The organism is Pseudoalteromonas sp. H105 (assembly GCF_001469215.1).
In the GTDB taxonomy this organism is placed as follows: Bacteria; Pseudomonadota; Gammaproteobacteria; order Enterobacterales; family Alteromonadaceae; genus Pseudoalteromonas.
This window is the reverse complement of the sequence record NZ_LOFH01000002.1, coordinates 403,700-461,370: the sequence shown is the minus strand read 5'-3', so window position 1 is coordinate 461,370 and position 57,671 is coordinate 403,700. Positions and strand designations below refer to the sequence as shown.

Below are 57,671 nucleotides of genomic sequence, written 5' to 3'. Positions count from 1 at the left end.
AAATGGATCATTTTCTCTTCAAGCACATCCGTAATTGATTGATACATGACTTTTTGTTGTTCTTCAAATTCAAATTCTTTGATAAGTTCAGTTTTAAGTGGCAACTCTTGCGCAACCTCCGCTTTAGTCCGGCGGAGAATAAATGGCATTATCAATGCTTTTAATTCACTGGCTCTTTGGGGATCTGAATCACGCTCTATGGGAATTTGAAAGTGGCTCTTAAAGTGCGATTGTGATCCAAGCAAAGAGTCCATTGCAAAATCAAGTAACGATTTAAGTTCAAATAAGTTATTTTCAATTGGAGTGCCGCTTAAGCACAATTTGAATGAGGCGTTTAAACGCTTAACTAACCGCGAAATCTGGGCACTGTCATTTTTTATATATTGGGCTTCATCAAGTACAATGTTTTCAAAGTGCAGGGGCGAATAATAAGCAATATCCCTTTTTAATAAAGGGTAGGTTGTGAGGATACAGTCAGCCTGACCCAAGTGTTGCAACTGCTCGACACGGGCTGACCCGAAAACAGTGGTCACTTTTAAATTGCTGGCAAATTTAAACATTTCATTTTGCCAGTTACTAACAAGACTGGTTGGGCATACTATTAATGTTGGGCCTGATTGAACAGTCTGCTTAGCGCTTGCTAAAAACGCAATGACTTGAAGTGTCTTACCCAATCCCATATCATCAGCTAAGATTCCACCTAACTGATGTCGCTTTAAAAAGTGCAGCCAGTTGACACCTTGCTGCTGATATTCGCGAAGTTTTACACCCTTATTTAAACCAGAATGTGCCACCACGGAAGTAGGGGATTCTGCATTTAACTCGTTAAGATAAGTCTCTAAGTTGTTATCACTAATGTTTACATTGATACCATTCAGCGCTACGAGTTCAGGCAAGTAAGAAAGCGGGATAAGTAATTCATCACGTGTTTTTATAAATTCAAAGCGCTCAAGGAACCCGCAAAGTAGTTTGAAAATCTGCTTGTCAATTACAGCAAATGTTTTACCTTGTTTAAAATAAAAATACGATTCACTTTGGCGATTTAATGATTGGTACTCAGGGCTATCATTAGCAAGTAAATGCGCGACTTTGTATTTTGAGATCATTATTTTACCAACAACTTGATGCCCTTTACCACGTGTGACGTCTACGCTGACGGGAAGCAATGATTTTTTAATACGCAAATTTTTATCTTCAACCTGCCAGCCGCGTTTACGTAAGTTAGGTACCACTTCGTATTTAAACCAATGTTGAAATGCATCTATTTGTTTATTATATACAAATTGGTTATGTAAAGCCCCTTTACATATAGTAAATCCGAGGTTAGTTAACTCAGTCATAACCGTATTTTCAAGCGCTAAGTTGAGCAATTCTTTAGGAGCTGTATTCGGCGGAAAAGTTGCACCTTGGTAGTTAAAGACAAGTATTAATGTAAGTTGATTATTCTCATTGTTTACTTCAATTTCGGCAAAAGTATCAGCATGACGGTTAACCTTTTTCCCTTGCTTTTGTTGGTAATGAGGAATAACACCATCGCCAAAGTTTGAGCTAATTTGCTTAAAGACTCGTTCGAAGTTTTCAGTATGCACGGCTGGCATCGATTGAATATGGGCAACCTCTTCACCACTCAACGGGGTGCGTATTCGGCCAATTTGTAGTGTGTCAGTATCTAAGTATGTTGGTGGTGACGTTTTTAATAATAACCAAGAAGGTTTCTCGTTAATCGTTATATTCAGTTGCATTAAGTCGTTTGATTTATTCCAATTAAAATTAAGGTCAACAGCACTATCAGGAGTAACAGCATGCCTTGAACGGCCATAAAACAAACGCCCCGTGGCAATCAGCTGTTGAAGTGCTGCAAAGCCCCATTGTCCCTTTAACTCTAAATTCCCTAATGCGTTTTGAGAGCGGATCCAGCTAAAAAGCCTAAAGTCAGTTTCAAGTAGATCAACAGGAGTAACAAAACTATTTAGTTGTTGGTCAGTAAGGTTTCGACCTAAAGTGTACTGATCTTTATTTGAATAAGAGGCTATTTTTGGCGTTAAAATTAATTTACTTTCTTCAAGATCAAGCACAAACAATAATACATTCTTAGTACTTAATTTATGGGTGTGTTTGATTGTTTTAAGCTCATCAAACCAGTCATTTATTATGTAGTCTTGACCATATTCACCAGAGTGATCTATTTTAAGTTTGAGTAAAACGGCGGCTAAATGACGACAGCTCGTTTTTGCCTTACATGAACAAAGCCTTTCGACAGAGTATCCATTATCTAATTTTTTTATTTCAATGTGTTGGGTAAATGTGCTGCCTTCATTACCAAACATAGACGCGTCAATAATGGAAAAATCTTTGTTATGCTCTAAGAAGTTGATCTGGCCATTGGCAAGGTACTCTTTGGCTTGCTTGAGAACATGAGGCTTAAATAATTGTTTAATAAACCTTTCAGAAAGTGGGAATAAGGTTTCTTGTTCTTGTTTTATTTCTTCAAAAATAGCAAGAAGATCAGACTTTGATAAGTTAGCAGACATAACGGCCAAAGCAGTATAAATAAAAATTAATTCTACCAGTATATGATTTATCACCTTCCAGCTAAAGCTTTAATAAAATAAAACACACTGGTTGGAGTAGCTTAGTTGGTAAAAAATCGGTTTATCAACAAGAATTGGGTATACAAAACAAAAGACACACAACTAAGCCACAAGATATATACAACTTAATAACAAGTAGGGGGGCTTACAGATCAGTTTTTTACTAAGGAGATAGGATTTTAAGATCAAATCGAATTTAAACAGGTATGTGTGGGTAAAAATCTGATCCAAACAAGGTAAATTGGAGGAAAAGAGGGTTTTTAGATCAAATTTTTACTAACATTGAAAGCTCTGAGATCATACTTTTACTAACTTAAGACAGACCTCAGATCAATATTATACTAACTAATTGAACGCTTTTAGCAGTTTGGTGAGCTGTTCTAAACGTTTGTCAGTCATCACTTTATTATCAATTTTTATAGATAAATCGCCGCTTTTTAAATTTCGCTGAACACTTACAAAATCGTTTTCTAAAACAGCTTCTTTACGACCAACAGTTTGTTCTTGGGCTGTTAATGCCTTGGTAATAGCCATCGCATGTTTATCATCTCCTTCAATTAGCAATAATTGAGGATCGTTAGCTACTTCTTGAACAAGTGCATCAAACGTTTCTGAATCTCTTTCTTTGGCTGCAATAAGCTTTTTAGCAACTTCACGACCTACATGATTAGCTGTAGGATAAAGTGCTAACACCGCTGCAGGCAGGTTCTCATAGGCTTTGATTGCATCAGCAACTGCAGTATGTGAAACCCCTTCGATTGCAGATATTTCCCTATAAGAACCCTTTTTCCCCTGGCTGATCAACTCATCTCTGGTTTGTTGATAGGCTTGGCCTAACTCCCATAGACTAGGTGCAATATATTGATCAGACGAAACAGCCAGTATTTTTGCATCTGAATCAGTAAAATCAGTAGAGCTAAGGACAAGATAATCTGCATTACTTAAAATACATGCCATTCTACGCCGAGAGCCTGCTAGTACAAGCATTTCATCGCCTTTATCCCAACACAATGCAGGATGCTGATTACGGCCGTCATGTGCAATTGCGGGTAATATGTCAGCGACTGACTTTTCATTAAGTAGCGCCTGCACTCGACGGTTTTTACCATACACTTTTGTATCGGGTTCAATCTGCGAGTGAGGGATAACTTTACAAGTTAATGTGATTGAACGAGAAGGATCGCTTGGGGCAGGCATTTTTATTACATCGCCAGCAGAAGCTTGTTCTAACAGCTCATCCAAATTACTGTTACCAATTGTTGTTGCAAATGGGTCTAAGCGGGTGTCGTTTTTGCGTTTTTTTGCCATTTTTATTAACTACCTTACTTAGGGTTTTTAAGTTGAGATTGGGTAGACTGCCAATTCGAGCGAATTAACATCTCAAGTTCATCAACAACATCTTTAATGTTTTCTTGTGCGCGAATCAATGATTCTCGACTTGCTAAACTATCAGACGTTTTTTGATCAAAAATAGTATTAAATGAGGATGAACTCGCCGTTATAGCTGAACTGTGATTAATAGGGTAGCTCATAACTTGTCGACCAAACGCACTGCGAACATCTTTTACAATATCACGCTGAGAGTGATTACCTTTTACATAATTGGTCACTAAGAACTGCATAAAATCCCAGCCTTCATGGCCTAAGGATGCAACAGTATGATAAATCTCACCTAAACGTTTGAGGTATTTATTATTTGCATCAAAATCAACGGCCTCAGGGTGAACCGGAATTAACATGGCTGTAGATGACATTAATGCATTATAAAACATAAAGTTAAGAGATGGTGCGGTGTCAATTAGAATGATATCAAATTGGTCTTTTACTGGGTCAATAACCTTTTCTAATAACTTATGGTAATGGCGTGTTTTATCATAACTCGAACTATCTTTAAGCAAGGTTGCCGTTTCATGTTCAAAGTAAAAATCATCCATACCTGATGGCAACATTCTAATATTAGGAATGTGAGTTGGTAAAAAAGAGTTTGATACTAAATCTTCCCATGTCTCGCCTTTATCAAGCTCAATACAATCACGCATTAAATCACCCACAGTAATTGGATCTGGCTCGCTGGGTGGAAAAAAGCTTGAAGAAGAACCTTGAGGGTCTAAATCGATGATACCGATTCTATAACGTTTAATATTTGTTGTAGCTAGTGCAGCAGCTATATTAACCATACTTGTAGTTTTACCACAGCCACCTTTTAAAGAGTTGATAACAATAACTTGTAGTTTATCTGACTCAGAGCGATGATCAGGCTTAATATCCATGATATCAGCCATAGCAAAAATATTAACTAACGTGTAAGCATAATGACCGTTCGCACCCCGCTTAATATTAAGTTCATCAAAATCACCGTTATCATGACGGCGTTTTAAAGTGCGATTATTACAACCTAAAAGATCAGCTGCTGCTTTTTGAGTATAGGTTCTTAACTCTTTCTCTTCAGATTTCAAGTGGGCACGATAATGCTGGATACGTCCTTCTAAAGATTTTTCAGCAACTTCTGCGGTTGCTTTTAAAAGCCGGTAAGTGGCTAATGCATTATTATGAATTGACATGCTTTATTCCTCAAAGTTAGGCTATAAGTATAATGTCCATTCAATTGACTGTAAACAACTATTTAAGACGACATCACTTTTAATAAGCAGACATAAAAAAATTAATTTATAGATATAAAGTTGCTTAGTATAAATAAAGAAGTTTAAATATGGTTAGAGTATAAGGTAATAAAGGTTAAGAGTTAGAAAAGGTGGTATAAATATATGATATTAATCAATAAAAGGTAAAAAGTTGGATCATGTTTATACTACGTTAAGATCAGATCTCTCATAACTGCCAGATCATGATAATACTAAGCTACTTTTTAACTTTGAAGTTATGCACATATTAAACACAATATTATGCACATTTTTAATGCCTAAGATCCGATTTTTACTAAGTAAAATAGAAAGTTATACACTTCTAGCTATGTAAATGTAGTGAGTAAATTAGTATAGATCTGATCTGTAGTAAGTACAGATCAGATCTATGCTAACTCAGAACATGTTTATACACAGGGCTATTTAAATTATCTCTATTTTGTCGTGTAATTTTAACTGAAATAAAGTTTTTAAGTGACATAGATACGCTTGGAGTTAGTAAAAATTCGGTTTATAAGTGGTCGCTTAGTAAAAATATGATCTCAAACCAGTAAAATAAAACTAGCTTAGTAAAATAGTGATCTGAAAATTTATTTTAAACTCAGATCAAGTTTATACTAACTTAAACATTTAACTTTTAGCTTTATATGTGTTGTTATTAGCTGTCGCAATAAAATTTGGAAATAAGAACAATGAGCCGAAAGGTCAACATCTCGGTAGATAACTTACCCGATACATTACGGGGACAAATCCACGGGGTGGAAAGTGCAATCGATAATGAAAGTTTAGCTTTATTTACAGATAATAAAGATGTTCGTATTTCAATTGAAAATGCGGCCCACGGATTACGTGCTTATTCTAATACTTTTAATCATTATGATTTATGGGGACGATTTGTTCGTTCTGGCCATAAAAAATTGCCATTAGAAGAAGCACCGAAAAAAACCATTATTACTCGTAAGATATCTGAAAAAGTAGATGGCATTTTGTATGACGGTGAGATTAAAATAACTCCGGCAGTGGTAAGTTCTCGAAAAGATGGTGAAGATGTTGAGTATTTAGTTTGGCCATCTGATCGTGAAGAAAAAGTTGAACGTGCACTTATTCGTTTAGCCTCTAAAGGGAAGATAGTAAAAATCAATTTTAAGTCCGGTATTCAATACGCCGTCGTTTTTTCGATGAATGAATTGGCGCAAGAACTTAAAGCTGTTGGCCAGTCAATGCCATATCCACAAATCAAAGAAGCATTAGAAGCATTACAAGGTTCTAAACTATCATTTAAATATTCTGCAACAGATACAAAAAATACAGATATCGATGATTCATTTTACGAATCTAATATGAACTTTTTATCATCATTACATTTCAGTGGTAAAAAAGGGCAGGGCGGTAATGTTAAATGCGTGGCATGTTTAAACGCGTTTGTTCACAATATGATTGATAACCTTGAATATAAGGGATATTACTTTAATAGTGCGCAAGAGTTAAAACGCGGTTTGTCACGTTGGATGATGTTGCGTCTATATCATCTTTGGCGTTATGCAGCGCCAGGAAAAACTTACCATTTCAGATTGCTATCTATCATGGAAAAATATGGTTCTATCTACTCAACAGATGATATTACTGAAAATAAATTAAAAGCGTTGCGTCGCGATATGACGACTACGATGAAAGATTTAATCGAAAAAGGCGCAATTTCAGAATACAGTATTACTAATGTTAAAGGTGATAAAACTGGTAATATTATTGATTACACCTATGAGATGCATCCTTCTGATCAATTCTGCGATGAGATTCTTACGCTTAATAAACAAAATAAACGTATTGAGATTCAAGGCGGTAAGCGAATTGTTGAAAATGCAGTGTTGATAGATGAAGATAAAATAGAAGAAATAGTCGAAGATAATTAATTATAAAAGCCTTTAGTAAAACTAAAGGCTTTTTTGTATTAGCAAAGGGAATCACTTTTTTCAGTAAATACACTAGTTATATAAAATTAAAATAAAGCGCTATTTAACATAATGCAAAATGTGAAATAGCTATTGATCAATCCGTTACTTGCTCTAAATACAGCCTATCCACTAAAAAATCATACTCTTTTTTTCTTGGGTGACTTTGAGGTTTTATATAATTTGGCAAAGTGCCGAGTTTAACATCTGGTTCTGGGTTTATCAGAATAAAAGGCAACGCTGCACTAACATGATATCTATTTTGCGCAGTGTATCTTACATTTACCTGCGGACTTACTCTAGTTGGTCTGCGAATTCTCAGTTTTTCTTTATCCCCCAAACTTGCAACGCGAACTTGCTCTTGGGCAACAAGCGCTTGCCAACTATGTTGATCGATCATCCTTGGGTTAGAATAGCCAGCGGATTTTTCAAGCATTGCTAATGCCATTTTCTTTGTTAATGTTTTAGTTGCATGCTTGTGCATCCAAGTAAAGCGAACTGAGAAAGGGGACTGATGTTCAAAATGAACCTTTCTGTATGCCGCAAGTGTAATTAAGTTTGGAACTGCATTATGAACTGCTTCAAAACGAGCATTATTATTATCAATCGACAATATACACTCTTTAAAAGCCGCTTTTGCTTTATTTAGCTGTTGTATACGTGCAATAAGATTTTCTTTATTTGTATTTTTCAGTACTAACAATCCAGGATGACGTTTAAGTACACGAGAACTAAAGCCTGATTTTTTATATATATCAGTAAAAGAATTTAAAATTGACCTATGCGCAATTTCACCTGTTTGTTTGGTCACTTCAATAGTGTGTGGAACTATCTTTTCATCATTACTTTCCGTTTCGGGCAGCTGATAAAATTCAGCTTTTGAATATTCACATTCTTTCAAATCTTCTATAAATAAATCAGTTAGATCATTTAGCAAATCAAATTGACTGCGTATTTGTACTTTAGAGGCCATAAGAACACATCATACTAAATCGTTGCCTGTAGCATATCATTTTACAGAAATTTTACTATTCCCTGATTACTTTTTTTCCAATTGACTCCCGTGTTGAGATAATACTTGATTAAATTAAGTATGATGTGTTCTTTGTGTTTTATCTTTATTGTTTAGAAATTTTTAATATTAAATCACTAGCTGTAAAACTCAGTTACTATATGAAGTTTGAAAGGTGATTTTATTACTCTAAGCTTAGTAATGGTGCATGCTTGTAAAACCTTCATAAGATGCCGTTAAAGTCTTTTTCTAACCAAAAGAAGTGGATGCATATAGTAAGCCTTTAATGCACAAAAAACTTTCGTAAATCTTGTTGCTAAGGTTAATATATGTGGTAACAGTTAAGGGTATATTTTAAAGGCGTATATTGATAAAACGTACTTTTGATGCCGGTATTTCAATATCTTCCGAAGACTGAGGTAATGCAATTGTTCAACGCGGTAGCGCTATGTAATTTGTACGTAGGTAAAGAGTATAATCCGTACATACGATGAGCCGTGTCTGAAGCGCATTAATAACAGTTACAAAGTGAATGATTAAGTGTTAAATAAAATCGACAAACTAACACTGCGATATTCAATTTTATAGGGATATTCACAATCTAAAAATTCCAATTGAACTTAGGCAGTGCTTCGCCTGCTAACTCATAATAATATGCTTAATATGAGTTAGCTACTTATTAATGATGTAATTTTGGAAACACCTTTAAAAGAAAATCTTAACAAAACTCTAAAACATTGCCTTTGTGCATTCGTAAGTTTTATCACTGAACATTAGTTATTCATAGTAAATTACAATCTTAGATTACAGGAATGCAATGTATGTAAATTGATGTAATCCTAGGATGTTTTACTCATCACGTGATGGTTTAATAATTAATTCCCTTTTTCATTGTATAACCCTAATCAACTCCCTTAGCACAAGAATTAACACCTTTCCATTTTTTACTTAACTTGGTTAATATACACTGTAAAGTTGAGGTTACACTTACAGCGCTTAATGGTATGATGTGTTCTTTACTAGTAGTCTATACAGTCATCTTTATAACGAGAGTTGTAAATGGCCTATATTTATTCCTTAATACTTTTATATCAATAACTTAATAGTTTTGTTTTTGCTTTAAAATCGCAATACACATTTAAATTGGTGTACAAAACAGACTTTTAATTTATGTCATAACTAAATAATTGATAATACGCGAATATAGTCCTTGAACAGGGGGGCTGCATACGTTAATTTCTTTGTATCAGGTAATAGTAGGAATGAGGAAATATTATGCAGTCGTGGAATCCAAATAGCTGGAGGGAACACCCTATCGTCCAGCAACCACAGTACCCAAACCAAGATGCGCTTAAAACTGTAGAAAGTCAGTTAAAGAGTGCGCCACCATTAGTCTTTGCAGAAGAAACGCGTAGTTTATTTAAGCAACTTGAAGATGTGTGCGAAGGAAAGGCGTTTTTACTTCAAGGCGGTGATTGTGCAGAATCGTTTAGTGACTTTAATGCTGCTAATATTCGCGATACGTTTAAAACACTACTTCAAATGGCCGTTGTGCTTACCTATGGCGGAAAATGCCCTGTAGTTAAAATAGCAAGGATGGCAGGTCAATATGCAAAACCTCGCTCTGCAGACTTAGAGACAATCGATGGTGTCTCTCTTCCTTCATATCGTGGCGACATAATAAATAACTTTGAATTTACAGAAGAAGCTCGTATTCCCGATCCTCAACGTTTAATGACTGCTTACCACCATAGTGCAGCAACATTAAATTTATTAAGAGCATTCGCGCAAGGTGGACTAGCAGATTTACATCAGGTCAATCGCTGGAACATGGGCTTTGTCGCTGCGAACCCACTTAGAGAAAAATACCAGCAATTAGCAGACCGAATTCAAGATGCACTTGAGTTTATGGAAGTATGTGGAATCAACTCTTCTATTGCGCCTAGTTTAAAAGAAACGTCTTTGTATACTTCACATGAAGCATTACTTCTTGGTTACGAAGAGGCATTAACACGTCGAGACCATTTGTCAGGTGATTGGTATGACTGCTCAGCTCATTTTGTATGGATTGGTGAACGCACACGCCAGTTAGATCATGCCCATATTGAATTCTTTAAAGGAATTAAAAACCCAATAGGTGTAAAAGTTGGTCCTGGAATGGAACCTGATGACCTTATACGTTTGATCGATGCGTTAAACCCGGACAACATACCAGGGCGTTTAACATTAATTACACGCATGGGCGCAGATATATTACCCGAAAAACTCCCTGCACTTGTTCGTAGAGTTCAACAAGAAGGCCGTAAGGTTATTTGGAGCTCAGACCCAATGCACGGTAATACCGAGAAGGCAACTTCAGGGTATAAAACCAGAAGCTTTGATAATATTTTACGTGAAATCAGCCAGTTTTTTGCGGTTCATAAATCAGAGGGTTCTTACGCTGGCGGTGTACACCTTGAAATGACGGGGCAACATGTGACTGAATGTACTGGCGGTGCTTATGGTTTATCTGATGATGACTTAGCGCAACGTTACCGTACACAATGCGACCCTCGTTTAAATGCTGACCAAGTATTAGAACTCGGATTTTTAGTCGCTGATTTGTTAAAAGATGCTCGAAAATAAAATGAGTTTGTATTAAAAAAAGCCACTATAGAGTGGCTTTTTTTATATTATTTTTTCTAAAGTTAGTACTTACGTCTCTCAAGATTAGTATCTGAAATGATTTTTGCAGATATTTCTTCAACAGAATGATTTGTAGAATTCAAATAAGATAGTTTGAATTTTTTATACAACATTTCAACTTCGCAAACTTCGATACGACATTGTTTTAGTGACGCATATTTTGAGTTAGCCATTCGTCTTTGCCTAATGTCAGCAAGCCTTACGGGGTCAATTGTTAAGCCAAAAAGTTTATGTTTGTAAGGCAATAAACACTCAGGCAGTTTACCGCTTTCTAAATCGTCCTCGGTAAGTGGGTAGTTCGCTGCTTTTATCCCGTATTGTAAAGCGAGATATAAACTAGTCGGTGTTTTACCACTTCGGCTAACGCCAACCAATATGATATCAGCCTCAGCGTAGTTTTTAATATTAGCACCATCATCATTAGTTAATGAGTAATTAACAGCATCGATTCGAAAATCGTAACTTTTTTCATGCATTGAGTGCGTTCTATGGATTTTTGGCACTGGTGCAACTTCCAATTCTTCTTGTATTTTTTCGCTATAGGTAGATAGGAAATCGTAACACACAGCGCAAGATGAGCTAATAATTCCACTTAGTTCATGATTAACAAAGGTATAAAAAACAAAAGGCTGTTCACCATCACGCTGCGCCGTCCTGTTTATGAGTTCTTTTACTTCACGGGCTTTAGCCTCTGTTTCAACAAATGGAATAGTTTTGTGATTAAATTCGACCGGGAATAGCGACAATGTCGCATGGCCAAATACCTCAGATGTGATGGCAGTGCCATCAGAAATATAAAATGCAGTTCTCATATTAACCTTTTTATTACCTATTCACGTAAATTGGGGCTCCATACGGTTTACGTATGGACTGTTGCCAGTGTAGAATGAAGGTGACCTTTTTAGAAGGTTTTCTTTCTTAACTCTCACAGTTAATACTACAATTTGTTTTTTGGAGAAAGATCCCGTGCAAGAATACGTTCTCTGGTATCAAGAGCTTGGTATGCAAGATGTTCCACGTGTTGGTGGTAAAAATGCCTCACTTGGTGAAATGATTTCAAACCTAGCAAACGCTGGTGTTCAAGTCCCAGGTGGCTTCGCAACAACTGCCGATGCATTTAATGAGTTTTTAGAGCAATCAGGACTCAATGCAAAAATTCATGACATCCTAGACACACTCGATGTAGATGATGTAAATACACTCGCAAAAGTTGGTGCTGATATCCGTCAATGGATAATCGACACACCATTCCAGCCTAATTTAGACCAAGCAATCCGCGAAGCATACAGCCAATTACATGGTGATGCAGCAGCCGACGTTTCATTTGCAGTGCGTTCATCTGCAACTGCCGAAGATATGCCAGACGCCTCTTTTGCAGGCCAGCAAGAAACTTTCCTAAATGTTCGTGGTATTGACTCAGTTATGGTCGCCATTAAGCATGTTTTTGCTTCATTATTTAATGACCGCGCAATTTCATACCGTGTTCACCAAGGCTATGATCATCGAGGCGTTGCGTTATCTGCTGGTATTCAACGCATGGTTCGTTCTGATAAATCATCGTCAGGCGTAATGTTTAGTATTGATACTGAGTCTGGTTTTGAAGATGTGGTCTTTGTAACTTCAAGCTACGGCTTAGGTGAAATGGTTGTACAGGGCGCTGTCAATCCAGACGAATTCTATGTGCACAAACCAACGCTTGCAAAAGGTAAACCTTCTGTAGTGCGTCGTAACATTGGTTCTAAAGCAATTCAAATGATTTATTCAGCCGATGAAGCGCATGGTAAACAAGTTGAGATTGTAGATGTAGATTCTGTTTTATCAAATAAATTCTCAATTACCGATGCTGAAGTTGAAGAGTTAGCGAAGCAAGCTGTTATTATCGAAAAACACTACGGCCGCGCGATGGACATCGAGTGGGCTAAAGACGGTAACGACGGCAAACTATATATTGTACAAGCACGCCCAGAAACTGTTCGTTCTAACGAAGATGCAAACGTAATGGAGCGCTTTCAATTAAACGGCACGAGCAACGTTGTTGTTGAAGGTCGCGCTATTGGTCACAAAATTGGTTCTGGTACTGTTCGCGTACTTAATTCAATAAACGAAATGGACCAAGTACAGGTTGGCGATATCTTAGTTACTGATATGACAGACCCTGATTGGGAACCTATCATGAAACGTGCTGCAGCGATTGTTACTAATCGTGGTGGTCGTACATGCCATGCTGCGATTATTGCGCGTGAACTTGGTATTCCAGCTGTTGTCGGTTGTGGTAATGCAACTGACTTAATTAAAGCCGGTCAAGAAGTAACGGTTTCATGCGCTGAAGGTGATACTGGCTTTATCTATGAAGGTATTTTGGATTTTGAGATTCTCACATCACGTGTAGATAAAATGCCAGAATTACCAATGAAAATCATGATGAATGTGGGTAATCCTGACCGTGCATTTGATTTTGCACGCCTACCACACGCAGGTGTTGGTTTGGCCCGTGTAGAGTTTATTATTAATCGCATGATTGGCGTTCATCCTAAAGCACTATTAAACTTTGATGCTCAAACTGATGCATTAAAAGACGAAATCACTGATATGATTGCTGGCTATGATTCGCCAGTAGAGTTTTATATTTCGAAGTTAGTTGAAGGTATTTCTACACTAGGTTGTGCATTTGCACCTGAGCGCGTAATCGTTCGTATGTCTGATTTTAAATCAAACGAATATGCTAACTTAGTCGGTGGTCAGCAATACGAACCGGAAGAAGAAAATCCAATGATCGGTTTCCGTGGAGCTGCTCGCTACATTTCGGAAGATTTCCGTGACTGTTTTGCACTCGAATGTGAAGCTATAAAACGTGTTCGTAATCAGATGGATATGACCAACATTGAGATCATGATACCATTTGTACGTACACTTGAAGAGGGTAAACGTGTCATTGAACTACTTGAAGAGCATGGCCTTAAACGTGGCGAAAATGGCTTAAAAGTAATCATGATGTGTGAGCTTCCTTCAAATGCTTTATTAGCTGAAGAGTTTTTAGAATACTTTGATGGCTTTTCAATCGGTTCAAATGACTTAACACAGTTAACACTAGGTCTTGACCGTGATTCTGGTTTGATTGCTCATTTATTTGATGAACGTAATCCAGCCATTAAAAAGCTATTATCAATGGCTATTCAAACAGCAAAAGCAAAAGGCAAGTATGTAGGTATTTGTGGCCAAGGCCCTTCAGATCATGAAGACTTTGCAGCTTGGTTAGTAGAGCAGGGCATAGACTCTGTTTCACTTAACCCGGATACAGTACTTGAAACTTGGTTATACCTTGCTAAAAAATTAGAAAGTAAATAATTACTTACTATTAAAAATGCCAGCGTTTACGCTGGCATTTTTATTCATAGTATTTACATTATTTAGCAAATTTTTTGTCTAAAAAAGCGCAAGACTTAGATAACGCCTTTTGACATAAGCCCAAGTAATGACGGGCTTTAGGGTAGTAAAACGAAAAACAAAATAACCCAGCAATAAAAAATATCAAAGAAGGACCTGGCACAACCGCAAAAATTAGTCCCAAAATCATAAAGAGACTACCAATAATTATTAAAAAACACTTTTTCATCGTAACCTCCAAATTATCATTATAACCAGTATAATAAAACACTATCCAAATACGATAAAAAGAGTGTTACAAACTGTAAAATCTTCAACTTATTTTGAATGTTAGCATGATATAATTAAACAAATGTCTTAATTTATCACCGTCATGATAGCAACTATAAGTCAACAAGATGCCGCGACTGATTTAGTCGCAACTTACCTAAAAACAATAACTAAGCAAGGATTCACTGGTGATACGGATGCCAGTTATGCTTCGCGTTTAACGGCCGCTACCGATAACAGTATCTACCAACAAATACCGCAAGGTATTATTTTTCCAAAAACTGAAAAAGATATTCAAATAGCGCTACAAACCGCATCACATGATCCCTATTTATCGTTAACTTTTGGTCCGCGCGGTGGTGGTACAGGCACAAACGGGCAGTCATTAACGCCTGGAATTGTTATCGATTTATCACGTTATATGCGTGAGATATTAGAAATAAATGCCGAAGAAGGTTGGGTACGCGTGCAAACCGGTGTTATTAAAGATCAGTTAAATGACTTTTTACGACCTTATGGTTTCTTTTTTGCACCAGACTTATCAACAAGTAATCGAGCAACAATTGGCGGCATGGTTAATACAGATGCTTCAGGCCAAGGCTCACTTGTATACGGTAAAACCGGCGATCATGTTTTAGGGTTAACAACGTATTTAGTTGATGGTACTAAAATGTCGACCACGCCTATTGATATTGATAAAGCTCAACTGATTGCTGAGCAAGACACTGTTATTGGTAATTTATACTCAACGGTACTTGATGTAGCTTTAAATAATCGCGACGCAATATTAGATAAGTTTCCTCGCCTTAATCGATTTTTAACTGGCTATGACCTAGAACATGTCCTAAGTGATGACTTACTTACATTTGACATGAGCCGTTTAATAACAGGTTCAGAAGGCTCTCTTGGCATAGTTACTGAAGCTAAATTAAACATTACACCTATTGCTGAATTTAAAACGCTAATCAATATAAAATACGATAGTTTTGATTCAGCACTTCGCCATTCACCTTTTTTAGTTGATGCGCGCGCTACATCAGTTGAAACTGTAGATAGCAAAGTACTTAACTTAGCCCGTCAAGATATTGTATGGCATTCAGTATCGGACTTAATAACCGATGTTGAAAATAAAGATATGCAAGGGCTCAACATGGTTGAGTTTAATGCCGTTTCACCTGAAGATATCAAAGATAAAGTAGACACCTTGTGTCGTTTATTGGATGAATGTGTTCAACATCAAAAAAATGGTGTTATTGGATACCAACTGACCAGTGATAAATCCGATATTTTAAAAATTTACGGCATGCGTAAAAAGTCAGTTGGCTTGCTTGGTAATGTTAAAGGTTCGCAAAAACCATTAGCCTTTGCTGAAGATACAGCGGTACCACCAGAGAACTTAGCTGATTTTATCGTTGAGTTTAGGGCTTTGCTTGATAGCCATAATTTACAATATGGTATGTTTGGCCATGTTGATGCTGGGGTTCTACACGTTAGACCCGCACTTGATATGTGTGATCCAGAGCAAGAAAAACTTTTACGTGTGATCTCCGATGAGGTCGTAAAACTTACAGCTAAATACGGTGGCCTAATGTGGGGAGAGCATGGTAAAGGCTATCGGAGTGAATACGGCCCCGAGTTTTTTGGCGAACACTTATTTAATCAATTGCGTATTATAAAGTCTGCTTTTGACCCACGAAACAGAATAAACCCCGGTAAAATATGCACTCCCATAGAAAGTGAAGACTCACTTGTAAGTGTTGATGGTCAAAAAAGATCTTGGTTTGATAAGCAAATCTCTATTGACGTTAAAACCAGTTTTAACAATGCAATGACCTGTAACGGTAACGGTATTTGCTTTAATTATGATCAAAACTCACCAATGTGCCCTTCATATAAAGTAACGGGTGATCGCCGTTACTCACCAAAAGGCCGTGCGGGTCTTATGCGTGAATGGTTACGTTTGCAAGAATCTAAAAATATTGATTTACTTGAAGTCGAAAAGCAGCTTAACCAAGGAGAAGTTATTACTTGGTGGGAACGCTATCAACACAGCCGAGATAAAAGCAAAGGTGTGTATGACTTTTCTCATGAAGTAAAAGAGTCAATGGATGAATGCCTAGCCTGTAAAGCATGTACAACAGCTTGCCCGATAAAGGTAGATGTGCCCACTTTTAGATCGCGTTTTTTAAATTATTATCATAGTTATTACGCCCGTCCATTAAAAGATTATTTGGTTGGAAATATTGAAAATAGCGCACCAGTTATGGCTAAGTTTTCAAGTGTAATAAATCCGATTGTGAATACTAAAATTGTATCAAAGTTAATTGAAAAAACTGTCGGGTATGTTGATACACCCACTTTAAGCTCACCTCGTTTAGACAAACGGATTAACAAAGAACATAGATTTAATTTTGATAAATTATCAACGCTTAGTGCAGAACAACAAAATGAGTATGTATTAATTGTACAAGATCCATTCACGAGTTTTTACGAAGCTGAGCTAGTCGAAAGCTTTATAAAAGTGATTACTGCGCTTGGTAAAAAACCTATTTTGTTACCGTTTAAACCTAATGGAAAACCGCAACACGTTAAAGGTTTTTTAAATGAGTTTAAAACAACCGCAAAAAATGCAGCGCAATTTTTAAATTCACTTTCAGAAATTAATGCGCCTCTTGTCGGTTTAGATGCCTCATTAGTAATGTGTTACCGAGATGAGTATAACTCTATTTTGGGAGATGATAGAGGTGACTTTGAGGTAGCACTGGATCATGAATGGCTGGCTAAAGAATCATTCAAACCATTTGCTGATCAAATAAAAAATGAAACTAGTTTCACACTGTTAAGTCATTGTACTGAAACAACGGCAATGCCAAGTGCAGCAACTGTATGGCAAACCATTTTTTCTGATCTAGGTTTGAAATTAAATACAACCGCAACGGGTTGTTGCGGAATGGCCGGCACGTATGGTCACGAAGTACAAAATCAAGAAAACTCACGTGCTCTATATAATATGAGTTGGCAGGGTGTTGTAAATAAACATAAGCCGGAGCAATTACTGGCAACTGGTTTTTCATGTCGTAGTCAGGTAAAGCGCTACGAAAAATTTAAACCCAAGCACCCCATTGAGTTACTTGCCAAAATACTTTAAATATTATTAATTTTAAAAGGCGATAAGGTTTACTTATCGCCTTTTAATTTTATTTATTAGAATAGCTGTCAGCAATTGGTTTAGTGCTCATACCATGAATAAACACACTCAATAAAATAGTTGTCATCGCAATAGTAGCAACCTGAAACTTATTTTCAATTTGTGTATCAATCACCATCATCGTAAAAACGATCGACGCTAAACCTCGCGGGCCAAACCAAGCAAAAGTAAACCGCTCTTTTATTTTTAACTTGGTAAATTGTAAACTTAGCATCACCGGTATAATTCGTAAAATGGTTACACTCAACATTGCAAAAAGAGCAACTTGCCAATTTAAATTTGGAAAAACTAGATAACTACACACAAAACCAAATAAGCACCAAATTAGCAAACCGATGAAGTCCGCAATATGTTCGCTGTCTTCAACAAGCTTTTCTCTTAGGCCTACCTCTGTAAATCTATCAAAAATTAAACCCGCCACAAATACAGCAATAAACCCGCTACTGTGAACACTTTGCGCAATTGAAAAAATTGTTATTACCATACCTATAACTAAAAACGGACTGGTATTATTTGAAAAATAATGACGTTGCATCGCAAACTTTATCATAGGTATAAAAACGCCCATGGCAGTTATAGCAATAATTATTGCTATACCAAGTTCACGCGCAAAAACTTCTGCCACCGATGAAATTGAAATCGATGTTGTAGGCTCTTGCGCCAGCAACATTAAAAGTAAAAAAACTGGAACACATAAACCATCATTTAAACCACTTTCAGTATTTATCCCTTCACGTATTTTTTCTGGTACATGCTTACTATTTAGAATGCCTTTGCTTAATGCCGCATCTGTGGGGGTTAAAATAATTGCAACCAACGCTGCTTGCACTAATGTTAGCTCTGTAAACATAAAGCTCGCAACCGCAATTCCTGAAAACAATGTGAGCGGCAATGCTAAAAATAATAATAGGCTAGGGTATTGAAAACTATGCTTTAAAACCGAAAGTTTAGTTTTTGCCGCATCAGTAAATAAAAATATGCTCAAGGTTAATTCTATTAAGGGTAATAGCTTATTAAGATCAGCACTAAAGTATTTTGCATCTCCAGAAGTGTCAGGGATAAAAAAAGCAATCAGCATCCCTATTAAAACAAAAAACATCGGGCCGGTTACTTCAACTACTTCCAGCTGTCTGATAGAAATTGAATAGACCAAAAAAGCTAAGCCAACACTTGCTAATACAAAGTACTCCATCAAATTTTCCTTTTTATTCCAGATTTCGCGCGCTCTTTTATATTCGTTTGAATATATATTTGATCTGTCGTCGCTATTTTCGCATGACCCAAATCTTCAGATAAATGTTTTAACGGTCTCGTTTGTGCATCATGGGTAGCGCCAGTATGACGTAACCAATGTGCAGTTGCCGATTCTAATTGTTCTGCATCATCCGTAAAACCATCGTCTAATAACGATTGCTTTGCAATATCAAAACTTTGTTGAACGAGTCTTCTAATTTGGCGAACAGTCATGCCACCTTGACCGCGAATTTTATGAACTAGTGGATCTGATTCATCAACACGGGGCAGGGCAGTTAACCCTCTGTATAACCTATATCGTTTTAAGTATTCTATAAAATCTTCACTTAAAGTAACGTCTCTCAATTTATTACCTTTGCCCATTATTCGCAAAAACCAAAAGCCGTCGTTATCTTGCCAAAAGTGTGACATTACCGGTGACCACTGTGGGCGCTCTGATAATTCTGAAATACGTAGATATAAACCTTTTAAACAGGCCAAAGTAAAAAGATTTCTTTCAAAGTCAGGTTGTTGTTCACATTTATCGCGGGTAACACCAAAAACATATTCCCATTGTATATCACTTAATGTGTCTGGTATTTTAATCTGCGATTGAACAACCAAATATGGACTATTCTTTTTAACAACAGGAACAAAGTTCGCAAATGTTTTTTCTTCTAAAATTGCAAATTTATAAAATACGTTCAGTGCAGTAAACATAGCCGCTAATGTTTGTTGGCTCGCAATTGATTCCTTGCGCATAAAAGGGCGCCAATTTTCATTCAGTCTCCGTATTCCTTGCTCATCTTTATAACGCCATTGTACTGAGGTAGTTGCCCAGGCTGAATCGGGTTCAACCATAAAATCCACATAACCTTCAATATCTTCACGCTTTAATTCGAAAACTGACTTTTCTGCCACAAGCCAAGACCATAAATAAAATCGTTCAAGCTCATTACGAAACCGATTATAAGTAGCTTCAGATTTTCGGCCGTATACATATAAAAATTGATATAAAAATACCAGATCATCTTTTGATTCAGCCACAGTCAAGCCAATCTTCTGTATAAAGGAGTTAAGTTCTGGGTATTCTGATTGCAGCGTATTATCTTCGAGATGAGCAATTTGATATCGTAATTGTTTTAATGTATCGACCAAAGCAACAAGCATATTGAGCTAATTTCTATTAAAATAAATTAGTTACAGTTTAATATTTAAGTCCGATACTGTCTAGTATTGGACATTAAACAAATGCAAACTGCTGTTTAGTTTTGCTATTGTCCGGTGGTGCTCAAGGAAAGCATATGAAAAATTTAATTGTTTTAAGTTTAATTACACTAACTTTAGTTTTGTCTGGGTGTGCCACAACGGGTAGCGCTTCGCCAAATGAAAAACGTAATTTAGTACAAAACATGCGTGCAGATACGTTAGCTAAATTATATACACAAAAGCCTGATGTGAAACAGCAAATTGCAGGTTCTGCTGGTTATGCTGTATTTGATAACGCCAATGTAAATGTTGTACTTGCCAGTTTTGGTGGTGGTTACGGTGTGGTAAAAAATAACCTTACTGGAAAGTCTACTTACATGAATATGGGGGAAGCCGGTTTAGGGCTTGGTTTAGGTGTTAAAGACTTTAATGTTGTTATGGTTTTTCATAATCAAGACGCAATTAATCGCTTTATTGAAAATGGCTGGGCCTTTGGTGGGAATGCAGATGCAGCCGCAAAATACCAAAATCAAGGGGAAGCTATATCTGCTGAAGCCATTGCAGATCAAGTTACAGTGTATTCTTTAACCGAAAATGGCCTTGCATTACAAGCTGTATTAAAAGGCACTAAATTTTGGGTAGATTCTGAGCTAAATTAAGCCTTTAAAACCCTTCTAAAAGTGGGCTAGTTCGTGTAATTGCGCCCACTTTAATTTAACACACCCTATTTAACATAACGTAATTTATGGGCTATCGCTATTACGCAAATGCGTCCTCAGTTGGAGCGTTTGCTAGGCCTGCAACTAGTGTTAGCGCTACACATGCTGCACTAATCTTTTTTACAATATCAGACCAAATTTTGCCTTCTTCCTTAGATTTTGATTTTTCAATAGCAAGCTTCAATAAAGCCTCTTTTTGATCCATACCAATAGTATTAGCCATAAAAATGCATTGGTTCGCCGTTAAATGACGCGTACCCTTTTTGATTTGAGACATATTCCCTGAGTTAAATTCTTCAAAGTCAGAAATAACTTGTTTGTCCTGACTGTAACCCATGAAATTTTTATATTTTTCAATTAGTTCGTAACTAAAGTTCATAGCATTTCTCCTCGCTAAGTTAATTATAACTGTCAATCTTGATAAATAAAAAGTTGACAACTGTCAATGATGATAGCTAGACTTCAAAACATTCAAGAATGACAGTTAGTCATTATAACAAGGATTCTAAGTTGAAATTCTACCTTCAATACATTTCAGGCATCGAAGAATACGCACTAGGTTTCAATAAAATTGAACACCCGCTTATGTATTCTTCACGCGCAGAGGCAATGGCATTTTGCATTGATTACTGTGGCCGTGAATCGTTTGAAATTATTGATGTAGATGACAATAATTGGCAAGAATTGTTTGATTCTGGAGCATTTGACTATGAACCAGAACGCTAAAAACCCTATCCAAAACCTAACGAAAATCGATTATTTAACGGTTGTTTTTTGTCCTGATGAAGTTGCTCGCTTACGTTTTGACGCAAAATTAGCCTTTGGAAATGGCGATTTTAACTCTTACAAAGAGGCTTATAACGCCATGTTATGCGCTGAAATGTTCGACCAAAATGCAACCGATGACCTCGAAATTGACGTAACTGAAACCGTTAATTTTAGCTCTGATTACTACTACGATGAGCTGTTTGAAAACAATAAACGCTATAAAAATTACAGTTCAATCAAACAGATACCGAATGAAGAACGTACACACTTTCTTAAAAATGTAGTAAGAAAAACAAAGCGTTATAAAACACTAACCTCATTAATTGAAGGTGATATTTCACATTTCATGCACTTAATGAACACCGAAGTTGCAACTAAAGCTGACCGCTTAACAAGCGATACCTTGAGCTGGTCATACCGTAATAACACAGGCGGTATGTTCACTTATGAAAAGTCTGCAACGCTTTACCGTCACGATGTAAATTCAGGTGTGATTGCTTGGGGTGCTAACAATGGCGGTGTCATGGTTTCATTTTCTGGTACTGGTTGCGCTGGCTTAGATATTCCTAAATTACATACCATGTTAAAGAAAATGCCTAACGTAAAAATCACCCGTTTAGATATTGCTTACGATGATTACGAAGGCAATAGAACCGTGTTTGATTACTTCCAAAATTTAGAAGAAGGCGGCTTTTGTAAAACCAACCAAGCGCCCTCTTTCTCTTTTATTCAGACGGGTGAACTACAAAAATTAACTGCTGAACAACAGGCCGAATGGAAGAAAAAGCACGGTTGGCAAAAACGTTATGACTGCATAGCCAATGGCGGAAATACTCTTTATGTAGGGAGTCGCAAAAATGGAAAAATGGCGCGAATGTATGAAAAAGGAAAGCAAATGCAAAGTGAATCTCAGCCTAATTGGGTTCGTGCTGAGCTTGAGCTTAGGAGTATTGACCGTGTTATCTCCTTGGATGCACTTCTCAATACCGATGCCGTTTTTGCTGCTGCCTATCCCGCTTTTGATTTTATTACTGCTGAACGTCTTGAAATCAGAACTACGAGTAGAGAAAGAAAACACAACGGTGCGCTTGTGGCCGAGAGACTAGAACGCTACTGCATTCAGTCTTATAGCAAGTTTGTAAATTACCTTCATCACATACAAGAACTTACAAGTGATGAAATTATTAATCGTTTAACCAAAGGCCTAAATCCTTGGGATATACCCGACTCTATTAATCAGGCCTGTATTACCCCACCCAACCAAATGGAGTTAACAACATGAAAGTAATTTTATTATCTGCGGCTATGGGCCGCGGCGTATCGAGTAAATCAGGTGCAGCTAAACCCTACTCTTTTTCGTCTATCTCTTACTTAGTAGCTGAGCAAGATTACATTCAAGGCGACCACAATATTCAAAAATGTGGCTTCGAACCTAAGAGCGTCGAAATGCTTGAAGACCAAACGCTTTACAACAAATTCAAAGCAATTACCGCTGAGCATGGCATTTGTGAAGTTGATTTAACACTTCAACCAGATGCGCGAAACATGTCTCGAAACATCGTTTCCGATGTTCAATTGGTGAAATAGCAATGGCTCAATGTGTCGCTATCCAACCAGACCAAACACTAAAAGCCGTTACAGGTGTTTGTGATTTTGTGATGGTGACACAAGCTGAATTTCAACAGCTTCAACAACAAAATTTAGTAAACGTTCTTAATGAATTGTTTGCTTTTGACCTAGCCACTTTCGGCTTAATTAACACGGCGGCGTTAGTCGCTTTTGTAACTGCTCATGGTATTGGTCGTGTCGTCCGTACTATGGGTAAAACTTAACCCTACAGGGAAATACACATGAATAACGTAAAAAATATCTTAGCTTCAAAACGCGCTAAAGCTGGCCTTTTAATTACTTCTGCTCTTGGTTCTGCTTCTGCATTTGCTGCTGACCATACTGCGGCAATTGATGCGGCTGGTGCTGATGCAACAACTAACTATACCGCCGTAGTAACAATTTTAATTACAGTGGCGGCTGTAGGTTTTTGTATTGGTATGATTTTATCAAAAATGCGTAACTAAGATGGTTACTTCAATTGGTCTTGCGTCATTTCTGGTCTGGTGCTTCGTTGAAGGATTTTCCAGTGGCGTAAGAACCAGTTAACAACGGCGGGTAAAACCGCCCTTTCCTCAAAGGCGCTTACATGCGATTACTAATATTTTTATTGGCGCTTAGTAGCGCTTTTTTTGTTCCATACTCTAAAGCAATTCATAATCCTGATACTTTAGTAGAACCAGAGTCTACACCTTCATATACATTTGAATGCACAGTAGATAACAACTATAAACCGATTATAACTTCTCAATTTAATAGTGTTGGTGCTTGTCAGGAATATTGGCTTCCCCTTGTTATAGCTTACGCGGATAGAAAAGTTTCTGATGGCTTTTGGTCAACTTATTCCAATATAAGTTTTGATACTCCTAACAAATGGTCATTAGACTATGTAAATTGTAGATATGGGGATTGCGATACCTTTGGTGTTGAATCTGGAATCAAAACCAGCAACGGTCAATATAATGGTCGTTTAATATCAACTGACTGGAAACATGAGTGTCCACCTACAAATTTTCCAAAACATAAAATAGGTGTTCCTAAAATTCCTCAACCTACAGAGCCAAGCTCACCACCCATGTTTTGTGGTGAACCATTAGATGATGATGGTGAAGAACCAGAACCCGACCCTGATGATAATTGTCCTGCACCAACAGATAATGACCCCTTTATATTTGGTACGGGTGGTGGTAGTCGTGAAGTTTGTTTTAATAACCCTGATGGTACTCAATGTAAAATAAAGACTGGTGATGACGGCGGTTATTACATGCCCGTTTCATATGGCTCTCAAGAACCAGCTACTTGTGCAATTGAACCAGAAGACCCCGTTGATCCAGAACCTGAACCTGATGACCCAACTGACCCTGAACCAGAAGACCCGACAGACCCAAACCCAACGCCTGACCCAGAAGACAGGCCTGACCCAGAAGACACAGATAATACGGACAAAACCGAGGTGTTAGAAGCGATGAACCAAGTGAACGATAACTTAGATGCTATTAATAATAATATGCTCGATGGTATCGAATCACATGAACAACGACTCGATAGAATGGCCGAAGAAACTCAAACATCCAATGAATTATTGGCAGCAATAAAAGATGAAATCGGTAACGGCAATAACACCTTAAAGAGATTGAAAAGCGGGCAAGATAAAGGGAATTCTCTACTAGAAGACATCAAGAAAAATACAAAAAAGGATAAATTTGATGTTAAAACAACGAGGAAAAACCCCGATAAAGGCCTGAATGGTATATTCACCGATGCTGATTTAGCAGAAGTTACACAAGAAATTGACGATAAAAAAATCGAACTTAAAGACTATTTTGACCAAATAGAAAGTGAAACAAAGGCTCTTTTTGACATTAACCCCGCGCTTGGTGGTGGTTATGAAGAACGAATGGTCACCATAAAAGGTGTTGAAGTTGACATGGGGCTTGGTCGTTTATCGGAGTTTTTTCAAATGATTGCTGCTGCCATTTTACTCGTTGCTTCCTTAACTGCTCTCTACATATTACTAGGGCCATAATATGAAATTTAAAACGCTATTCCTTATTTTCTTATTCATACCTATGCTCGCTATCGCAGCGGATGAACCGACAGGGCTTGCTAATTTCGCCCAAAAAGTAGGAGATTATTTCACTGATATTTGGTCTTTCCTTGATGATGATGTACCAAGTTTCTTTGAACGAGCGTTGGCTTATATTGTAGAAAAGTGGACTCTTATGCGAATTGCTGCGGAACTCGAAGCGATTAAACTCGCTTGGTCAGTTGCAAAAACCATTCTGGAAAACTTTCAAATTGCCTCAAAAGTTACCTCTGCTTCAAATGCTTTACCACAAGATGTAAAAGCAGCACTTGTTGATATGCGCTTTTTTGATGGTGTTAATATCATTATTCAAGCATTAGTCGCTCGTTATGTTTTGAGGTTTATATAATATGGCTTCATCAATTTTTCATGGTGCGCCAGGTTCTTTCAAATCTGCCAGCGCTACATGGTTCGAAGTGTTACCAGCCCTCAGAAAAGGCCGCTTAGTTGTTACCAATATCGAGGGTATTTTACCGCTTGAAGAAATTGAAACCGAGCTTCAAGAAACCTTTCCAGAGTCAGCCCAGCTTTGGCGCTTATCATCACAAAACGAAGAAGGCCAACAACTATGGCGTAATTGGTATCACTGGATGCCAACAGGCGCATTAGTTTTAATTGATGAAGTGCAAGACGTTTACCCAACTGAAGCAACGTTTAAACCCGAAAGCTGTAACTATAAACACATCGATAATTACAAAGATTTGATACCCGTTCACTGGTACGAATACCACTATGAACAACTTGAAAAGTTTAAACCTGAGAACTTAACAAGTGGTGATACTGATGATTTAGGAAGGGAGTTATTTAACGAACATGGCCACATTATTTACCCCAAAACACTCAAAGAGTGTTACATGCGACACCGAAAATACAATTGGGATATTATCGTCTGTACCCCAGATATTACCTCAGTCCACAAATACATTAGAAACGTCAGCCAATACGCCTATTCTCACAAATACTTTGATGGACTCGCATCAATCCCTTACTACAACAGAAGACCGCGAATCTTCGAGCACAACCCAAAACTTGACGGTAAAACCCCAAACAAATCGAGTACTATCGTCTGGAAGAAAATCCCAATCGAAGTACACAAGTGCTACAAGTCAACGGCTACCGGAGGTATTACAAAAGGACAGGGTAAAAATCTCTTACACAATCCTGTTTTTGCCCTTCCAATTACTTTGGTCTTTTTGTGCATACTGTATTGGATATGGTATTTCACCAGTCATGAAAGCGCTATGGAAAGTGTCGAAGAAACCACTAAAGTGGGTATGGTCGATACTCAAAAAAATAGTAGTCCTAATCCTGATAATGCTGCTTTTCAGGTTCTTAATGGTCAACCTATTTCTGTAGGTTTACCCTATGGCGCGACTGATATTTTTGTTACTGGGGTTCAAGAAGTAAAGCGGCCAGACCGAACGCATCGTGAATTTATCTTTGAATTTATAACAGATAAATATGGTAATTTTAGTATCGACTCTTACGAACTGGCGAGCATGGGCTTTAGTATCCAGTATTTTAGTCCTTGTAATGTCATTATTAGGCAGTCAAAAACCGACTTTGCGTATCGCGCTTTTTGTAGCCCAAACCCATATTCCCAACCATCACCACAAAATTCTGATGATTCAAATGAAAATACATTCGCTTTCACATCATCAATTTAGATTTATAACAAGCCGCCAAGCGAAGCCTGAGCGTAGCGGCTTGTTTAATCTATATACATTTATCTAATACCCGTCACTGGTGACACTATGACTAGAAATCAAAAGTACGAAAAGAAACAAAGAGATAGAGGGTTAAAGAAAGTTACCCTTTGGATACCAGATGATTCAGAAGTTGAAATTAAACAGATGATAGATTTCTTAATCGATAACCCTGACCATATTCCCTTTATGGCTCGAAGTGTTAAAACTGGTCGTATGAAAAAGGCTATTTAGTGGTACGTAACTTATTACGTACTTTTGATTCTGGTACGTAATAATTAATACAATTATCACGTACCAGTGACTAGCCGAGTGTACGAACCTATTACTTATGGCTTTAGCCATGTAGACCGAACACAGATATAAATTTAGCATTGTTGCTAGTCGGTCGTTACCAAGCGCAGCGCAAACCATTTACTTAGTTTCACATAGCCCGCGCTTGCGCCCTTGATAAACAATTACGGAAATTCAGATAATGACGAAGCCGAGATTAACACCCCTCCCCCCGTATACTAATAGGGGGGGAGCGAAAATTAACACCTATGCCAAGTTCGCATTGTGATTTTTAATAAAGGAGTAAATCACAATGGGAAACTTTAAATTGCAGTTTGTGTCATTATTCGGCTATGACTATGCAAAAGGAGCTAAAGAACTAGGTGTTAGTGAACGTCAGGTAAGGCGGTACGTAAAAGCAAATAAAGCATCTAAACCAATAGAGAAGTTGATCTCAATAATGCATCGCGGTTACTTACCTCCAACTGGCCCATGGGCAGATTGTAGAATTTCCTATCATGACAATGTTATGTCTACGCCTTGGGGAAAAGTTAAACCATCTGATGTTCAACTCGTACACCGTTATAAGTGGTCAGCAAAGGAACATGAATCCATGTATAAAACACTTAAAGAGCAAAATAAGACACATGATGTATATTTATCTGACCTACAAAGCCAACTTTTAGATATAATTGGTGAAATATCTCAAAGAACAGGGAGTTAATATGAACGAAGAAGGTATTAATATAATTTTATTTATATTAGGCTCAATTGCTATTTTTATAGCAATTATTTTTTATAACAGTCGTCCCGATTTACATAACTGTTATTCATGCGGGAAATATTTAACAGTTAATGCTCACAGGTATTGGTATAAAGTGAATGGTAAAAATGTACCATATTGTGCAAAATGCAACCGGAAGAGTAGATAACAACTTCATAATATAGGAAGTTAATAATGGAAGTAGAAATTACTAAAGAACTTATCAAAGCTATCCCTGTAGCTGCATTATTTGGTTCAATTTTCACCTTTATAGGTGTTGTTTACACTAATTCTCAGAATAAAGAACGAATGGAACAACAGCACAAGTTTCAAATGGAAGAAAAGAGAAAAGAAATTTATTTGCAGAAAGCAGAAGAACTTTATGACAACTTAGAAGTTTGGAATTCAGAAGCTTTTAAAACATATCATGCAATGCTCGAGAAAACCTCCTTGAATGTGCCAAATGCAAGTATATCTATTAATAATAAAATTAAAACATTAACTGGATTATACTTTCCTCAATTGGAAGAAAGTGTAAATTCAATTTTTAATTCGTATTTTAGCTTTGTTTCATATTATGAAATGCTTTTCAGAAATAATGTTAATGTTGTTTTTGAAGATGATGAAATTCATGTTTTACGCTCAAGAGTTAATGCAATTTCAAGAGATATACACCTTTTAAAAGTACAACTAAGAAACGAAATATAGATTACACGCTGCCAAACTGTCACAACTGACAGCAACATTAAACTATTAATAAAAAAGGGCTTTTCGCCCTTTTCTTTAATATTACGTACCGTAATTTATGGGCTGTTAATAAGTTGTAAATCTAATCTTCTGTACTATTCAATTAATCGTATTTTTTTATTGTTAACGTTCAGATTTCTATCAAATGCGTCGCCTAGTTTTTCGGTTTCGCTGAATACTGTGCGCCAGTATTTAATTCGAGTATCGGCATCGAGATCGGTAAAGTCGGTTCTGTCTGGGATTTTTCCATAAGGTAATCCCGCGACAAATTCTTGCGATGGTGAAATCATGACTACGTTATCGTAATTTTCAGGGGCGACATTACGTTTTAAAGTTTTATCGAACCACCCTGCTTTTGGCGTTGAGTTAAAGTGTGGATATAAAATTAAACCTGGGTTATTTATCTTTAAGTCAAAGTGGTAATCAATGATTCCGCCGTCGCGGTACATACCAGGTGGTGAGCCGGCGATATTTTTTATGCCTTGCATTACAAGAGGTATTGAACCCGATGCTAATAATGCATCTTTTAAATTATCAGCGGTTAAATCTAATTGTGTGGTTTTAAATTTATAACTATCTTTAATAGTTAAATCACTGTTTGGTGCTTGATATATAAAACGCTCCATATTGCTTGGTTAAAAATCGGCGATGTACGCGATTACTCAAATAACTTTTGGTTAAGCCCAATAACTGTAATGCTTTTTGCTCACTTGCTACTAAGCCATTTGATTTTGCTACAATAAAATGTGATTTAAACACAGGGTTATTGATTATTTCAGTAACGCCGTTATCACCAAAAACCTCTTCAAGTAAGGCGCGAGCTTTTTGAGTTATTTCTTTTGGGGTTGGTTTATTGGTTGAGTAACGAGTTTCACTGTACGATTTTGCTAACCGAGTTATGGCCGCTACTGGATCGTTTTGTGAAAAACAGGCTGCACGAAAAGCACCGGCAGATGAACCAATTAAGTTTAATTGCTGTGTTCTACCTTTAAAAAATTCACCAAATAGGTATTTATCTAAACCAAATAAAGTAAACCATTTTGGCCCACCGCTTGCGCCTAAAAATGATCTAAATAGCTCAGGTTTTAAGCCTTGTTCGTTTATTATTCTTGCAGCCGTTTTGCCTGCATGTATCTCAATCATTCAATATCTTAGTTTTTTTTAGCGTTTAAAGTGCATAGTTATGCAAATTAAAACTTATTATTATGGATTAATGCCAAATGCCTTTTTCTGTTTTACCCTGAATTTTAACCTTATCTGCGTTAAATTCTGGCTCTGCGTTTTGCGACCTTTGTTTATTATAATCAGCAGTTACAGCTAATATTGTTGGCGTTAATATTATAATAGCAATTACATTAACGACAGTCATTAAGCCAAGTGCTACATCAGCTAATGACCATACTTCTTTTAATGTAGCCGATGCGCCCCACATCATCATTGATAAATACAACAAAGTATAAATACCGCGCCCGAGTTTGTTATCGAGTTTAAATAAATGCAGGTTACTTTCAGCATAGGCGTAGTTTGCAACAACCGAGGTAAAGGCAAATAAAGTAATGGCTGCAGCAACAAAATACACGCCGCCTTGCGCTAAATGCGCGGTCATGGCTTCTTGCGTTAGGCGTATACCTTCCATTTCTCCGCTAATATTTATATCAGCTAGTAATATGATCACCGCAGTACAACTACACAACACTATGGTGTCGAAAAATACCCCTAACATTTGAATATAACCTTGGGTAACGGGGTGGTTTGGAATTGGTGTTGCACTTGCTGATGCATGGGGCACACTACCCGCGCCCGCTTCGTTTGAATAAAGCCCACGTTGTATGCCGTTTTTAATGGCTGCGCCCATAGCTCCTGCACCCGCTTCTTGTAATCCAAATGCTGATAAAAAGATATCTTTGAGCATTGCAGGTACTTCGCTGATATTTATAACGGTTATGATCACTGCGGCTAATACAAACACAATGCCCATGATGGGCACAACGCGCTCTGCAAAACGGGCAATTGCTTTAAAGCCGCCGAGTATAATTGACCCCGCAAGAATAGTAATAACAATGCCAGAATAAAAGGTTGGAATTTCAAACGCGTAATTTAATGCATCGGTTATGGTGTTTGTTTGCATTGCGCTAAAGGTAAAGCCATAACCTAAGAATAAACACAGAGCAAAGGCGATTGCGAGTGTTTTGCTGCCAATACCTTGTTGAATATAATAGGCTGGCCCGCCTCTAAATTCGCCGTTACTATCACGTACTTTGTACACTTGCCCTAATACGCTTTCGGCAAAGCCGGTGGCCATCCCTAAAATGGCAATCATCCACATCCAAAAAATTGCACCACTGCCGCCAAGTGAGATAGCAACGGCAACTCCAGCTAAGTTACCGGTTCCTACACGAGCACTTAAGCCAGTACAAAGTGCCTGAAATGAACTAATATCATCTTCATCTTTATTGCACTTAGTGCTACCGCGCAATAATGAGAACATGTGCTTAAATTTTAAGATTTGAATAAGCTTTAAACGCACTGAAAACCAGATACCCGTAAACAACAAGATGTAAATGAGTATTTGCCCTTCACCCCACAAAAAATTATTTATGGTGCCTACTATCAAATCGAACATACTTTGCCTTTATTATTTTTATGAAACAAAAAGAGAATATAAATTCTTTATTTAAGAATATTTAACTACATTCACTTTATCTTTATTTAGAAAATACACAAGGCCTTTGCATAACATTTTGTTCATTAATAGGCATTAACCATACAGAGCTTGATCCGTCTGTGTTTGTTGGTATTGCTCAATTAAATATTGATTCCCTGCAGCTATACCTAATTTATAATCGTTTCGTAAATCACTGTTAGTACTGCCGAGTAATTTGCTGTGTAATTTACTTTCAGCAAAAATTTGGATTATTTCGACATCTTCAGGTGGATTTTCAATAAATTTGAGTTCATCCAAATAAGCTTGTTCATGCTGTAATAAATAATCGATGGTTTTAGGGCAATAGCCTGATGCACATACAAACGTTCTCAATTTATTTACCCATGCTGATTGCACCGGTAAACTAGCATCGACTGTGCGAATAACAACTATCTTGCGTGCACCACGATTGTAGGCCTCTTTAACAGGCAACGGCGCAGCTAGCCCACCATCTAAAAAGAAATCATCATTCGTAAAAGTACACTCTCTGCACTCTGATGCTTCATTTGCAGCGGGTTTATCAAGCCAAGGCGTTAATCTAACACCTTGTTTATATAGAAAAGGTAAAGCACTTGAAGCTTTAAGTAAGTCTCGCCATTGCTTACCCTCACCAGTTGGGGTTAAAAAGTAGGGTTTACGATCACGTGAATTTGTAGCTGTGATCAGTAATTCTCTATTACCTAGACTTGTTTTAGCCGTTTTAAAGTCCAGGGCACGGTTAAGCTCAGTCGTTTTATCAAAGTACCAATCAAGATCCACAATACTTTTACCAAGAAGCCCTCTGCCAAGTTGAAAGAATTGTTTATGACGTGATAAACCACGAATAAGGCGTTTAGCATAGCCTTTTTGACGTGCTAAAAAACTCGTGAGGTTTTGTGAACCTGCTGATGTGCCGATAAATAGGTCGAATGGGTCGTATTGATGCTCAAGCCATGCATCAAGCACACCTGCTGTAAAAATTCCTCGCTGACCGCCCCCTTCAGCTATCAATGCTGTTTTATTGAAAGTTTTTGAGGTTGTTGGGTCTTGAGATTTCACAGTGAGCCTTCCTTTTAATATGCTGCGTGGTTTATACCTTCATTCTAATGAATTTTGTTAATACGTTAAAATTGATTGTATGAATCTAATTGATTAATATAATAGAACGATAAACCTTATGGCTTACCTCTGTTTTGATGTATAACTAGAGTAACAAGTACAAAATGTATGCTTGCTTAATTTAGCTATTATTTAATCTGCTTATGATTTCAAGGGGGCTGTGCCTGTATTGGCTTTGGTATAGCCATTGGTAAAAATAAACTTATCTATCCCGAGCTATTTAACTATCGTCTTAAGCTCATAGTTAATAGTCGTAGAGCCGCTAACGGCTGGTAGGCTTAATCCGAGTAACAAAAAAAGTATCGCCGCACGAGGTTACATAACAAAGTACCATTAACATATTTACCTCTACTGTGATGACATAGAGGTAATTTTTAATCAGCATTTAAGCATTTGATTGGTGCTGTTTTTCGACTTTTAAACCATCGGCTGTTATACCTTGCTTCCAATAGGCTGAGCACACTATATTTTCGCGTTCAATTTCAAAGCGTTCACCAACAAGGGTGTTTATTTGCCGAACCAATGAAGACTCAAGGGCCATAAACACTAACGGCTTAGTATGACTTTGGCTCAACTGGGCGATCACTGTATTAATTAAATCGATGTTTGGTTGCTCGCTAACAAGCCAATTAACGCGGTGATTACTCTGGGTTACATCGAGCTCAATAATATCCTGCTTATCAGGTACGTGAATAATAGCATTCACGGTAGCACTGGCTGGTAACTTCTGTAAGTAACCATTTATTGCATTAACGGAGGTTAAATCTCCTAACAATAGGTAATCTGATTGACTAAAATCTGAGAGCTTTTTGGGCCCAGGCCCTGCAATACCTATGTTGTCACCCACTTTGGCACGCTTAGCCCAATTCGTAGCAATCCCGCTATGTTGATTAATAACAAAATCCAAGCTGATTGCCCCGCTTTGTGAGTCTATTTCACGTATTGTGTATGAGCGCCTGACCGCAGGATTATCCGCTTTAAGATCAAGTTCAACGTCTGTTTGCCCTTCATGAGGAAAGAGTACTTTTACATAAGCACCTTGTTGATCAAGTGGAAAGTCTTCAAACTCCTCAGAGCCAACGACAATACGCATTAAATGCGGCGCTATTTGTGTGATACTGATCACGTATGCTCGACGTATTTTTTTACCCATGTTTATCTCCAATGCTTTAATAAAATAATGATTGTTTGCACAACGCCCCATTGGTTGATAAAATCAACTATATACTTTTAATTGACTTTGTCAACTAACTAGGTGTTTCATGACACAACAAAATTTAGCCGCTACTTTATTTGCTCTTGCTCAAAGTTACCGTGTGACTGTACGAAACTCTATTAACGCTAACGAGTTAGGTATCAATGCATTGCATGTACGTTGCTTGCATATTATTGCCCAAACACCTCATTGCACTGCAAACGATATTGTTCTGCAAACACAACGTGATAAAGCTCAAATAGCACGTTTGATCAAAGAGTTACTAAAACTCGACTTAATATCTAAATGTCCCGATGAAAATGATAAACGCTGCTTTATCCTTTCATTCACCCAAACAGGCGAACAACTATTACAAAAATTGCATGCCGCTGAGCAAAGTGTTGATGCTTTACTATGCCAAGGGTTAGATCAAAGCCAAATTGATAATTTTTTGCATACAGCTAACACTATGATCAGCAATATAAATCATGAATAAAATAGGCCGTCTGCGCTTGCGAAACTGATCTAACCCTTGGCATTTTAACGTGCTAAGCACTATACTGTACAAATATACAGTTAAGTGTGTTTTAGTATGCGTGTTATCCCAATTTATATCGAAGCTGGCGTGTGTGGATTTGAATCCCCCGCGGCCCAATACAAAGAATTAGGCTTATCGCTTGATCAATTATTAATAAAACACCCAGATGCCACGTTTATCGGTGTTGCTTCTGGGGAGTCTATGCAAGGTGTGGGTATTTTTGATGGTGATTTACTGTTAGTTGACAGAGCTGAAGACGCCAAAAATGGCGATGTGATTGTTGCCAACTTAAATGGCTTATTTGTGTGTAAATTGCTTGATAGAACAAATGCACAATTATTGTCAGCGTCTCCTGCATATGGGCCTGTTCAGCTTTCAGCCGATGATGAATTTCAATTAGAAGGTGTAGTCACGCGCTCAATTCGTCTGCACCGTTTAAGTCCTGAGTTACACCAATGTATGCCTTAGTCGATGCGGTGTCATTTTATGCCAGTGCTGAAAAAGTGTTTGACCCCGCAATCAGAACAAAGCCCGTCGTTGTATTAACCAACAACGATGGCTGTATTTGTGCCGTGTGCCCTATTGCACGTAAGTTAAATATTCCTAAATTTCAGCCCTACTTTAAAGTAAAACACTTATTTGCTAAGCATAACGTGATTGTTCGTTCATCTAACTATGAGTTATACGCCGACTTAAGCGACAAAATGATGAATGTGATCAGCCGCTTTTGTGATAACCAACATATTTATAGTATTGATGAATCGTTTTTACACTTTAACGGTTTTACACCCTTAATAAGGGATTGGCATCAGTATGGCCATCAGATCCGTCGTACTGTGTGGCAAGAAACTAAACTGCCTGTAGGTGTTGGCTTTGGCCCAACCCCTACTTTAGCAAAAGCAGCAAATCATGCAGCCAAAAAGCTGACCGGCTTTGATGGCGTTGCCATCATCGACAGTGAAAGCTCACGCAAAAAGATACTTGCTATGATGGATGTAAGCGATGTCTGGGGTGTGGGTAAACGGATTGCAAAAAAATTAAAATTAATGAATATACATTCAGCACTTGATTTGGCGCAACAAGAACCCCGGCGTATGAAAAGGCAATTTAGTGTGGTACTTGAGCGCACTGTTAACGAGCTTAACGGAGTAGCTTGTTTGAGCTGGGATGAAGTACGCCAAGATAAACGCGAAATATTTTCGACTCGCAGCTTTGGTAAACGGCTAACTGATCCGATTGCACTAAAAACAGCATTAGTCAGTCACTGCGTTACTGTTGGTAAAAAACTTCGTCAACAACGCTCTGTCACTCAACGGCTTTTGTTGTTTGTTGCAAGCTCTTCACACGAACAAGTCTACTATAAAAAATCTTTAATTTATGACTTTGCGACCCCAAGTTCTGATAGTTGTGTATTAGCCAGCGCTGTTAATCAGTTATTTGATCAACTCTACCAACCTGGCATACAATTTTATAAGTGTGGTGTGGGGGCGTTAGAGTTAGGCTCTGTACAATTTCAACAACCGGATTTATTTGCTGTATCAAGAGATAATAGTAAACTTATGAACTGCTTAGATACTATAAACAAACGTTACGGCAGCAATACATTATCATTGGCAAGTCAGCAACAAACACAGTCATGGCATATGAAACGTGAGTACTTATCGCCCCATTACACAACTCGTTGGCATGCATTACCTAAAATAACATGTGACTTATAAACGTTGCTGCTCAAATTTGCACAAAACATCCGTACTTTCAACAGTGTACTGTAGTTTATTGCCAGCCAAAAAACGCAATGTTTGGCTGCTATCAAGTGAATCTTCTGGGTTGTCACATCGATCATGGCGGAGGGTCATGGTTATACCTTCACTGGTGTATTTAAATTTAGTCGTGACTAAGCAAAAATTGGCAACTTTATTAGTTTGTGTACCGTTATGAAGCCCGTTAAATGTAATTAAATTACCTAAGCTAAAACCTAAATCAGGCTGAGTATCATCAAGCCATTTAAGTTGACCAGAATCACAAAAGGTTGGATCACCATTTAATAACGTGTAAGAGCCAGCTTTACTATTAAATAAGCTTTCAAACTTTGTTTTATTACTAGGCAAAACAACTTGTGCCTGAAGCTGAATTGTTAATAATACACAGCTACTAAATAGTATCAATTTAAAATAACGCATAAAAAAACCATAATTTTTGCTCATACGAATATCATAACATACTCACAGAACACAATTTCAGATCCATATCATTTTAACCAAAAAGCAAAAACCCCCGATAAATATCAGGGGTTTTGATTTGTTAAATATTCATTGAATGCTAGCCATAGCGACTATAATACTGCGACCGCCTCAATACTAAAGTTGTCAGAAGCAATAGAAGCATCAGAGCGAATGACCCCCCCCCACTTTTCTTATCATCCAACTTAGTAGGCTGAACAACTTGTGGCACATCGTTCACAGTCACTGTAACCGCTTGCTCAACATCAGCCTCGCCATCAGAGACAACAACTTTAAACGCAAGTTCTGTCGACTGAGATACATTTGGCGTTACAAATTTAAGAGTACTTGCGTTTTGGCTTTCAAGTACGACCTCAATACCTTTTGTTTGTACCCAGGTATAACTAAGCTCTGTAGATTCTTTATCTGTGGCTGTTGCTGTAACTGTAACTTCAGTTGCTTCATCTGCAGTAATCGTTGAATCACTAAGCTCAACACTTGGCAACTGATTAATGTGCAACGCATTAATTTTGAAATCATGCGTAAATTGCTCATAACCATCAGATATCACGACGCTTACAATCACCTCCGCTGACTCTGTTAACTCAGCCACATTAAGGATAACTTTACCCTGAGTATCGGTATTGCTTATAGAAAGCTGTGGATGTTCGACTTTCCAATCAAACGTTAACGTATCACCATCGGGGTCAACAGTACCTGATAAATCAAGCTCAACCTCAGTTAACTCATCAATACTTTGCGGAATTGATGCGTTTAATACAGGTGCTTTATTAAGGCTTTCTTCAGCTAACTTTGCAACAATCTCAATTTCACCATTTACTTTGCCATCAAGATCAAACTCACCGCCATCAACAACACCAAAGGCAACACAACCCGAACACAAGCTATCGTATACATTTCCCGTTAGAGCAGGAACAGACTGCCACCCCGTATTTGATAATACACGGACTTGCAGGTGTGAACTTAATAGTGAATTAACGCGTTGTGGTATCGCAATTTCAGCACTACTTGCCATATTTGCAAGGATTATATTTAAGTTAACCAAATCACTCTTAGCCTGGAAATGTGGCTCGAATATATTTTTCTCAGTAAAGTATTCAGTTAAGCTCTGCTCATCTATAGACATATCCGCAATTAAACCATCCATTAAATCTTGCTTAATAGTACCTACCGATAAATGATTGAACTGATCTACGCTATACAAAAGGTCACCTGATGCAAGTATCGCAGAATAAGTCACGGCTGAATTATCTAGGTAATCGGCAATACCATCTTTATCGCCATCACCCAGACCTTCTTCAAAATCAGGTATACCATCACCATCTGTATCAGCCTCACGATCATCAAATGTAACATCGTCTATCACTTGCAAATTAATAACTTTAGATACCACAACTTCATTATCAACTTTACCTGTCAGTGATAGTTCAAAAATGTCGCCATCAAGCGTACTTGGATCAAAATTAATAGTCCAAACAGACTCACTCGAAAGATATTGAGTAAACGCAATATTTGGAGAAACCTCTAATTCAAGATCATGCTGAGAAGTTGATGAAGGTAGGCCTAAAATTTTAATTTCCGCAAAGAAGTCATTTAATGAACGTTGCACATGTTTATTAATTACCTTACCATTTTGACGTAAGTCTACTGTTAACGTAGGCGAAGCCTGTTCTTCTAAATATACCAACGTGCTGGTGTCGTTCTTGCCAACAAAAACATTACTGTTGCCATTAAGCTTAATAATTGCAGGACTTTGAGAAGAAGGGCGATCTAGTTCAACTTTGATAGAGCCATACAAATAGGTATAAAAGTAATAATTTTGATTATTCATATTCAAAGAAAAGCTAGCATAACTTGAAGGGCTTTCACCATGAATGAACAAATCAACAACAATTTTACCATTTTGGTACACTTGAGTATGCGGTTGAATACTCACTTCAGGGTAAATTCTAGCCATTAAATTACCGGTTGTGCTATTGCCCGCACCATCAGTCACCGTTACAGGCACTTGTACATTGCCTGTTCTGAAGATAAAGCTACTATCAATTTCCAACGAGCTAATACCTGATGCAACCTCATCAATTACATAGTTATTAATAATAGCCTCTTTAAGCCCCGCTAAGGTATTACCATAAAAAGAAACATAATATCCCTCTCGGATCGCTGGCGGTGTAGTATCAACAATCGTCACTGTTTGAATCGCAGTGGTTTCATTACCAACAAAATCACGCGCTACCCAGCTAATTTGATGCTCTCCTAATGGGTAGGAAGATCCATTTTGTATATAAACTTGTGGCTCTATATGTCCATTATCTGTAACCTGAGGCAAAAATACATTTGGAATATACGTATTTTCAAACTCTGCTTCTATAGTAATAGGTTCAAGATTACCAAAAATAGGGGCTTGATTTTCACCTAAGCTTGCATCATTTGGATGGCTATCTTCGCTATCATATACACCGTCAGCATCACTATCTCTGACACGTGGATTAGTTTGAAGATTAAATTCTTCTAAATTGGATAAACCATCATAATCTAGGTCATCATTAGCATCATATGAATATAATGCATTAAGACCATTTTCATATTCCCAATAATCAGGCAAACCATCTGAATCAAAGTCCGAAGTTGTATCAAGTTCAGAGAACCATATTACATTGTCAAATGATACGCTCTGACGGTATTGTAAATCCAAATCAAATTTAACTTTTACAATATTATAACCTTCACTAACAGGTAATAATAAGCGAGATGTGGAGTATTCTGTTTCAACAACAGTACCATTCACACTAACTTCTAAAAGGTGAGTGTAATTAGTCTGATAATCTAGCGTAATAAAGCCCGAAGAAAAAACTCCTGCAATAGCAAAACCTGCAATACCACTAGCGTCATTTTGGGATAATGCTAAACTAGCATTATCGGCAGTGGACCAGTGTGTATTGCTTTCCCACGTACCAATATTAAGGGCGAGCTTAGTAAAGTAATTCGGTAACCTTCCCTCTTCAAAACTCTCATTAAGCTGTTCAAAGCGCTGAGGGGTTGATGTTGAATCGCTGGCACTACTTTGCGCATAAAACTCTTGCAAGTTAGTGAAGCTATCGTTATCAGCATCAAAGTTCGCATCAGATGCATCAAGCGGTAACAAGTTATGAGTAACTTCGTAAGCATCAGATATTTCATCATTATCAGAATCACCCGATGTAGGGTTTGTTCCTAAATTAAACTCATCCAGAGCAGAGAGACCATCATCGTCAAGATCAGATAACGCATCCGATGGGTCTAAACGGTCAAGCCCATACTTTAATTCCCAGTAATCTGGAAGTTGATCATCATCGCTATCGGTTAAATCAGTTTCAGAAAAATAAATAAAATTATCAAGCCAAACGGTATCTTCTCCTGTTGACGCAGAACTATCTTTATTATATTCAAATAATAACTGATGTAGACCACCCGGTATTTCCAATTTAACCGATGTGGTAGCAGAGTCGTTTCTATTTCGACTTGTAAAAACTTCAATCCCATTCATTAATACAAAAAAATTATCACAGCATGATTCTGATTCTAACTTATAGTCGAATGTAAAAATGCCTTTTGCAAATAAACCTGAAATAGTAAACCGGCTAAACTGCGAGTCATCTATATCTCCAGCTCGAATGCTCTGATTTCCATCTGTAGCAAAGTCATTGGTTATATACCATGGAGCTGATGAGTCCTCTGAATGAGTAATCCATTGTGGTAATGTTGCCGCTTCAAATGAAGATGAAATATTTAAAGACTCAGGGTAAGAGCTGGCAAGCTGTGGATCTGTTTGAGCAAAATATTCAGTTTGATTATCAAAGCCATCATTATCTGGGTCTTCTAGTGCATCAAGCGCATCAGTAAGGCGAAGACCATTGTTATACTCCCAACCGTCTGGCATTGAATCGCTATCAGTGTCCGCTTGGCGGGGAAGCCCGCCGTTTAAAAACTCTAATAAGTTTGATAAGCCGTCTTCATCAAAATCTAGAGCAGCATCTTCACTATTGTAGATATCAAGGCCATGTAATAACTCCCACGAATCTGCCATACCGTCATTATCTGTATCGGAGAATTCATTACCAATATGGATATTGTCTATAAATACAGCATCCAAGTCAGTGGAGACAGAGCCATCTTTAAAATAAGTAAATGTTAATTCATTGAGGCCTGCCGCAATGGGTGCAGAAAATGAAGTCCAATCAATTAAACCCGAGTCTTCTAAAATTAGCTCATCATTTAAATATACTCTTAAAAAATCAAAATCACCCTCAGTTTGAAGCATATACGTAAAGTTTAGGTAGAGTTGTTCGGCGGTTAAAAAGTTAAACTTAATGCTAGTTTGTTGTGCATCATCGATATCGTTATTAGTGAGGACAAAACCTTGTGACCCATCAACCTCTTCAACAAGCCAAGGCATAGAAACATTTGATGAGATAAACTCACTAGGGATTTGCCCATCATCAAAATTAAACACTGCTTGTTCAAGAACGCTCGGTAAAGAATTAGAATCGGAGGGATCACTTCCACCTATAAATTCAATAACGTTAGTGAATGAATCCGAATCTAAATCTAAATGAGCATCAGCTCCATCAAGAGGGTTCAGTGCAAAAGACACCTCCCATCCATCAGGCATAATATCCGCATCAGAATCTGAATTAGTTGGTTGAGTAAGGTAAGTATTTAACTCATCAAAGTCAGATAAACCATCATTATCTGAATCTGAATTATTTGGGTAGGTATTAGCAAGGTACTCTTCAAGATTTGACAAGCCATCCTGATCCAAATCAAGTGAGGCATCATCGGCTGAGTTAGGATTCAAACCAAATATTATCTCCCAGTTATCATCCATTAAATCAGCATCGGTATCGATGAATTGAATGTTGTCACACTGTATTCCAACAATTTGAAAAGCATTAATAACATCGACAGCGTTATAAGATAAATCAATCGCAGAGTTGATTGCCCCACAGGCACCATCTATAAAGTCAGTAGAATTAACCCAGTAATTTTGATTTGCATTAAGCATTATTTCAAATGCTTTGCGGGGATCCCAGCCTTCAGTGTTAGACAAGAAGTAAAAAGCACGGTTAAATACACCACTACTATAGTGAACGTCCATACCATAGAAAAAATCACTCGCGTTGTCGATGGAATAACCATCGAGCGATGGGGTTTCAAAATAACGAAGAGCTGGAGCCACTTTACTGATATCAGCACCAGAGAGCCAGTCAGTTTGACCACGCAAAAAGTACTCGGCTGTTTCCCCTGCCATATCCGAAAATGATTCGTTAATACCACCTGATTGATCGAAGTATAAAAGATCGGAATTCTGCTGAGTGAAGCCGTGACTTACTTCATGTGAAACAATATCTAAAGATACCAGTGGATGAAAATTATCAGCGCCGTCACCAAAAGTCATCGCTGCACCATTCCATGTCGCATTTTCCCAACCATCGCCATTATGAACTCGCATAAGCAATTGGAAAGTTAATGGCGCGGTATTATACCACTGTTGGTACATATCAAAAACCGCTGTACCAAAAGCGTGCGCATCATTCAAAGGCGAATATGCACCATTTATTTCTTTATGTGTATTGCGGTCACAAGGAAATGAAAAAGCTTCTGACGGTTCAGTTCCTGATTCCATCGTCACAGTTTTTACTTTTTCATTTTCTAAAAAACACACATCATCAACTTGCGTAATATCTAGTGCGTCAAAGTCTGTTCCATATTCATATTGACCCGTTTTAATATTGCCGCCGGGACCCTTACCATGCGCAGATTGAATATTGTTCCACTGTTTAAAAATAAGGTAGTTAGATTCACTTACAAGCGCAATGGGACGATATTCATTCATTTGTTCATGCACGCTAAGTTCAATTAACCTAACGTAATGTGCCTGCTCATTTTCAATATAAATATAACGCTCATTTGAAACCAACTCAAAAGTTGAGTCAGTTTCGAGTTTTGCATTTTGTAATAAAGCATCTGCAGCGAGAGATACTTCAAATTCAGAGTTAGCCGTTAACTTTAGGGCTGAAACCTCAATGTTTTTAGCAAAAAATCCACTGATATGGTTATTATTAGATTTTACGCGGATTTGTTGCCCCCAAACAGGCACGCCAGCAAAGTACTGCTGCATTTTTTTAACTGCAAGCGTGTTGGCTGGTTTATGGCGATGAGAGCTTACGCCTTCAACCTCAATAAAGTATGACTTGTTTGAAGATTGTGCCGTTGTTAAGTTTTGCGTAAGTAGTGTTTTAATTTCAGGTGTTGATGATTTAGTTACTCGCTGCGATATTGCCGCCTCAGTACTAAACGAATTTAGCAAGCTAAATGCAATTAAGCTTACTGACAATGATTTATACATAACATTCCTATGTCGTATATTATTATTTTACAGTCTTTGTTTATTGAAAATAAACACGTAAATGTAACATATTTATCGGTTTTGGGTAAGTTTTACCTATTCTTTTAACATAAGAATAGGTAAAAAACGGACGCGATATAATAAATAGAAGTAATGCGTGAAATAAAAGACTTGAATAAAGCTTGAAATGAATTAACAAATAAAGGCGAAAAGGGCATGTTGTCTAAATGCTTGTAAATCCATGTAAGCAAATTAGTAAAAATCAAGGCTAATTTTACTGCCAGTATTTATCAAACAGTCGTGGATAAGCTAATTTTAAAAATTTAGGCTTATCTTTAAAACGTTTGCCCTTTGGCTGTTCGAGACCTGACGGAACAAAAGGTAATTCATCTTCGTTACGCTCTTCATAGAGTAAGCCAGCTATGAGATCGTATTCATCTAGATAAGGGTATGGCTGTTCGTTTAAATGATAAACTGGAGTACAATCAGCCAAAGAGTCGGGGTTTTCAATTGCAGCATTAAAAGCACTTGCACCACGCGAGATTAACCAGCACCGAAACTCTGAAAAACCATACTCGTCATTACACCCTGCCATCACAAACGCTGCACCATATAATTCCCATGTATAGCTTTTACGCATGCAAAGGCCAAACTGCTTATCAAATGAAATCAAGCTATCATCATCTAAATCAACAAGTAACTGTTTTAAACGTTGAGTAACCGATTCGGGATCAGCTGTTTTGTCATCAACGGTGACTAATCGCCAAAAGTAAGATTCTGTGAACTCATTCATGCAACAATCTCTTTAACACGTCCTACTTGGCCGTCTTCTAACTGTACTTTAATACCATGAGGATGGTTGGGTGATTTAGTCAATAAACGCGAAACAATGCCGTTAGTTAATGTGCCACTTCGCTGATCTTGCTTTAAAACAACGTTGACTTCAGTGCCTAGGGAAATTTCAGAACGAGTAGGTACAGCCATAATATATCTCTTTTACTATTTTGCTAGATTATAACTGTATGTGAAAACTATACCAAATTAAACGAGGCTAATATTGATCGCTTGTCGTTCACTCGCTGTTAAAATTGAGGCCAAATACAGCTCAATGTCGCACGCCTTACCAATTATTTGAAAATCATAGCCTTGGCCATTGTTATCAAGTATACAACTAAGGTAATTGTCTGTGATTGTAATTTGGCTGATTCGAGTAATATCAACCTCAGATACTTTTTGTATAGCTGCCTGTTTTACAATTAGCTGGTTGTTGTCTCTGGTAATAGCATTAGCAAGCGAATGTTGCTCTATAAACTTTGCACTATAACGACGAGAAAAAGCCCAAAATGCGATTGCGATGACAAACCCATTACTAAAAATAGGTATAGGAGTGCCATTAGGTGATGCTACGATCTGATATATGCCTAAAATGAAAAATATCGCAGTAAGCGCCAATAAACTGCGTTGTTTGTTCTTATGCGTTAAATTCGAAAACATGGAAACCTTATGCCACTAAAAAATTAATTGACTGGGGTTTTATACCCATAACCCTAAGCTGCTCGATTAACTCTCTTTCAATAGAGGGTAATTGCTGTTGGCAATTAGCTTGCGCTAATGCGAAATCATCAATAAAAAAACAGGTAACCTGCAAAGTATTATCTGGCTTTTTCAAATTAATCGTATGCGTTAGATGACTGAAGTCGCGGTGCACGTCTTTTATATTCTCGCAGGCAGTCGTCAGTACTTTACGAAGTGCATTATCAAGTCGTTTTTCAGTTTTTGTCATTTTTAGATGCTTGTTCCTTAGCCCTATTGTTTTTGTATTCGTCGTAACCGCTTTCTTGGCGCTTTACACATTCATGGTACTCTTTATCAGCCATGTAGTTACATTCGTTTAATCGCGCTGATTGAATTTCATGATAACGGCTATCAGATGTACAACCCGATAAAAAAAGTACAAATAAAACACTAAGTAACAACTTCAGTGTATTGAAAACCATTAAAAATTCCTTACATTTTATGCCGAAAAAACAATTCATCTGATGCAATTTTGCTGTATATTGCACACGTTTTGAATTAATTACCGTTAAGGCTGAATTATGATGTTGTCGCAGTTACAAGAGCTGTTCCAGCGTATCGATAAAAGTAAAATATTTCAATCATTTGTTATTGCCGTTATTGTGATATCTGCGCTAACTGTAGGCGCTCACACGTATTCTTTACACCCTACAGTCGAGCTTGCATTGCATTGGATGGATATAGGGATCACTGTATTTTTCCTCATTGAGCTGATTATTCGCTATATCGCTAGCAAAGGAATTAAAGATTTCTTTTCTAAAGGATGGAATATTTTTGACTTCATAATTGTAGTGGGCAGTTTATACCCTGCAGCAGGTTCGACAATATTCATCGCTCGCTTACTCAGAATATTCCGTGTACTGCGATTAGTATCAATGATCCCAGAGTTACGCTTATTAGTAAATTCGTTACTTAAAGCCATACCACAAATGGGTTATATCGCATTGCTCATGTTCGTAATCTTCTACATCTATGCTGCCATGGGCAGTATGCTGTTTGCTGAAATAAACCCTGTTCTGTGGGGAGATGTATCAATCTCTATGCTGACATTATTCAGAGTTGCAACCTTTGAAGATTGGACAGACGTAATGTACGAAACCATGGTGGTTTATAAGTTAAGCTGGATTTTTTACCTTACGTTTATCTTTTTAACTGCGTTTGTATTTTTAAATATGATGGTGGGCGCTATTTTAGAGGTTATGTCTGAAGAGCACCGTAACGCCCGTGAAGAAAAAGCCGATGTTGATTCACTTCCCGCTACACAAGGGCAAGTGAACGAACTTAAGCAGCAACTCGATGAGTTAAAAGCACTCCTAAAGAAGTAGTAAGAGAAGGTGGTAAATGTTATTTATCACCTTACACTTTAAACTTCCCAACGAGGGAAGTCAGCGTATCAGATAATACATTGAGCTTGTCACCATTTTCGCTGGTGCTGGTTGCAATCTCACTGACATCATCCGCAGCGTTTTTAATTTCTATTACATTTCGATTGATGTCTTCTGCAACATGCTGCTGCTCCTCAGCAGCTGTTGCTATTTGAGTATTTAAATCACTGATAGTCACAATTGACGCGGTAATTTCAGTAAACTGCTGCTGGGCGGACTGAGATAAACCGACTGTTTTTTCAGTGCGCTCTAAACTCCGCTTCATCTCACTAGAAACCTGACCTGACATAGACCTTAATTTATCTAATTGGCCAGCGATTTCCTCTGTTGATTCCGAGGTGCGCTGTGATAATGCTCTCACTTCATCAGCAACAACGGCAAAGCCTCGCCCATGATCGCCTGCACGAGCAGCCTCAATAGCAGCATTGAGTGCCAATAAATTGGTTTGCTCTGCAATACCGCGTATCACACTTAATATAGACATAATATTTTCACTTTCGGCATCTAACTGCGATATATCTGAAGTTGCCTTTGTGATCACATCACTTAACGATGCAACACTTTGCACTGTTTCTGTTATTACAGACTGACCAATCTCTGAAGCCTTTTGTGTCTGCATGGCTAAATCAGCCGCATTTGCACAACTGGCTGACACCTCATTCGCTGTGGCAGCCATTTCGTTTATCGCTGTCGCCGCCATCTCAAGCGCTTGTTGCTGTTGTGATGTGGAGCGTGTTAATTGCGAAGCCTCTGATGATGTTTGCAACGATGTATCACTCACCTTTTGCGCACATTCGTTTATCTGTTTCACCAGATCAGCAATAAGGTTTAGAAATAAGTTAAAACTATTCGCTAATTTGGCTGTTTCATCTTTTGTTTTAATCGAAAGCCGTTGTGTTAAATCTCCACCACCGCGAGAAATTTCAGTTAAACCATCACTTACTTCTACAATAGGCGATGAAATTAATTTCGCAATATAGCTCGCCATAATAATAAAAACAGCAATCAACACAGCACTAATAAATATAATAGACAGTGTCATCGTATTTGCAGCGCGCATTACTTCAGACTTTTCAACTAACGCTATAAACTTCCAGCCTAAAGTGCGAGATGTGTATATACTCGCCAGATAATCGGTATTATTAATCGTAAGCTCAAACTGACCTGACTTATTATTAGCTAATGCTTGATACTTACCACCAGCAACCTCGGATAATTGCTTAAATCGGTAATCATTATTTTTAGGATCTACAAGGATGGTACCGCTGTCTTCTATTAGCATTAAGTAACCCGTTTCTCCTAATTTAATATCTGCAATAATATCCGTAAGACCATTTAATGATACATCCATCCCTTGAACGCCGACAATATTGCCATTGTCTTTAATAGCCTTGACAGTAGATACAATTACCATATCGTCTATTGCCCAGTAATAGGCGTTAGTACGAATGGTTTCGCCATTCGCTTGCACCGCTGTTTTATACCAAGGCCGCTCTCGTGGGTCGTACCGGGCGTTAACTTCACCTTGTGGCCATTGTATGTAACCTCCTTGTTCATTACCCATATAAATATAAGCTAATCCTGGATGAGTAAGACCGAAATGATCGAACGCTTTAAACACATCCTGTTCAGTGGTGCTTTGCTCAAGATGGTTAAGAGCAACAGAGGTGGTAGCGTCCATGTGAGTTTTTACATTTTTTTGAGCATTAAGAATACGGGGATCAGATGCAAGAAAATCGACGTTTTTAGCAATTTCAGTAAAAAACATCACAATAGCATTGTCAATTTGCGTTGCTTCACGTTGACTTAGTAACGCAAAGTTATCATGAGCTTGTTGGCGAGTTTGTGTAATGACTAATACGGCAATAATGAATAAAGGCAGTACTATTGCTGAAGCAAAAGAGAGCTTCAGTTTTTTAGAAATATTCATAAAAAAAACCTAAAGAACTTTCTAAAAATATAGTGCTTAAGTGTTCTTTGAGCAAATAATACTAGGACTAAACATGTAAAAAAGAAAAGAAAAACTAAGTGAACGCAATAAAAAAGGCCAGCGCAAGCTGACCTCATTGATAAACTTAAAATTAACTGCTTTTTGCAACAATAATTCGTAGCATACGGCGTAAAGGCTCTGCAGCACCCCACAGTAATTGGTCACCTACAGTGAACGCACTAATGTACTCTGGCCCCATAGATAATTTACGGATACGACCTATTGGAATATCAAGCGTGCCCGTTACTTTTACAGGTGTTAAATCAGTGGCAGTGATATCACGTTCGTTTGGTACGACTTTAACCCACTCGTTGTGAGAGGCTAAGATCTCTTCCACTTTTTCAACGCTGATGTCTTCACGTAATTTGATGGTCATGGCTTGAGAATGACAACGCATCGCACCAATACGAACACATAAACCATCTACAGGTATTGGTTGCTTAGATGAGCCTAAAATTTTATTTGCTTCAACCTGCGCCTTCCACTCTTCTTTTGATTGCCCTGATGGCATTGGCACATCAATCCATGGGATTAAACTGCCTGCTAATGGCACACCAAATTGATCTTGTGGTAAATCGCTTGAAGCAATTTGCTCAGTTACCAATTTATCAATTTCTAAAATGGCAGCTTGCGGGTCGGCAAGTTTATCAGCAACACTAGCATGAATAGAGCCCATTTGAGCAATGAGCTCTTTCATGTTGCGAGCGCCTGCACCTGATGCTGCTTGGTAAGTCATAGGGCTTACCCATTCGATCAAGTCTTGCTCAAACAAACCACCTAAAGCAAGTAACATTAATGAAACCGTGCAGTTACCACCTACGTAGGTTTTAACACCCTGTTCAAGGCCTTGCTCGATTACGTCTTTATTAACTGGATCGAGCACAATGATGCTATCGTCGCTCATGCGCAGAGCTGAAGCTGCATCAACCCAATAGCCGTTCCAACCTGACTCTCTAAGTTGTGGGTAGACTGCTTTAGTGTAATCACCGCCTTGGCACGTAATTACAATGTCCATTTTAGCAAGTTCATCTATGCTAGAGGCATCAAGCAAAGGTTTTGCCGTGCCGGCTATGTCAGGCCCTAATTGACCTGCTTGAGAGGTAGTAAAAAAAGTGGTGTCAATATTGGCAAAGTCCTTTTCCTGCTGCATACGTTCTAATAACACTGAGCCAACCATGCCCCGCCAACCGACTAATCCTACTTTTTTCATTGTTTGTTCCACTGTTTGAGTCATAAGAAATACCTAATACGTTAAAAATTAAAAATTCATTGCGTGAGATTTAATTTTTAGCCACTTCAATCTAGCATCGCAGTAAATGCAAAACCAGCAATAGTCATAGAACATAAAAATATTTCATATTGAAAAGTAAGTCATGGCTTTAATCTATGTTTATATCCTCTAGATTGGGATCTAAACTAGGCGGTGTAATGTCTATTCCTTTGCGTAATTGCTTGACCACCGTTTTTAACACCTCTATACGAGCATACCATTTGTACTGCGCAGCAATAGCATGCCATGGGGCTGCAATAGTGTCGGTATTAGCAAACATTTCATTTATAGCAGTAACGTATTCACTTCTTTTTTCGCGATTACGAATATCTTCACTGGTTAATTTCCAGCGTTTATAAGGGTCTTGCAAACGGCCTTCAAAGCGTTTGAGTTGCTCATCACTACTGATATTTAAAAACAACTTAACAATACGAACATCGTCATCTATTAATAAGCGTTCAAATTCATTAATCTCTTGATACGCGCGCTGCCATTGCTCGTCGCTCGCAAACCCCTCCACACGCTCAACTAAAACACGCCCATAATATGAACGATCAAAGATGGCTATGGTTCCTGTAGCTGGTAGCTTAGTCATAAAACGATAGAGATAATGTTTCCCTTGTTCCTGAGGCGTTGGCGCAGCTATTGGATAAACGCTAAACCCTCTGGGGTCTAAACGCTGAGTTAAACGCCTGATTGCACCTCCTTTACCTGCTGCGTCCCACCCCTCTAAAACAATAATAGCGCGTCGCCCTTGATGAAAATAGGCCTGCTGAACATGCAGTAATTCAATTTGCCAACGCTTTAACTCTTGTTTGTAGGTATTTTTATCTTTAATGCATGGCCATGTCTGCTCTGATTCATCTAACTGTAAAGTCGGTTCTCTTAGTTTGATTATACTGACTGTGTGCACAATATTTCCTTATGAACAGGCGGTTATGCTTTATATGATAAAATGAGCATAACAAATATGTAGGCAAAAAAAAGCCCTACGTAAGTAGGGCAATTGTAGTTAGGTTTTTTATATTTGCCTTCCCGGGCAGAACAAACTTAGAACTCGTAAGAGTAAGAAACACTAAATTTCGTGCCCTCTTCTTTTTTCCATAAAGTCAGTCCTTCTTGCTCAATTGTTTTATCTTGGCCAAGTATGTTTTCAACTTTAAACTTCACTTTACTGTTGAAGTTAGGAAAATAAGAATACACTAAATCTAGTGAATGAAATGCTTGCTCTTGCGCATCTTCATTACCACGTGTCCCTGGTACGATAATACGCGGGCCAAATACGTTATACACTAATGATGTTGAGTGGAAACCATCATCAGAATCATAACCCATTTGTAAGTTAGTTACCCACTCGGAGTGACCGACTAAGCGACGCTCGTTATTTGTCACAATGTTAGACACTGAATCTGCTTCTAACGCGGCTTTTAGCTGTTGCTCAAACAAAGAGTCTGCACCGTCTGAGTCATCAATTCCTAAATCAACTGTAGAGTCAGAAATAGTTAAGTTACCTGAGACGAATATATTAGCCAATGATGAATCAATGAAGCTAAAGTCAGATAAAAAATCAAACTCTATACCCGTTAGCTCGCCTGATTCTGCATTGGCCGTTAATAATTGTGGCGCTGCGCCACCAACTGCTGCTAGTTCAACCATTTCAATTGGGTTCTCAATGTCTTTATGAAAAAGTGCCACTGAGAAGTTATTACCCGATTGCATATACCACTCGAATCTAAAATCAATATTTTTTAGTTTAGAGCTTTGTAAACTAGGCGAACCGCGAACTAAAAACTCCGTTAACGGGTCAACATAATACGTTGAGCTAACGTCACGCATATCAGGGCGAATTGTCGTTTCACTTAAGTTTAAGCGGAACTGCATTTCATCATCCATAATGTACGTCACAGCTAATGACGGGAATAAGTCATCATCTTTAACCGCAACATCAACAATTTCATCGGTTGTTGCATCAAATAGGTTGCTGTGCGCTTTGAATGGGATAGATACTTGGGTAAAATCTTCCCAACGAACACCACCTGTGAAACGCCACGTGTTATCTAAGAAAAAATCAGCCATAAAGTAATAAGCATCAAGCTTATTAGCGGCGGTATACTTGTCACCGTCAGCGGTTCTATCATCAAAAATTCCTGCACCAGTAGCACTTGCATAAAAATCATCGTTGTTAATATTATCATTAGCAAAAATTTCATCTAAGCGCGAACCAAATGTATACTCATCAGCAATACCACGATGCGTTATACCAAAGCGTGTATTTGCAGCATCACGCGATTTTTCAGAGAAATCCCCACCGGCTTTTAATTCAAGTTCATAGCCATCACCATAAAACGGCATGCCCATATTCCAACCCCATGTATCCACTTTATCATGCAGGTTTTGGAATTCACGGCTTAAGTTAGTGGCTGAAACATCTTGCAGCTGCTCTGATACATATACACCATCATCGTAATTACGTTGAAAAACAGCATCTACCATACCTGGCGCATTTCGGTTTGCACGGCTGGTGCCGGCATACCAATCAACAAACAAGTTATTATACTCAGCAAAGTTATGTGTACCTTTTAACTGGCTAGCGAACATTTCTCGCTCTTCATACACCACATCAACACGACGTAAGTCACGTACACCATCTTCAGTTTCATTGGCATCATAGAAGTTACGATCACGAACACGGTCACGCATATCATGTAAAGCAATATTAGTTAGTTCAACTTTATGATTAGAACTAAACTCATACCCTAGATTTAACGTTCCACTCCAGCGAACATTTTGTTCGGTAGATGTGCCGTCATAATATTGCGCAAAGCACTTATCTTCACAGCCTAAGCTACCTAGATTGGTACCGTTTTCTTCTTTACTTACTTCCCACTCATTTTCATAAGACACAGCAGCAAGTACACCAAACGTACCTAAATCACTATCAAAGCGATCACCCAGTGAAATTGAAAAATCGATTTCAGGCGGTACATCTTTCTCTGTTGGTCCAATATTCCAGTCAAGCGAAGACATCAACGCTTTACGCTGCTCTAAAGTGGTGTCTAAATTACCCTCTATACCATCAGCTGCGAAGGCATTTGTAAACTGTTGAGGTAATCCACGGGTTCCATCGTCACGACCCATCCAGTCATCGTCACCACCTTCATAAAAATAACCTGTTTCACTGTTATTTGTATCGTAAGAGGTGCCTACTTCAACTTTAAACAAGAAATCACTTGGAATTGACTTGGTTCTGATATTGACATTACCACCACCAAAATGCGCAGGCATATCCGGTGAAAATGATTTTTGTACACTTAGACTTTCAATAATGTCTGCTGGAAATAAGTCTAATGGTACAACCGAGCGAGTTGGATCCGGGCTGGGAACATACATACCATTTAACTGCGTACTTGAGTAACGCTCACCCAAACCGCGTACGTAAATAAACTTGCCGTCAACAAGTGTCAAACCTGTTACACGGCGTAGTGCAGCAGCGGCATCACCATCACCCGTTCGTGAGATTTGATCTGCCCCCATAATGTCCGCAACAAACGCTTGGTTTTGACGTTCTTGAAGCACCGCACCAGCACTCCCTTTCAAACGTTGACCAACTGCGACCACTTCTTCTATTGCTTGGTCAGATTCCTGCTCTGCGTGAGCTGAGTGGATAGACAAACCTAAAATAGCAGCAACAACTGCTTGATTTAGCTTTGAACGACCAAGTTTAGAGAGGTTAAAAGAATTCATTATTATACTCCGAAACATGAACTAGAAGCTGGGCGAGAGCATGCTCTCGCCCGGGATACGAAAGTGGGTTATTTAAGACCTACTTTTACCCAACCTGCTGTCCAGTCATTTTGTGCATCCATTGCACCGACGTAATCGACCTTATCAAAGAAGCTATTAAGGCTTGATGAATCAAAACCTGCGCCTAGTAACGCTGATTCAGCCGTTGGCATATACCCATTGTCACTTAAACCAAGCATTGCAGCTTCCATTACAGAGTTGCCATCTTGGGCTGTAAACCAAGACTCAACATTGCCATCCGCAATGACCGTATCTGAGAAGTTACTTGCCGCAGCACATGCGACGACTGAGTGGCTAATATTAAGTGAACCATCTTCTGCACGTGGCACAGAGTCAGAACCTACACGTAAACAGTTGCTGTATCCATCAGGGCCTGTAACAACTAGGTTTTTGATAACACCCGCTGTACCTGCACGTAGACGAACACCATTTACGCCGTCAGCACCAATAATGGTTACATTTGAAATGGTAGGAGTAGTTAACGGCGACGCATCTGAATCAAACTCAGAGTTGTCAGCTTCAATAGCGTTATCACCATTTGTTGAGTCTTGTTTAATTAGGACGTATTGCGCATTACCTGTCCAACCAAAAGACCAATCTAAAGAGTCATCACCAATATTTGTGAGTACTAAGTGACTAATGCTAGCAGTACCACCGAAGAACTCGACGCCATCATCAAGATTTTCATGTACATGGATATAATCAAGCTCTGTTTGACTGCCTACACCCGCAATAGTAATACCATTGAGCTCGTCACCGTTACCCAGTGTTTTGCCCGCTTGCTTAACAACAACATATTTTAATGTACCTGAGTTATCTTCAGGGTCGTTACCACCAAATAAGCCGGCATCACCTTCAGCTGGTACACCACACTCTAGAAGTTCAGTATCCGTTGTTTCACCTTTTTGGTCACCACACGAGTTCGCAGGTGCATTACCTAGTAATACTAAACCACCCCATTGACCGATATCAGTTTCGCCACCCGTTACATCTTGAATTGATGTCATAACGATAGGCTGAGAAGCTGTACCCACTGCCTCAATTTTTGAACCACGACGAACAACTAAGAAGTCATCACCTGATTCACCAATTAACGTTGTACCAAACTGAACATATAAAGTTGCGCTATCAACACGGTCACCACCAACAGCAGTACGCCCTTTTAAAATCCAGTGTGCATCATTTGTTAATGTCACATCTGACGTGAAGACCACATCTTGGTTAAGTTGATATACCGGCTTATCAGTCAGTTGTGGGAAGCTTGCTGAAACATCAGTTGCTAAGCCTTGTTCAAGTGCATTGGTTACTGATTGAGGGAAGTTAGGCGTTACAGCAACTGTCCAGCCGTCCATCCAATTGTTATCACCGTCAAACGCACCAATGTAATCTGTTTTGGTAAAGAACGGGTCAAGGTCAGATGCATCTACACCGGCACCAAGCAGTGGAGAACCTGATTTTGGCGTAAAACCGTCAGTCGCAAGGTTTAATGTTGCAGATGTCAGCGTCTGGTTACCTGTTTGACCTTCGAACCATGATTGAACATTCCCAGAACCAATAGCTTCGTCACCAAAGTTATTGTCTGTGTTACAAGCAACTACCGAGTTTTCAATTGATAGCTCACCTGATTCTGCATTTGCAGCTGAGTCTGAGCCAACACGTAAACAGTTTTTGTAACCATCAGGACCCGTAATTACTACATTACGTAACACACCGGCTGTACCTGCACGTAGACGAACACCGTTAACGCCATCAGCACCCACAACGGTTACATTTGATACAAGCGGCTTAGTCAGTGGTGTTGCATTTGAATCAAACTCAGAGTTATCTGCTTCAAACGCGTTATCACCACCCGCAGCACTTTGCTGAATGTAAACGTTTTGAGCGCGACCAGTCCAACCAAATGACCAATCGAAAGAGTCATCACCGATATCTGTTAATACAACATTACGCACATTTACTGTACCGCCGAAGAACTCAATACCATCATCAAGGTTTTGGTGAACCTGAATAAATTCAACCTTAGTATTTGAACCTACACCAGCGAATGAAATACCGTTTAGTTCATCACCATTACCCAGTGTCTTACCAGCATGTTTAACAACTACATAACGGATAACACCTGAGTTATCTTCTGGGTCTGTACCACCAAATAATCCAGCATCACCTTCAGCTGGTACACCACAGCCTTCTAGCTCTGCAGTGGTCGTTTCACCTTTTTGATCACCACATGAGTTAGCTGGTGCATTACCAAGTAATACTACGCCACCCCATTGGCCAATATTTGTTTCTGCACCTGTTACATCTTGAATAGATGTCATGGTGATTGGTGCTGTTGCAGTACCATTCGCATTGATTTGTGAACCACGGCGTACCACTAGGAAGTCATCACCTGATTCACCAATTAATGTTGTACCTGCTTGTACATATAATGTCGCACTGTTTGTTCTATCACCACCGACAGCAGTACGGCCATTTAAGATCCAGTGTACGTCATTAGTTAAAGTAACATCTGCGTTAAACTCAGTGTCTTCAGTTAAACGATACACTGGTTTGTCAGTGATCTGTGGAAACTCACTTGACACATCTGTTGCAAAACCTTGATCTTTTGCATTAGCTATATCTGTAGGGAAACCGCCGTTGATTGCAACGGTCCAGCCTTCCATCCAGTTATTAGATGTATTAAACGCACCAATTTGTGTGCCAGCAACAAGTGGAGAACCCGCTAATGGCATGTAGCCGTTATCGTCTAACATAAGCTGCGCTGGTGTCAGTGTTTGGTTGTCATCTTGGCCTTCAAACCAAGCTTGAACTGTACCGCCGTTAATTGTTTCGCTACCAAAGTTGTTAGCCGGCGTTTGACACGCAACAATTGAGTTAGTGATAGTTAAAGAACCATCTTCAGCACGAGGCACAGAGTCTGAGCCTACACGTAAACAATTTTCATACGTAGCAGGACCTGTAACAAATACATTTTTTAGAACACCCGCTGTGCCTGCACGTAAACGGATACCGTTGTTACCTTCAGCACCAACAATTGTGACATTCTCAATAGTTGGATTTGTAAGTGGTGAAGCTTCTGAATCAAACTCTGAGTTATCTGCTTCAATTGCATTATCGCCAAGGTTTGCAGCTTGTTGAATGTATACATTAGTTGCTTTACCTGTCCAACCAAATGACCAATCAAGCGAGTCATCACCAATGCTAGTTAAAACAACATTACTAACATTCACTGTGCCACCAAAGAACTCGATACCGTCATCAAGGTTTTCATGAACCTGAATGTAATCTACTGTCGTCGCAGAGCCAACACCACCAAATGTAATACCGTTTAACTCATCACCGTTACCCAGCGCTTTACCAGCTTGTTTAACAATAACGTACTTAATAGTACCTGAATTATCAGCTTCGTCTTCACCACCGAACAAGCCAGCATCACCTTCAGCTGGAACACCACAACCTGCAAGTTCTTCAGTTGTTGTTTCACCTTTTTGATCACCACACGAGTTCGCCGGTGCATTACCTAAAAGAACTAAACCGCCCCATTGACCAATGCCTGTTTCAGCACCCGTTACATCTTGGATAGATGTCATTGTGATAGGCTGAGAAACAGTACCTACTGATTCAATTTGAGAACCACGGCGTACAACTAGGAAGTCATCGCCCGTTTCACCAATTAGTGTAGTACCTTGTTGAATATAAAGAACGGTATTGTCAGCACGGTCATTACCAACCGCTGTACGCCCTTGTAAAATCCAATGAGCATCGTTTGTAAGCGAAACATTGGCTGTAAATACAGTGTCAGCCGCTAATTTATAAACTGGCTTATCAGTAATTTGTGGGAAAGAGCTTGAAACATCAGTCGCTAAACCTTGAACTAATGCATTATCAATATCGGCAGGGAAACCAGTTGTAGCATTTTGTGAATCATCACGGCTTGAATCGTCGCCGCCATTATCACCACCATTGTCGCCACCATTTTCATAATTATTATTAATAGTGTCGCCTTCATTAACTGTTGTATTAGCGTCGCCTTCTTTTACGACTAAGTCACCACCACAACCAGATAAAGAAACCGCTGCTGCTACTAAACTAACTTTAAATAAGTCAGATAATTTCATTGTTCACTCCGTTAAGATATTTAATTATTTTGTTAGTGCATTTAAATAAAAACCCAAGTCACCTTTAAGCACGATTCTCATACTTAAAGGTCACTTGAGTTTTTCAACGTGACTACCTTACGGGAGCTATATGACAGAGAAGTTACACTTATATAAACATAAAATGACAATCTAAATCATTAAATTACAACAACTTAAATTAAAAACAAAAAAAGCCGCCCGAAGGCAGCTTTGGTGTTGCGATTATAAAAAAGGGGGTAACTAAATAATTTTAGTTACTAAAGTAAAGCAGTACGTAGTGTCTCTGCATGGACTTTTTCGTTTTTAACGTACTTGATCCACTGCGTCGCTAAACGTTGTGATTTTTTATGCTTTTCAGCTTGTTCAAATGCTAAAATAGACGCATCAAAATTCTTTAAATTATACTGCGCCATACCCAATGCAACATATGCGTTTGATTCAAAATCTAACCCGCCTTTGTCCAGTGCTGCACGAGCAGCATCAGCCGCTTTG

45 protein-coding genes and 1 pseudogene (2 of these 46 running past the window's edge) are annotated in these 57,671 nt (G+C 38.3%); 20 read left to right on the top strand and 26 right to left on the bottom strand.

From position 1 onward, the window contains the following. The 3 genes from ATS75_RS05545 to ATS75_RS05535 all read right to left on the bottom strand — a co-directional run. Positions 1 to 2,531 carry the 5' portion of a DEAD/DEAH box helicase gene (locus tag ATS75_RS05545; protein WP_058559575.1) on the bottom strand. Its footprint begins 616 nt before the window's first position, so the window shows 2,531 of its 3,147 coding nt (coding positions 1–2,531); its start codon is at positions 2,529 to 2,531; its stop codon lies beyond the left edge, outside the window. A gap of 405 nt (positions 2,532 to 2,936) precedes the next feature. Further along, complete coding sequence (locus tag ATS75_RS05540; protein WP_058559433.1) at positions 2,937 to 3,899, bottom strand: hypothetical protein; 963 nt, start codon at positions 3,897 to 3,899, stop codon at positions 2,937 to 2,939. Positions 3,900 to 3,913: 14 nt separating this feature from the next. Then, on the bottom strand, positions 3,914 to 5,152 hold the full coding sequence (locus ATS75_RS05535) for an AAA family ATPase (protein ID WP_058559432.1): 1,239 nt from the start codon (positions 5,150 to 5,152) through the stop codon (positions 3,914 to 3,916). A gap of 773 nt (positions 5,153 to 5,925) precedes the next feature. On the opposite strand from ATS75_RS05535, the gene ATS75_RS05530 reads away from it, so the two are divergent. Then, positions 5,926 to 7,143: a hypothetical protein gene (locus ATS75_RS05530; RefSeq protein ID WP_058559431.1), complete on the top strand. Its 1,218-nt coding sequence runs from the start codon at positions 5,926 to 5,928 to the stop codon at positions 7,141 to 7,143. Positions 7,144 to 7,279: 136 nt separating this feature from the next. Here ATS75_RS05530 and ATS75_RS05525 read toward each other — a convergent pair whose 3' ends face one another. Next, positions 7,280 to 8,155, bottom strand: a complete 876-nt coding sequence (locus ATS75_RS05525; protein WP_058559430.1) for a DNA replication terminus site-binding protein — start codon at positions 8,153 to 8,155, stop codon at positions 7,280 to 7,282. Positions 8,156 to 9,469: 1,314 nt separating this feature from the next. Between ATS75_RS05525 and ATS75_RS05520 the strand changes: the two genes are divergently transcribed. Next, positions 9,470 to 10,819, top strand: a complete 1,350-nt coding sequence (locus ATS75_RS05520) for a class II 3-deoxy-7-phosphoheptulonate synthase (protein ID WP_058559429.1) — start codon at positions 9,470 to 9,472, stop codon at positions 10,817 to 10,819. Between the two features lie 62 nt (positions 10,820 to 10,881). Here ATS75_RS05520 and ATS75_RS05515 read toward each other — a convergent pair whose 3' ends face one another. Beyond that, positions 10,882 to 11,691 carry a pyruvate, water dikinase regulatory protein gene (locus ATS75_RS05515; protein WP_058559428.1) on the bottom strand — a complete coding sequence of 270 codons (810 nt, stop codon included), beginning with the start codon at positions 11,689 to 11,691 and terminating at the stop codon, positions 10,882 to 10,884. 154 nt (positions 11,692 to 11,845) lie between these two features. Here ATS75_RS05515 and ppsA point away from each other — a divergent pair, with 154 nt between their 5' ends. After that, on the top strand, positions 11,846 to 14,224 hold the full coding sequence (gene ppsA / locus ATS75_RS05510) for a phosphoenolpyruvate synthase (RefSeq protein ID WP_058559427.1): 2,379 nt from the start codon (positions 11,846 to 11,848) through the stop codon (positions 14,222 to 14,224). A 58-nt stretch (positions 14,225 to 14,282) separates the two neighbouring features. On the opposite strand, the gene ATS75_RS05505 is transcribed toward ppsA, so the two are convergent. Continuing rightward, a complete protein-coding gene (locus ATS75_RS05505) occupies positions 14,283 to 14,492 on the bottom strand; it encodes a PGPGW domain-containing protein (RefSeq protein WP_058559426.1) in 210 nt (69 codons plus the stop codon). A gap of 144 nt (positions 14,493 to 14,636) precedes the next feature. Here ATS75_RS05505 and ATS75_RS05500 point away from each other — a divergent pair, with 144 nt between their 5' ends. Continuing rightward, positions 14,637 to 17,681: an FAD-binding and (Fe-S)-binding domain-containing protein gene (locus ATS75_RS05500; RefSeq protein ID WP_058559425.1), complete on the top strand. Its 3,045-nt coding sequence runs from the start codon at positions 14,637 to 14,639 to the stop codon at positions 17,679 to 17,681. Between the two features lie 49 nt (positions 17,682 to 17,730). Here ATS75_RS05500 and ATS75_RS05495 read toward each other — a convergent pair whose 3' ends face one another. Together ATS75_RS05495 and ATS75_RS05490 are read right to left on the bottom strand one after the other, a co-directional pair. Continuing rightward, positions 17,731 to 18,933, bottom strand: coding sequence for a cation:proton antiporter (locus ATS75_RS05495; protein WP_058559424.1), 1,203 nt, complete (start codon positions 18,931 to 18,933; stop codon positions 17,731 to 17,733). Beyond that, on the bottom strand, positions 18,933 to 20,144 hold the full coding sequence (locus tag ATS75_RS05490; protein WP_058559423.1) for a tyrosine-type recombinase/integrase: 1,212 nt from the start codon (positions 20,142 to 20,144) through the stop codon (positions 18,933 to 18,935). The genes ATS75_RS05495 and ATS75_RS05490 overlap by 1 nt, the downstream gene beginning before the upstream one ends. Positions 20,145 to 20,278: 134 nt before the next feature. On the opposite strand from ATS75_RS05490, the gene ATS75_RS05485 reads away from it, so the two are divergent. Then, positions 20,279 to 20,842 carry a YSC84-related protein gene (locus ATS75_RS05485; protein WP_058559422.1) on the top strand — a complete coding sequence of 188 codons (564 nt, stop codon included), beginning with the start codon at positions 20,279 to 20,281 and terminating at the stop codon, positions 20,840 to 20,842. Positions 20,843 to 20,942: 100 nt separating this feature from the next. On the opposite strand, the gene ATS75_RS05480 is transcribed toward ATS75_RS05485, so the two are convergent. Beyond that, positions 20,943 to 21,281 carry a DUF3693 domain-containing protein gene (locus ATS75_RS05480; protein ID WP_058559421.1) on the bottom strand — a complete coding sequence of 113 codons (339 nt, stop codon included), beginning with the start codon at positions 21,279 to 21,281 and terminating at the stop codon, positions 20,943 to 20,945. Between the two features lie 131 nt (positions 21,282 to 21,412). Here ATS75_RS05480 and ATS75_RS05475 point away from each other — a divergent pair, with 131 nt between their 5' ends. The 11 genes from ATS75_RS05475 to ATS75_RS05425 all read left to right on the top strand — a co-directional run bounded on the left by ATS75_RS05475 (position 21,413) and on the right by ATS75_RS05425 (position 28,814). After that, positions 21,413 to 21,628, top strand: a complete 216-nt coding sequence (locus ATS75_RS05475) for a hypothetical protein (RefSeq protein WP_058559420.1) — start codon at positions 21,413 to 21,415, stop codon at positions 21,626 to 21,628. Next, positions 21,612 to 22,952 (top strand): replication initiation factor domain-containing protein, encoded by a 1,341-nt coding sequence (locus tag ATS75_RS05470; RefSeq protein ID WP_058559419.1) that lies wholly within the window; start codon positions 21,612 to 21,614, stop codon positions 22,950 to 22,952. Before ATS75_RS05475 ends, ATS75_RS05470 begins: the two co-directional genes overlap by 17 nt. Beyond that, on the top strand, positions 22,949 to 23,257 hold the full coding sequence (locus tag ATS75_RS05465; protein ID WP_058559418.1) for a hypothetical protein: 309 nt from the start codon (positions 22,949 to 22,951) through the stop codon (positions 23,255 to 23,257). The genes ATS75_RS05470 and ATS75_RS05465 overlap by 4 nt, the downstream gene beginning before the upstream one ends. A gap of 2 nt (positions 23,258 to 23,259) precedes the next feature. Continuing rightward, a complete protein-coding gene (locus ATS75_RS05460) occupies positions 23,260 to 23,502 on the top strand; it encodes a hypothetical protein (RefSeq protein WP_058559417.1) in 243 nt (80 codons plus the stop codon). Positions 23,503 to 23,520: 18 nt separating this feature from the next. Beyond that, positions 23,521 to 23,745, top strand: coding sequence for a hypothetical protein (locus ATS75_RS05455; RefSeq protein ID WP_058559416.1), 225 nt, complete (start codon positions 23,521 to 23,523; stop codon positions 23,743 to 23,745). A gap of 122 nt (positions 23,746 to 23,867) precedes the next feature. Further along, positions 23,868 to 25,304, top strand: coding sequence for a hypothetical protein (locus ATS75_RS05450; RefSeq protein ID WP_058559415.1), 1,437 nt, complete (start codon positions 23,868 to 23,870; stop codon positions 25,302 to 25,304). A 1-nt stretch (position 25,305) separates the two neighbouring features. Continuing rightward, a complete protein-coding gene (locus ATS75_RS05445; RefSeq protein ID WP_058559414.1) occupies positions 25,306 to 25,713 on the top strand; it encodes a DUF2523 family protein in 408 nt (135 codons plus the stop codon). Between the two features lies 1 nt (position 25,714). Then, on the top strand, positions 25,715 to 27,031 hold the full coding sequence (locus tag ATS75_RS05440) for a zonular occludens toxin domain-containing protein (protein ID WP_058559413.1): 1,317 nt from the start codon (positions 25,715 to 25,717) through the stop codon (positions 27,029 to 27,031). Between the two features lie 87 nt (positions 27,032 to 27,118). Then, entirely contained in the window at positions 27,119 to 27,304 is a 186-nt protein-coding gene (locus ATS75_RS05435; RefSeq protein WP_058559412.1) for a hypothetical protein, read from the top strand. Positions 27,305 to 27,656: 352 nt separating this feature from the next. After that, the gene (locus ATS75_RS05430; RefSeq protein ID WP_058559411.1) at positions 27,657 to 28,067 is read left to right on the top strand and encodes a hypothetical protein; all 411 of its coding nucleotides are present in this window, start codon (positions 27,657 to 27,659) and stop codon (positions 28,065 to 28,067) included. A gap of 234 nt (positions 28,068 to 28,301) precedes the next feature. Beyond that, positions 28,302 to 28,814: a hypothetical protein gene (locus ATS75_RS05425; protein WP_058559410.1), complete on the top strand. Its 513-nt coding sequence runs from the start codon at positions 28,302 to 28,304 to the stop codon at positions 28,812 to 28,814. 134 nt (positions 28,815 to 28,948) lie between these two features. Here ATS75_RS05425 and ATS75_RS05420 read toward each other — a convergent pair. The 4 genes and pseudogenes from ATS75_RS05420 to ATS75_RS05405 form a co-directional block, all read right to left on the bottom strand. Further along, positions 28,949 to 29,996 (bottom strand): annotated as a pseudogene (locus tag ATS75_RS05420) (patatin-like phospholipase family protein). Between the two features lie 67 nt (positions 29,997 to 30,063). Further along, entirely contained in the window at positions 30,064 to 31,476 is a 1,413-nt protein-coding gene (locus ATS75_RS05415; protein ID WP_058559409.1) for an alanine/glycine:cation symporter family protein, read from the bottom strand. Positions 31,477 to 31,611: 135 nt separating this feature from the next. Next, positions 31,612 to 32,595, bottom strand: coding sequence for a patatin family protein (locus tag ATS75_RS05410; RefSeq protein WP_058559408.1), 984 nt, complete (start codon positions 32,593 to 32,595; stop codon positions 31,612 to 31,614). 445 nt (positions 32,596 to 33,040) lie between these two features. Further along, positions 33,041 to 33,808, bottom strand: coding sequence for a siderophore-interacting protein (locus ATS75_RS05405; protein WP_058559407.1), 768 nt, complete (start codon positions 33,806 to 33,808; stop codon positions 33,041 to 33,043). Between the two features lie 109 nt (positions 33,809 to 33,917). Between ATS75_RS05405 and ATS75_RS05400 the strand changes: the two genes are divergently transcribed. The 3 genes from ATS75_RS05400 (at position 33,918) to ATS75_RS05390 (ending at position 36,106) form a co-directional block, all read left to right on the top strand. Further along, entirely contained in the window at positions 33,918 to 34,346 is a 429-nt protein-coding gene (locus tag ATS75_RS05400; RefSeq protein WP_058559406.1) for a MarR family winged helix-turn-helix transcriptional regulator, read from the top strand. A gap of 96 nt (positions 34,347 to 34,442) precedes the next feature. Further along, positions 34,443 to 34,856 carry a LexA family protein gene (locus tag ATS75_RS05395; RefSeq protein ID WP_058559405.1) on the top strand — a complete coding sequence of 138 codons (414 nt, stop codon included), beginning with the start codon at positions 34,443 to 34,445 and terminating at the stop codon, positions 34,854 to 34,856. After that, positions 34,844 to 36,106, top strand: a complete 1,263-nt coding sequence (locus ATS75_RS05390) for a Y-family DNA polymerase (RefSeq protein WP_058559404.1) — start codon at positions 34,844 to 34,846, stop codon at positions 36,104 to 36,106. The genes ATS75_RS05395 and ATS75_RS05390 overlap by 13 nt, the downstream gene beginning before the upstream one ends. Here the strand turns inward: ATS75_RS05390 and ATS75_RS05385 are convergent. The 7 genes from ATS75_RS05385 to ATS75_RS05355 form a co-directional block, all read right to left on the bottom strand. Next, positions 36,101 to 36,568 carry a hypothetical protein gene (locus ATS75_RS05385; protein ID WP_058559574.1) on the bottom strand — a complete coding sequence of 156 codons (468 nt, stop codon included), beginning with the start codon at positions 36,566 to 36,568 and terminating at the stop codon, positions 36,101 to 36,103. The two genes, ATS75_RS05390 and ATS75_RS05385, sit on opposite strands and share 6 nt — an antisense overlap. 139 nt (positions 36,569 to 36,707) lie before the next feature. After that, positions 36,708 to 43,016 (bottom strand): M4 family metallopeptidase, encoded by a 6,309-nt coding sequence (locus tag ATS75_RS05380; RefSeq protein ID WP_058559403.1) that lies wholly within the window; start codon positions 43,014 to 43,016, stop codon positions 36,708 to 36,710. Between the two features lie 274 nt (positions 43,017 to 43,290). Continuing rightward, positions 43,291 to 43,809 carry a DUF4240 domain-containing protein gene (locus ATS75_RS05375; RefSeq protein WP_058559402.1) on the bottom strand — a complete coding sequence of 173 codons (519 nt, stop codon included), beginning with the start codon at positions 43,807 to 43,809 and terminating at the stop codon, positions 43,291 to 43,293. Further along, the gene (locus ATS75_RS05370; RefSeq protein WP_058559401.1) at positions 43,806 to 44,000 is read right to left on the bottom strand and encodes a YwbE family protein; all 195 of its coding nucleotides are present in this window, start codon (positions 43,998 to 44,000) and stop codon (positions 43,806 to 43,808) included. Before ATS75_RS05370 ends, ATS75_RS05375 begins: the two co-directional genes overlap by 4 nt. 57 nt (positions 44,001 to 44,057) lie before the next feature. Further along, the gene (locus ATS75_RS05365) at positions 44,058 to 44,510 is read right to left on the bottom strand and encodes a hypothetical protein (RefSeq protein WP_058559400.1); all 453 of its coding nucleotides are present in this window, start codon (positions 44,508 to 44,510) and stop codon (positions 44,058 to 44,060) included. Positions 44,511 to 44,517: 7 nt separating this feature from the next. After that, positions 44,518 to 44,799, bottom strand: a complete 282-nt coding sequence (locus tag ATS75_RS05360) for a hypothetical protein (protein WP_058559399.1) — start codon at positions 44,797 to 44,799, stop codon at positions 44,518 to 44,520. Continuing rightward, positions 44,786 to 45,013: a hypothetical protein gene (locus ATS75_RS05355; RefSeq protein WP_058559398.1), complete on the bottom strand. Its 228-nt coding sequence runs from the start codon at positions 45,011 to 45,013 to the stop codon at positions 44,786 to 44,788. The genes ATS75_RS05360 and ATS75_RS05355 overlap by 14 nt, the downstream gene beginning before the upstream one ends. Positions 45,014 to 45,115: 102 nt before the next feature. Here ATS75_RS05355 and ATS75_RS05350 point away from each other — a divergent pair, with 102 nt between their 5' ends. After that, the gene (locus tag ATS75_RS05350) at positions 45,116 to 45,916 is read left to right on the top strand and encodes an ion transporter (protein WP_201020950.1); all 801 of its coding nucleotides are present in this window, start codon (positions 45,116 to 45,118) and stop codon (positions 45,914 to 45,916) included. A gap of 31 nt (positions 45,917 to 45,947) precedes the next feature. Here the strand turns inward: ATS75_RS05350 and ATS75_RS05345 are convergent, their stop codons facing one another. From ATS75_RS05345 to ATS75_RS05320, 6 genes are all read right to left on the bottom strand, one after another. Next, on the bottom strand, positions 45,948 to 47,906 hold the full coding sequence (locus tag ATS75_RS05345) for a methyl-accepting chemotaxis protein (protein ID WP_058559396.1): 1,959 nt from the start codon (positions 47,904 to 47,906) through the stop codon (positions 45,948 to 45,950). A 151-nt stretch (positions 47,907 to 48,057) separates the two neighbouring features. Further along, a complete protein-coding gene (gene asd / locus ATS75_RS05340) occupies positions 48,058 to 49,200 on the bottom strand; it encodes an aspartate-semialdehyde dehydrogenase (RefSeq protein WP_058559395.1) in 1,143 nt (380 codons plus the stop codon). Positions 49,201 to 49,345: 145 nt separating this feature from the next. Next, positions 49,346 to 50,152, bottom strand: coding sequence for a polyphosphate kinase 2 family protein (locus ATS75_RS05335; protein WP_414858276.1), 807 nt, complete (start codon positions 50,150 to 50,152; stop codon positions 49,346 to 49,348). Positions 50,153 to 50,286: 134 nt separating this feature from the next. Beyond that, entirely contained in the window at positions 50,287 to 52,980 is a 2,694-nt protein-coding gene (locus ATS75_RS05330; RefSeq protein ID WP_058559394.1) for a TonB-dependent receptor domain-containing protein, read from the bottom strand. Between the two features lie 68 nt (positions 52,981 to 53,048). Further along, complete coding sequence (locus ATS75_RS05325; RefSeq protein ID WP_058559393.1) at positions 53,049 to 57,158, bottom strand: hypothetical protein; 4,110 nt, start codon at positions 57,156 to 57,158, stop codon at positions 53,049 to 53,051. Positions 57,159 to 57,436: 278 nt separating this feature from the next. Further along, on the bottom strand, positions 57,437 to 57,671 hold the end of the coding sequence (locus tag ATS75_RS05320) for a tetratricopeptide repeat protein (protein WP_058559392.1). It continues 1,073 nt past the right edge of the window; only the last 235 of its 1,308 coding nucleotides appear in the window; its start codon lies beyond the right edge, outside the window; its stop codon occupies positions 57,437 to 57,439.

Bases quoted from the DNA above. Each gene is read 5' to 3' on its own strand.
- ATS75_RS05505 (WP_058559426.1), bottom strand. From the start codon at position 14,492: ATGAAAAAGTGTTTTTTAATAATTATTGGTAGTCTCTTTATGATTTTG.
- ATS75_RS05435 (WP_058559412.1), top strand. From the start codon at position 27,119: ATGACTAGAAATCAAAAGTACGAAAAGAAACAAAGAGATAGAGGGTTA.
- ATS75_RS05405 (WP_058559407.1), bottom strand. From the start codon at position 33,808: ATGGGTAAAAAAATACGTCGAGCATACGTGATCAGTATCACACAAATA.
- ATS75_RS05450 (WP_058559415.1), top strand. From the start codon at position 23,868: ATGCGATTACTAATATTTTTATTGGCGCTTAGTAGCGCTTTTTTTGTT.
- ATS75_RS05445 (WP_058559414.1), top strand. From the start codon at position 25,306: ATGAAATTTAAAACGCTATTCCTTATTTTCTTATTCATACCTATGCTC.
- ATS75_RS05385 (WP_058559574.1), bottom strand. From the start codon at position 36,568: ATGCGTTATTTTAAATTGATACTATTTAGTAGCTGTGTATTATTAACA.
- ATS75_RS05330 (WP_058559394.1), bottom strand. From the start codon at position 52,980: ATGAATTCTTTTAACCTCTCTAAACTTGGTCGTTCAAAGCTAAATCAA.
- ATS75_RS05380 (WP_058559403.1), bottom strand. From the start codon at position 43,016: ATGTATAAATCATTGTCAGTAAGCTTAATTGCATTTAGCTTGCTAAAT.
- ATS75_RS05375 (WP_058559402.1), bottom strand. From the start codon at position 43,809: ATGAATGAGTTCACAGAATCTTACTTTTGGCGATTAGTCACCGTTGAT.
- ATS75_RS05345 (WP_058559396.1), bottom strand. From the start codon at position 47,906: ATGAATATTTCTAAAAAACTGAAGCTCTCTTTTGCTTCAGCAATAGTA.
- ATS75_RS05390 (WP_058559404.1), top strand. From the start codon at position 34,844: ATGTATGCCTTAGTCGATGCGGTGTCATTTTATGCCAGTGCTGAAAAA.
- ATS75_RS05500 (WP_058559425.1), top strand. From the start codon at position 14,637: ATGATAGCAACTATAAGTCAACAAGATGCCGCGACTGATTTAGTCGCA.
- ATS75_RS05490 (WP_058559423.1), bottom strand. From the start codon at position 20,144: ATGCTTGTTGCTTTGGTCGATACATTAAAACAATTACGATATCAAATT.
- asd (WP_058559395.1), bottom strand. From the start codon at position 49,200: ATGACTCAAACAGTGGAACAAACAATGAAAAAAGTAGGATTAGTCGGT.
- ATS75_RS05350 (WP_201020950.1), top strand. From the start codon at position 45,116: ATGTTGTCGCAGTTACAAGAGCTGTTCCAGCGTATCGATAAAAGTAAA.
- ATS75_RS05535 (WP_058559432.1), bottom strand. From the start codon at position 5,152: ATGTCAATTCATAATAATGCATTAGCCACTTACCGGCTTTTAAAAGCA.
- ATS75_RS05470 (WP_058559419.1), top strand. From the start codon at position 21,612: ATGAACCAGAACGCTAAAAACCCTATCCAAAACCTAACGAAAATCGAT.
- ATS75_RS05355 (WP_058559398.1), bottom strand. From the start codon at position 45,013: ATGGTTTTCAATACACTGAAGTTGTTACTTAGTGTTTTATTTGTACTT.
- ATS75_RS05360 (WP_058559399.1), bottom strand. From the start codon at position 44,799: ATGACAAAAACTGAAAAACGACTTGATAATGCACTTCGTAAAGTACTG.
- ATS75_RS05540 (WP_058559433.1), bottom strand. From the start codon at position 3,899: ATGGCAAAAAAACGCAAAAACGACACCCGCTTAGACCCATTTGCAACA.
- ATS75_RS05415 (WP_058559409.1), bottom strand. From the start codon at position 31,476: ATGTTCGATTTGATAGTAGGCACCATAAATAATTTTTTGTGGGGTGAA.
- ATS75_RS05495 (WP_058559424.1), bottom strand. From the start codon at position 18,933: ATGGAGTACTTTGTATTAGCAAGTGTTGGCTTAGCTTTTTTGGTCTAT.
- ATS75_RS05455 (WP_058559416.1), top strand. From the start codon at position 23,521: ATGAATAACGTAAAAAATATCTTAGCTTCAAAACGCGCTAAAGCTGGC.
- ATS75_RS05430 (WP_058559411.1), top strand. From the start codon at position 27,657: ATGGGAAACTTTAAATTGCAGTTTGTGTCATTATTCGGCTATGACTAT.
- ATS75_RS05465 (WP_058559418.1), top strand. From the start codon at position 22,949: ATGAAAGTAATTTTATTATCTGCGGCTATGGGCCGCGGCGTATCGAGT.
- ATS75_RS05525 (WP_058559430.1), bottom strand. From the start codon at position 8,155: ATGGCCTCTAAAGTACAAATACGCAGTCAATTTGATTTGCTAAATGAT.
- ATS75_RS05425 (WP_058559410.1), top strand. From the start codon at position 28,302: ATGGAAGTAGAAATTACTAAAGAACTTATCAAAGCTATCCCTGTAGCT.
- ATS75_RS05325 (WP_058559393.1), bottom strand. From the start codon at position 57,158: ATGAAATTATCTGACTTATTTAAAGTTAGTTTAGTAGCAGCAGCGGTT.
- ATS75_RS05440 (WP_058559413.1), top strand. From the start codon at position 25,715: ATGGCTTCATCAATTTTTCATGGTGCGCCAGGTTCTTTCAAATCTGCC.
- ATS75_RS05530 (WP_058559431.1), top strand. From the start codon at position 5,926: ATGAGCCGAAAGGTCAACATCTCGGTAGATAACTTACCCGATACATTA.
- ATS75_RS05485 (WP_058559422.1), top strand. From the start codon at position 20,279: ATGAAAAATTTAATTGTTTTAAGTTTAATTACACTAACTTTAGTTTTG.
- ATS75_RS05480 (WP_058559421.1), bottom strand. From the start codon at position 21,281: ATGAACTTTAGTTACGAACTAATTGAAAAATATAAAAATTTCATGGGT.
- ATS75_RS05370 (WP_058559401.1), bottom strand. From the start codon at position 44,000: ATGGCTGTACCTACTCGTTCTGAAATTTCCCTAGGCACTGAAGTCAAC.
- ATS75_RS05460 (WP_058559417.1), top strand. From the start codon at position 23,260: ATGGCTCAATGTGTCGCTATCCAACCAGACCAAACACTAAAAGCCGTT.
- ATS75_RS05515 (WP_058559428.1), bottom strand. From the start codon at position 11,691: ATGAGAACTGCATTTTATATTTCTGATGGCACTGCCATCACATCTGAG.
- ATS75_RS05520 (WP_058559429.1), top strand. From the start codon at position 9,470: ATGCAGTCGTGGAATCCAAATAGCTGGAGGGAACACCCTATCGTCCAG.
- ATS75_RS05395 (WP_058559405.1), top strand. From the start codon at position 34,443: ATGCGTGTTATCCCAATTTATATCGAAGCTGGCGTGTGTGGATTTGAA.
- ATS75_RS05365 (WP_058559400.1), bottom strand. From the start codon at position 44,510: ATGTTTTCGAATTTAACGCATAAGAACAAACAACGCAGTTTATTGGCG.
- ATS75_RS05400 (WP_058559406.1), top strand. From the start codon at position 33,918: ATGACACAACAAAATTTAGCCGCTACTTTATTTGCTCTTGCTCAAAGT.